Here is a 55,241-nt window from a genome sequence, read left to right as displayed (position 1 = left end):
GGCCTCACCGCTGACGCCGGAAATCGGGCGGTTCTCCTCGGCGGCAAACCGCGCCAGGAAATGCCGCAGGAGGTGCGGGATGTCCTCGCGCCGGGACCTGAGCGAAGGAATCGTCAGCGGCAGCACGTGCAGGCGGTAGAACAGATCTTCCCGGAAGTGTCCCTGCTTCACCCGCTCCAGAAGCTTGCGATTGGTCGCCGAGATGATGCGGACGTCGACCTTCACGGGCTTGCGTCCGCCGACGGCCTCGACTGCGCCTTCCTGCAGTGCGCGGAGCAATTTGACCTGCGCGGTCAGCGGCAGCTCGCTGATTTCATCCAGAAACAGCGTGCCGCCATGGGCCTCGATGAACTTGCCGGTGTGCCGCTCGGTCGCGCCGGTGAAGGCACCCTTCTCGTGGCCGAACAGGATGGACTCGACGAGATTTTCTGGGATCGCGCCGCAATTGACTGCGACGAAGGGTTTTGCCTTGCGCTCGCCGCTGCCGTGGATGGCGCGCGCGAACATCTCCTTGCCGACGCCGGACTCGCCTTCGATCAGCACGGGGATCGAGGAGTTCGCCGCCTTCTGCGCGGTGCGCATCACCGGCGCCATCGCCTCGGCGCGCGTGATGATGTCGGAGAAGGTCAGCCGGCCCTCGCGGCTGTGACGGATGCGTTGCAATTCGCCCTTGAGTGCGGAGGCGTTGAGCGCGTTGCGCAAACTGACCTGGAGCCGCTCAAGGCCGACCGGCTTGACCACGAAATCGGCTGCACCGGCGCGCATCGCCGAGATCACGTTGTCGATGCCGCCATGCGCGGTCTGCACGATGACGGGGACGCTGAGGCCAGCCTCGCGGATTTTCGCCAGCACGCCCATGCCGTCGAGGCCGGGCATGACGAGATCGAGGATCACGGCGTCGATCGCCGGCGCATCGGGGGCGGTGAGGGCGGCGATCGCGGCGTCACCGGACTCGACGACGACCGTGTCATAGCCGCATTTCTGCACCATGTTCTCGACCAGACGGCGGGCTACGGCGTCGTCGTCGGCGATCAAAATACTGGCAGCCATGGTGCTCCCCGCACGCTACTACTATCTGTCTCGAATCGGGTCACTCTGGCCGAAGCCGATTAACGCACTCTTAAACCTTGATGCCCCCGCCCGCCGCAGCGTTTGTTGAACACAGGTTTCCCACACAATGACTTCGCGCTCCAAGACTGCTCTTAAAAAGACTGCTCTTGCCCTTAAAGAGCCTGCCCTTAAAGAGCCTACTCTCCGCAAGCCAGCTACCAAGCAATCCGCCGTCAAGAAATCTGCCGTCAAGGCAAAGCCCTCCAAACCTGCGAGCAAGACTGGCAAGCTTCCGGAGTGGAACCTCGCCGATCTCTATTCCGGGATCGATGCGCCGGAAGTGGCGCGCGATCTCGCAACGATGGACGCCGATTGCGTCGCGTTCGAGACGGACTACAAGGGCAAGCTCGCAACAGGCACAGCAAACGAAGATGGCGGAAAATGGCTCGCGGAAGCCGTGCGACGCTATGAGGCGATCGACGATCTCGCCGGCCGTCTCGGCTCCTATGCCGGCCTCGTCCATGCCGGCGACAGCGTGGACCCTGCGATTTCAAAGTTTTACGGCGACGTTTCCGAGCGGCTGACGGCAGCGTCGACGCATCTGCTGTTCTTCGCGCTCGAGCTCAACCGCGTCGATGACGATATTTTGAACCGCGCGATGCAGGTCGCCGAGCTCGCGCACTACCGTCCGTGGATCGAGGACCTGCGCAAGGAGAAGCCATATCAGCTCGATGACAAGCTCGAGCAGCTCTTTCTGGAGAAGGCGCAAACCGGTTATTCCGCGTTCAACCGATTGTTCGACCAGACCATCTCCGGCCTGCGCTTCAAGGTCGGGGCCAAAGAGCTCGCGATCGAGCCGACGCTGAATTTCCTGCAGGACCGCGACGGCGCCAAGCGCAAGGCTGCGGCCGAGGCTCTGGCAAAAACCTTCAAGGCCAATGAGCGCACCTTCGCGCTGATCACCAACACGCTCGCCAAGGACAAGGACATCTCCGATCGCTGGCGCGGTTTCAAGGATGTCGCGGACTCCCGTCATTTGAACAATCGCGTCGAGCGCGAGGTGGTGGATGCGCTGGTCGCCTCGGTCCGCGCGGCCTATCCAAAACTGTCGCATCGCTACTACGCGCTGAAGGCGAAGTGGTTCGGCAAGAAGCGGCTGGCTTATTGGGACCGCAACGCACCGCTGCCGTTCGCCGCGACCGACACCATAGGCTGGCCCGATGCGCGCAACATGGTGCTGTCGGCCTATCGCGGCTTCTCGCCAAAAATGGCCGATATCGCCGAGCGCTTCTTCACCGACCGCTGGATCGACGCGCCGGTGCGTCCGGGCAAGGCGCCGGGTGCCTTCTCGCATCCGACCACGCCGTCGGCGCATCCTTACGTCCTGATGAACTATCAGGGCAAGCCGCGCGACGTGATGACGCTCGCGCATGAGCTCGGCCACGGCGTGCACCAGGTGCTGGCGGCGAAGAACGGCGCGCTGATGGCGCCGACGCCGCTGACGCTGGCTGAGACCGCCAGCGTGTTCGGCGAGATGCTCACGTTCAGGCGGTTGTTGGCGCAGACCAAGAGCGCAAAGCAGCGCCAGGCGCTGCTCGCTGGCAAGGTCGAGGACATGATCAATACCGTGGTGCGGCAAATCGCGTTCTATTCGTTCGAGCGCGCGGTCCACACCGAGCGCAAGAACGGCGAACTCACCGCGACACGGCTCGGCGAGCTCTGGCTGTCGGTGCAGGGCGAGAGCCTGGGGCCGGCGATCGAGATCAAGGCGGGCTACGAGAACTACTGGATGTACATCCCGCATTTCATCCACTCGCCATTCTATGTCTACGCCTATGCCTTCGGCGATTGCCTCGTGAACTCGCTCTATGCCGTCTACGAGAACGCGGCCGAAGGGTTCGCCGAGCGCTATCTCGACATGCTCGCCGCCGGCGGCACCAAGCATTATTCCGAGCTGCTGCGGCCGTTCGGGCTCGATGCCAAGGACCCGAAGTTCTGGGACGGCGGGCTCTCGGTCATTGCCGGGATGATCGACGAGCTGGAAGCGATGGGCTGAGGGCGCAAGGGGCCGAATTTCGGGCATGACGGCTGCACAGCATTCGTTGAACCGTCGTTCAGCGAATGCGGTCTGACGCGCGGGATCCACGATAATCGGGATTCCAAATGAGCCCATTTGCTGGAAAACCGCGCTTCGGTGCCGTTGCCCTGCCCGAAGGTTTAAGGTATCCCAACCGAAGAATTCGACTTTCGACTGGGGACATTCCATGGCTGACCATAGCGAAGTGGCGTACACCACCGCCGACGGCAACGACTACGTTGCGCACGAGCAGACCTATGAGGGCTTCATCAAGCTGGTGAAGTACGGCACGGCCTCTGTCGCGCTTATCGTCATCCTGATGGCGATCTTTCTGACCTGATCCATCGCCTGCGGCACCGCCAACGCCGGCGGTGCTTATTAAATTTGCATACAAGCCGGTTCCAAAACCGGTATCCAACGTTGCGGGAGTGACGCTAAGTTCGCGTGCGCGTTTTTGCCCGCGTCGCCGGAGGGCCTATGAAGATCGCCGTTGCCAAGGAAATCGATCCGTCGGAGCCGCGTGTTGCCGCTTCGCCTGATACGGTGAAGAAGTTCAAGGCGCTGGGCGCCGAGATCGCCGTCGAGCCGGGCGCCGGCCTCAAATCGGGCCTGCCGGATTCCGAGTTCACCGCCGTGGGCGCCACGGTCAGCGCCGATGCGCTGAAGGACGCCGACATCATCATCAAGGTGAAGCGCCCGGAGGCGTCCGAGCTTTCGCAGTACAAGCGCGGCGCGCTCGTCATCGCCATCATGGACCCCTATGGCAACGAGGCTGCGCTGAAGACGATCGCCGATGCCGGCGTCTCCGCCTTCGCGATGGAATTGATGCCGCGCATCACCCGCGCGCAAGTGATGGACGTGCTGTCCTCGCAGGCCAACCTCGCCGGCTACCGCGCCGTGATCGAGGGCGCCGAGGCCTTCGGCCGCGCCTTCCCGATGATGATGACCGCCGCCGGCACCGTGCCTGCCGCCAAGGTGTTCGTGATGGGTGTTGGCGTCGCTGGCCTCCAGGCGATCGCGACTGCGCGCCGCCTCGGCGCCATCGTCACCGCGACCGACGTGCGGCCCGCGACCAAGGAGCAGGTCGAATCGCTCGGTGCGAAATTCCTCGCTGTCGAGGACGAGGAATTCAAGAACGCGCAGACCGCCGGTGGCTACGCCAAGGAAATGTCCAAGGAGTACCAGGCCAAGCAGGCCGCGCTCACCGCCGAGCACATCAAGAAGCAGGACATCGTCATCACCACGGCTCTGATCCCGGGCCGGCCCGCGCCGAAGCTGGTCTCGGGCGAGATGGTCAAGTCGATGAAGCCGGGTTCGGTGCTGGTCGATCTCGCCGTCGAGCGCGGCGGTAATGTCGAGGGCGCCAGGCCGGGCGAGGTCGTCGACCTCGATGGCATCAAGATCGTCGGCTACACCAACGTCGCCGGCCGCGTCGCGGCGTCCGCTTCCAGTCTCTATGCGCGCAACCTGTTCAATTTCATTGAGACCATGGTCGACAAGAAAGAGAAGAAGCTTGCCGTCAACTGGGACGACGAGCTCGTCAAAGCCACCGCGCTAACCAAGGACGGCGCCGTCATCCACCCGAACTTCCAGCCCAAATCAACTTAATCGGGTTTAAGGAGAGCCGCCATGGAGCATGCTGCACAGCTCGTCGACCCCTTCGTCTTCCGGTTGTCGATTTTCGTTCTCGCCGTTTTCGTCGGTTATTTCGTGGTGTGGTCGGTGACCCCGGCGCTGCACACGCCGCTGATGAGCGTAACCAACGCGATCTCCTCGGTGATCGTGGTCGGCGCGCTGCTCGCGGTCGGTGTCGGCATGATATCGAGCGGTTCAGGCTGGGCGCGCGGCTTCGGCTTCGTCGCGCTCATCTTCGCCTGCGTGAACATCTTCGGCGGTTTCCTTGTCACCCAGCGCATGCTGGCGATGTACAAGAAGAAGGTGAAGTGAGCGGCATGCACCTCGGGGTGACGAAGACAAAGGGGGACCTGAGATGAACGCCAATCTGGCTGCAGTTCTGTATCTCGTGGCGGGTGTGCTGTTCATCCTGTCGCTGCGCGGGCTGTCCAGCCCCGCCTCATCCCGGCAGGGCAATTTCTTCGGCATGATCGGCATGGCGATCGCGGTTGCGACCACGCTAGCCAGTCATCCGCCGGCTGACGGCGTGGCCTGGCTGCTGGTCATCCTCGCGATCGCGATCGGCGGCGGCATCGGTGCGGTGACCGCGCGCCGCGTGCCGATGACCTCGATGCCGGAACTGGTCGCCGCGTTCCACTCGCTGGTCGGCATGGCCGCGGTGCTGGTCGCCGCCGGTGCGTTCTACGCGCCCGAGGCCTTCGACATCGGCACGCCCGGCAACATCCATGCGCAGAGCCTGGTCGAAATGTCGCTCGGCGTCGCCATCGGCGCGCTGACCTTCACCGGCTCGGTGATCGCGTTCCTGAAACTGTCGGCCCGCATGAGCGGCGCGCCGATCATCCTGCCGTTCCGCCATATCATCAACATCGCGCTGGCGATTGCGCTCGTCGTCTTCATCGTCGGGCTGGTGATGTCGGGCAGCGCGTTCGACTTCTGGATGATCGTCATCCTGGCGCTGGCGCTCGGTGTGCTCATGATCATCCCGATCGGCGGCGCCGACATGCCGGTCGTGATCTCGATGCTGAACTCCTACTCGGGCTGGGCCGCGGCCGGCATCGGCTTCACGCTGGGCAACTCCGCGCTGATCATCACCGGCGCACTGGTCGGTTCCTCCGGCGCGATCCTGTCCTACATCATGTGCCACGCGATGAACCGGTCCTTCATCTCGGTCATCCTCGGCGGCTTTGGCGGTGAGACCGCGGCGGCCGGCGGCGGAGCAGGCGGCGAGCAGAAGCCCGCCAAGCTTGGCTCGGCGGACGACGCGGCCTTCATCATGAAGAATGCTTCAAAGGTCATCATCGTGCCCGGCTACGGCATGGCGGTGGCGCAGGCCCAGCACGCGCTGCGGGAAATGGGCGACATCCTGAAGAAGGAAGGCGTCGAGGTGAAATACGCCATTCACCCCGTCGCGGGCCGCATGCCCGGCCACATGAACGTGCTGCTGGCCGAGGCCAACGTGCCCTATGACGAGGTGTTCGAGCTTGAGGACATCAACTCCGAATTCGCGCAGGCCGACATCGCCTTCGTGATCGGCGCCAACGACGTCACCAACCCGGCGGCCGAAGAGGACAAGACCTCTCCTATCTACGGCATGCCCGTGCTCCAGGTCTGGAAGGCCGGCACGGTGATGTTCATCAAGCGGTCACTGGCGTCGGGGTATGCCGGTATCGACAATCCGCTGTTCTACCGCGACAACACCATGATGCTGCTCGGCGATGCCAAGAAGGTCACCGAGAACATCGTCAAGGCGATGTAGCATCGCGCGGAAACGGCGCGTCGATCGGCGCGCCGTCCATGTGGCGTGGGCGGCTGACGTGAGATTCCGGCCGGCATGACCGTCATCAGGTGGATCGCCATCATTCTTGCGGCCGGCTATCTCGCCGGTCTCGTGCTGCTCTATCTCAGGCAGCGCGAGATGCTGTTTCCGATCCCGACCATCGAGCGGACGGCGCCTGCGGCCGCCGGCTTTCCGGAAGCCGAAGAGCACGTCCTGGCGGCGTCCGACGGCGAGAAGGTCATCGTCTGGCACGTGCCGGCGCGGCCCGGCCGCCCCGTGATCCTCTATTTCCACGGCAATGGCGATTTTCTCGCCGGCGCGGTCGGTCGCTTCAAGGCCATCACGGCTGACGGCACCGGTCTCATCGCGCTGTCCTATCGCGGCTATGCCGGTTCGAGCGGCGCGCCGAGTGAGGACGGCCTGCTGCGTGACGCTGCGGCTGCCTATTCATTCGCGACGGCCCGCTACGAGCCGCAACGCATCGTCGCGTGGGGCTTCTCGCTCGGAACAGGTGTTGCGGTCGCGATCGCATCGGAGCAGGCGGTCGGGAGGCTCATTCTCGAAGCTCCCTACACATCGATCGCCGATGTCGTGGCCCCGCATTACTGGTTCGCGCCGGTCCGCCTTCTGATGCGCGACCAGTTTCATTCCGACCGACGCATCGCGCGCGTCACAGTGCCGCTGCTGATCATGCACGGCACGGAGGATCAGACTGTGCCGTTCGTGCTCGGCGAGCGGCTGTTCGCGCTGGCTCACGAGCCGAAGCGATTCGTCCGCATTCCTGGCGGCGGCCACGACGATCTCGCGAGCTTCGGTGCCATCGAGATCGCGCGACAATTCATCAACGGGGGTTGAGGGCTGACGGGCGCGATGTTCTCGCGCATAATCGGCCCCCACTCGCTTGGAGGAATTGTTGGCATGAGCGCACACGGACCGATGCCGCGGTCGTCCTGGATCTTCCCCGCTCTGGCGGTGCTGCTGTTCCTGATCGTCACCGCGACCGGCTACGGCTTCACCCTGACGGCCGGCGGCGGCCTGTTCGCGATCGTCCTGCTGGTGATCCTGTTCGGCACCGTGTTCGCGGCCGTGCATCACTCCGAGGTGATCGCCGAGCGGATCGGCGAGCCCTTCGGCACGCTGCTGCTCACGCTCGCGGTCACCATCATCGAGGTGGCGCTGATCACCACCATCATGCTAGGTGACAAGCCGGCACCGGAGCTTGCGCGCGACACTGTCTTCGCAGTGGTGATGATCGTCTGCAATGGCCTCGTCGGCCTCTGCGTCTTCATCGGCGGCCTGCGCTATGGCGAGCAGGGCTTTCAGGTCTCCGGCGCCAACGTCTATCTCAGTGGGCTGATTGCACTGGCGACCATCACACTGATCATGCCCAATTACACGCTGACGACGCCCGGCCCGGTCTATTCGGCGCTTCAACTCGGCTTTGTCGATGTCGTCACCATCGTGCTGTATGGCGTGTTTCTCTATACCCAGACCGTCCTGCACAAGGATTACTTCGTCCATGAGAGGGGGGACGGCGAGGTCGGGGAGGCTCATTTGTCGGGCAGGATGCTGGCGCTCAGCATCGCGCTGCTGCTGATCTCGCTGCTGGCCGTCGTTCTCCTTGCCAAGAAGTTCTCGCTGGTGGTCGACGCCGTGGCCGACAGGATCGGCGCTCCGCCGGCGTTTGCGGGCCTTTTGGTCGCGCTCCTGATCCTGATGCCGGAGGGCGTCTCCGCGATCGCCGCGGCCCGCAAGAATGACCTTCAGAAGAGCATTAACCTGGCGCTCGGTTCCTCGCTGGCCACCATCGGTCTGACCATCCCGGCGGTCGGGATCGCCACCTATGCGCTCGACCAGCCCCTGGTGCTGGGCCTCAATCCCCAGAACACGGCGCTGCTGTTCCTGACATTCTTGTTGAGCATGCTGACCTTCGGCACCGGCAGGACCAATGTCCTGTTCGGGCTGGTCCATATGGTGGTATTTGCCGTCTACGTGTTCATGGTCTTCGTACCCTGAACCGATTTCCCAGGAGAGTTCCGATGCTTGCCGCCAGGTCCGAGGTTCAGGTCGACAATGACGAGGTCCGGGTGACCGAATGGCGGCTTGCCCCGGGCAGCGCGACCGGGCATCACACCCACGGCATGGACTACGTGATCGTTCCCGTCGTGGCCGGCGAAATGACCATCGTGGCGCCCAATGGGGAGCGTTCCAGGGCGCAGCTTGCTGCCGGAAAGTCCTACTTTCGCAAGGCCGGTGTCCAACACGACGTACTTAACGAAACCTCAACCGAGATCGTGTTCCTTGAGATTGAGCTGAAGCCGTAAGGCACGCGTAACCTTTGCCATCGATCCGTCGCAGTTGATCCCTTACAATGCCCCAAAGTTCCCGCATCAGATCGCGCGGGGAGTGGCCGAGAAATGCTGAAATACCTCGCTAAAATTTCGATGGATATTTTCCCCTCGGTGCTCGCAACGATCATCGGGGCCTACATCGTCAATCACTACATCAACGCCAGGCCGGCGGCGGATACGCCAGCCGCGGTGGTGGCGCCTGCCGATGCCGGCAAGAACGGCAAACCCGCCGACGTGGCCAACCTCCCGGGCCCCGGCGTCAAGGCCAAGGGCGTCTCCGAGAAGAGCATTTCCGACAAGAGCGCGGCGGACAAGCCGGCGGCAGAGAAGCCTGCTCCGGCGCATGAGAAGGCGGTCGCCAAGTCTTCCTCGGGTGCGTCCGCTCCGGCGACCCCCGCCGCTGCGCCCGTGGTCGAGGCCAATTCGGCTCCGGCTCCGGCCGCTGCGTCCCCGGCCGTGACCCCCGACGCCAACGATCTGGCGCGGGCTGCCATCGAACGCCTGCGCAAATCGCCTGAGGGCAAGGCCGCTGAGAAGGCGGCCGAGGCCAAATCGACCGAGACCAAGCCTTTCGAAACCAAGCCTTCCGAGACCAAGTCCTCTGAAAGCAAGCCTTCTGAAAGCAAGGCAGCCGAGAGGACGCCGGAGCAGCCTGCGGTTCAGGAAGCATCCCGTATACCCGAGGCCCCCCGTGTCGTGACTGCGGTGCCGTCGACGGTGCGCCCGTTGCCGCCGCCGATCAATGTGTCGACGCCGTCACCCGACGCCTATGGCAATGGTGGCTCATCGCAGGCAAATCCGCCCTACACGGCCTCGGTTGGCAACGACAACCCGAATCGGCTGACGCCGCCGGCCGATATTCCGGTGCCGGTGATCGCGCCGCCGCTCGATCTGCGTGCCGACGCCGGCGCAGCCGCGCCGCGGCCCAAGACCAATGTCGCCGACGAAATGCTGTCGGGCATGAAGTCGATGTTCCACGCGGTTCTGCCGAAGAGCGCTACACCTGATTAAGACGGCGCCTGCGCCGTCGCGAGAATTTCAGCCGCCGACGCGGGCCAGGCCGCTGCGGGCGGCGTCATCGCGTGGGCGCAGGCTGACTGCTTTGTTGTAGGACGCCGCAGCCTTGGTCTTGTCACCCAGCCGCTCATAGGCCTGTCCCCGTGCCGTCCAGACCTGGGCGTTGTGCGGATCGGCCTCTGCGGCCTCATCGAGATCGGCCGCCGCCTCCTTGACCTTGCCGATGGCGAGATAGCTGACGGCGCGGCCGAGCAGCGGCTCTGCCTTCTGCGGATTGAGCCCGCTTGCGGCACCGAAATCGGCGATCGCGAAGTCGTGCTCGTTATTGCCCTGGTAGAGAAGGGCGCGGCCGTAGAGCGCCTGCGCATTGTAGGGATCGAGCGCGACGGCGCGATTGAACTCGTCGAGCGCCGACTGCGTCTCGCCGGACTTCGCCAGGGCCTGGGCTTTGGTCGTGTGGGTCTGGGCCTCGGTGATGTTGGCGGCGCTGACTGCGCTATCCGGGGCGGCGGCCGCCTTGGGCGCTTCCTGCGGCTTGTCCTTCTCCGGCATGAGCGAGCCGAGATCGAAGGAGCAGCCGCATAGTGCGATCCCCATCAAGGTCAGCGCAAGTGGCTGGCGCCAGATCCGGCGCAACCGCGCCAAGCCGGGCTCGGGGAAAGGGGAGGCCATCTACGGTTCGCTCGCGCTGGTGCCGCATCTGTAGTGCCCCGTCCCAGAAAGGCACTGCTCACAAAATAATAACGCGGGCCCGGGGCCCGCGTCATCGAAAACTCAGTCCTGCAATCTCGGCAAGATCAGCGCGGTCCGCGCGGACCTGCACCTGCACCAGCGCCCGGGCCGCCGCGGCCGCCACGCTCGCCACCGGGGCCAGCGCCGAACACCGGCTTCGGCTTCATCGGCAGCAGGCCTTCGCGCTGCAGCTTCTTGCGGGCCAGCTTGCGCGCACGGCGCACGGCTTCAGCCTTTTCGCGGGCCTTCTTCTCAGAGGGCTTCTCGTAGTGACCGCGGAGCTTCATCTCGCGGAAAATACCCTCGCGCTGCATCTTCTTCTTCAGCGCCTTGAGGGCTTGGTCGACATTGTTATCGCGAACGAGAACCTGCACGCGGCATCCTCTTCAGTGGATCGGATTTGAATTCTGGTAAGTCTAAGGGGATGGCTAAACGCCCGGCCCTTAACCTTGAGGGCGCGGATGTATCAGACAAAACCTGACATGTCCACCTGTGAGGCGGCCTTTCGGGCCTAGTTCAGCCATTAAATGAGACGAAAACTCCCCAGTGCGGTCCTAATTTGGGTGATTTGGCGCCAAAAGACGGGCCGTTTTTCCGGAGGTTGATCCGGAGATCTTGAAATCAGGGGAGACGCCACATGGATATGAAGAAATATGCGGCCGAGGCCATCGGCACGTTCTGGCTCACATTCGCAGGCTGCGGCAGCGCGGTCATCGCGGCCGGCTTTCCGCAGGTCGGTATCGGTCTGGTCGGTGTATCCCTGGCCTTCGGCTTGAGCGTCGTCACCATGGCCTATGCGATCGGCCATATCTCGGGCTGCCATCTCAATCCGGCCGTCACAGTCGGCCTTGCCGCCGGTGGACGCTTTCCGGCAGGCCAGATCCTGCCTTACGTGATCGCGCAGGTCTGCGGCGCGATCGTCGCCGCCGAGCTGCTCTATGTGATCGCCAGTGGTGCGCCCGGATTCGACGTGACCAAGGGCTTCGCCTCCAACGGCTACGACGCGCATTCGCCGGGCCAGTACAGCATGGTCGTCTGCTTCGTCACCGAGGTGGTGATGACCATGATGTTCCTGTTCGTCATCATGGGTTCGACCCACGGCCGCGCGCCCGCGGGCTTTGCGCCGCTCGCGATCGGACTTGCGCTGGTGATGATCCATCTCGTCAGCATCCCCGTCACCAACACGTCGGTGAACCCGGCGCGCAGCACGGGCCCCGCGCTGTTCGTCGGCGGCTGGGCGCTGTCGCAGCTCTGGTTGTTCTGGGTCGCGCCGTTGATCGGTGGCGCGCTCGGCGGGGTGATCTATCGCTGGCTCAGCGAGGAGCCCTCGGGCGTCGTCGCGGGCGCGAAGACGGCTTAGAGCGTTTTCGAGCGAAGTAGATACCGGTTCGCGTCAAGAAAACGCGTCAAAATAAAAACTCCACAAAAGGGGATCGCAGCTTTTGCTGCGGTCCCCTCACTTGCTTTTTGAAGGCCTGACTTCGGTGACGTGGCCCATCTTGCGGCCGGGACGCGGCGCGCCCTTGCCGTAGATGTGCACGGTCGCGCCCGGCACGCTCAGCCAGGTCTCGTAATCGTTGATCTCGTCGCCGATCAGATTGGTCATGGTGACGACCTCACCGTGACGCACGGGCTTGCCGAGCGGCCAGCCGGCGATGGCGCGGATGTGCTGCTCGAACTGGGAGACCGACGCGCCGTCGAGCGTCCAGTGTCCGGAATTGTGCACGCGCGGAGCGATCTCGTTGACCAGCACCTTGGGCCCAGTGCCATTGGCGAGCACGAACATCTCCACGGCGAGCACGCCGACATAGTCGAGCGCAGTCGCGATCTTCCCGGCGATGCTGCGCGCCTCTTCGGCCAGCGCATCCGGGATCGACGCAGGCGCGCGGGAAATCTTCAGGATGTGGTCGCGATGCTCGTTCTCGGTGACGTCGAAGCATTCGACCTGGCCGGCGGCCGAGCGTGCGGCGATCACGGAGATCTCGCGCTCGAACGGCACGAAGGCTTCCAGGATCGCCGATTTGGTGGCGAGGCTGGTCCAGACCTTCGCGATGTCGTCGCCCTCGCGGATGATGGCCTGGCCCTTGCCGTCATAACCGAAGCGACGGGTTTTCAGCACGGCGGGGAGGCCGATCTTGACGATCGCCTCGCGCAGCGACGCGACCGAGGTGACGTCGGCGTAAGCTGCGGTGCCGACGCCGAGCCGGGTGACAAAATCCTTCTCGGCCAGCCGGTCCTGGGTGGTCTCGAGGATCTTGCGGTTGGGCAGCACCGGGCGACGCGCATCCAGCACCATGGCGGCCGCGGACGGCACGTTCTCGAATTCGTAGGTGATGACGTCGACGTCGTGGGCGAACAGCTCGAGCGCCTCGACATCGGCATATTCGGCGCAGGTTGCGTTCAGCACGACGTCGAAGGCCGGCGAATCCGGATCGGGCGAGAACACCTGGCAGCGCAGGCCGAGCCGCGCCGCGGCCATCGCCAGCATCCGTCCGAGTTGTCCGCCGCCGAGGATTCCAATGGTGTCGCCGGGTTTCAGCTTCACCTGCTTTGCGTCAGTCACGCCTTGTCCTCCGGGCGCTCGGCAACCGCCTCGGTCTGGGCCTTGCGCCAGGCGGCCAGGCGGTCGGCCAGGGCCGGATCGGACAGCGCCAGCACGGATGCCGCGAGCAGTGCCGCGTTGATCGCGCCCGCCTTGCCGATCGCGAGCGTGCCGACCGGAATGCCGGCGGGCATCTGAACGATCGAATAGAGCGAATCGATGCCCTTCAGCGTCCTGGACTCGACGGGCACGCCGAACACCGGCAGTTCCGTCAGCGCTGCGGCCATGCCCGGCAGATGCGCGGCGCCGCCGGCACCGGCGATGATGACCTTGAAACCGGCTGCCTTGGCGCCCTTGGCGAAGCTAAAGAGCCGGTCGGGGGTGCGGTGTGCCGAAACGATGCGGGTGTCGGAGGTGACGCCAAGCGCTGTGAGCGTGTCGGCGGCGTGCCGCATCGTCTCCCAGTCCGACTGGCTTCCCATGATGATGGCGATCGGCGCGGTCATGACGTCAATTGTGCTCGGAAAACAGAAAGATAGGCCAGATTAACGGTTCCGGCCGGCGGCTCGCAAGGCGGTGGCAAGGAGAAGGGAATGCACTATCCTGTCTTGGTGAATCCCCGCAAGCCTTCATTGAGCAGGATGCCCATGAAGAAACCAAAAAGGGCGACCGCTGCGAAGGCCAAAAAAGGCCGAAAAACCAGCGGGAGCCGAACGAAAACTGCACCCAAGCGGCCCGCAGCGGCGGCGCGCCGCGCGCCCGCAGCCCGCGCAGCCAAGGAAACCAGCAAGGAAGCCAGCAAGAAAACCAAGGATATCAGCAAGCCGACCATCCGCGGCCTGCGGACCAAGCTCACGCAAGCGCTGCGGCGCGTCGCCGAGCTCGAGGCGGCGGCCGACACCGATTTTCTGCTGGACATCCCCAACCGGCGCGGCTTCGAGCGCGAGCTCCAGCGCGCCATCGCCTACATGAAGCGCTACCGCGCCAGCGGCGCGCTGATCGTGCTCGACGTCGACCGGTTGAAGCCGATCAACGATTCCTTCGGTCATGGCGCCGGCGACGAGGTGCTGAAGGCGATCGCCGCGACGCTGACACGGCAGATCCGCGCCTCCGACGTGGTCGGTCGTCTCGGTGGTGACGAGTTTGCCCTGCTGTTGTGGAATCTCAGCGAGACCGATGCCAAGGCGAAGGCTGTGATCTTCGAGCAGGCGATCGACGATTTGTCGTTCACCTTTCGCGGCCAGCACGTGACGGCGGGCGCCTCCGCTGGTGTCGCGTTGCTCGGTGCGCAGTCCGATGCCGTCCGTGCGCTGGAGGAGGCTGACGCCGCCATGTATGTGCGCAAGGCCCACCGGCGGCACGAGCCGCGGATCAGGCTTGTGAGCAGCTGACTTTACAGCGTTGCAAGATCTTCCGGTACGTTGCCGAATTTGCGCAGCAGCGTGGCGTCACCGAATTCGCCGGTCATGGGATCGCCGCTGCGGCTGAACGCGACCGCGCCGATATGGCCGGCACCGCGCGACAAGGCCTCGGCGCGTCGCAGCGCAGCCGTCGAGCTCTGGCACTCTTCGGCGGCGCCCGCGACAGGCGATCCGTCGGCATCGATCAGGAAGGGCATTGCAACGTAGTAGGTCACGTCCGACATGGCGTTGCTCCGGTGATGAACTCAGGCGGCGCCGCTCTTGCCCCGCGTCCAGCTGCGCGAGGTTTCGGGAATGCAGCCGGCCGCAATCGCGGCCCGCAGCTCTTCCAGTTCGGCTTCCAGATATTCGTTGGCCATGATCAGCGCCTTGATGGTGCTGCGCAGATTGCCGTCACACATCGCGATCGCTTGATCGCAGGCTTGCTCATAATAGCTGTTGTCGAGAAGGGCGGGGGCTGACATCTGCTGTGTCCTTGCGGGTTGTCCTTGGGCGTTTCCTGAGGCGTCGGGGGCGGGATTTATGTTCCTCTTTTGTTCTTTTTGAGTCAAGCGGATTCATACGCGGCCATCCGCGACTGCTCGCGGATCAGGCGATGATGTCGGGCGTGATCTGGTCTTCGATGAAGGCGATACGGTCGCGCAACAACAGCTTGCGCTTCTTCAATCGCTGTAACCGCAACAGGTCGGGGGCGGGCGACTGATGCAGTGCATCGATCGCCGCATCGAGATCTCGGTGTTCCTGCTGCAACCGGGTGAGCTCGGTTTCGAGCTCACGCTCGTCTTCATTGGTCATGTCTGCGGTGGCCGAAAACCGATAGGCTGAAATTAAGGCTGTGGATGCCCTGTGGAAATTATCGTCCTTGCGCGGCGTGATCGCAAGCGATCTGCGGCCTTCGCCTACCGCTCCCTCGCAAGATATTTCAACGATTCGCTGCGGCGTTGCGGAAGCGCATTGATATCATGGATTTTTCACCACGTGGTTCCTTACTCACGGTTCATTACATATGAATTTTCAAAAATGACGGTGCGACGACGGATACCCATCGACAGATCGAATCGGTGATGTACACTTCCTCGTCCGGATCGAATCCAAGGTTCACCCCTACCGAGGAGGTTTCGAATGACAATTCAGGCACATCTGGTTGAATTGGAACGGAAGCACAAAACTCTCGAAAACGAATTGCACGATGCTCTCGTGCACCTTTCAACAGACGACCTGCAAATTGTTGAGTTGAAGCGCCGGAAGTTGATGGTCAAGGACCAGATCGAGCGTCTGAAGCACACCGGCGACACGCTTCACTAGTAAACCCCGTAACAGCGTAGAGTTTGATCGTATCCTTTCAGGCAGGGGTGAGAGCCTTTGCGCTCATCCCTGCTGTAAGGTACGCAACTCGCGCAATCATCATTGCGCAGTGGTTAGATCTCTGCGAGCTCCGCGACGTGGTCTGCGATCGCGAGCGACGATGTCAGTCCCGGCGATTCGATGCCGAACAGATTGACCAGACCCGCGACGCCATGGTCGCGCGGCCCCTGCATCAGGAAATCCTGCGTCGCTACGGCCGGCGGCACGATCTTCGGGCGGATGCCCGAATAGCTCGGCATCAACGCACCATCGGGAAGCGTCGGCCAGTATTTGCGGATCGCAGGGTAGAAGCGTTCGGCGCGCGACGGATCGACCTCATAGTCGATGGTCTCGATCCATTCGACGTCGGGGCCGAAGCGCGCCTGTCCTGCCATGTCCAGCGTTAGATGCACGCCGAGCCCGCCGGGCTCGGGCACCGGATAGATCAGGTGCGAGAACGGCGCGCGCGCGTTGCAACTGAAATAGTTTCCCTTGGCGAGATAGGCCGGCGGAATCCGGTCAATCGGCATGCCGTCGATGTGGCGCGCCACGGTCGTCGCCGAAAGCCCGGCGGCGTTGACGAGCAGGCCGCATTGCAGCGTCATCGGCGCTTCGCCGCCGGCTTCGATCTCGATCATTCCGGCGTCCGCCTTGGCGCGGATCAGCGGTGTGTGAAACGCAAAGGCCGCGCCGGCTGCCTCGGCCTCGCCGCGCAGCGAGAGCATGTAGGCGTGGCTGTCGATGATGCCGGTCGACGGCGAGAGCAGCGCGGCGTCGCAGGTCAGCGCCGGCTCCAGCGCGCGCGCGGCTTCGCCCGAGAGCAACTGCATGTCGAGCACGCCGTTGGCCTCGGCATGCGCCTTGATTGATTGCAGCTTCTCGGTTTCCTTTGCATTGGTCGCGACGATCAGCTTGCCGCAATTCTTGTGCGGGATGCCGCGCTCGCCGCAATAGCGGTAGAGCGCATGCTTGCCGCTGACGCACATGCGCGCCATCCAGCTCCCGGCGCGGTAGTAGATCCCGGCATGGATCACCTCGCTGTTGCGTGAGGAGGTGATGGTGCCGATGGCCTCGGCTTCCTCGAGCACGATCACTTCGCGCCCGGCCTGGGCCAGCTTCCGGGCCACCGCGAGCCCGACCACGCCGGCTCCGATGACGACGCAGTCGACCCTATCCATGGTTGCGCAGAAGTCCCGTTGAAATTGCCGAGAGGGCCGGTTTGCCTGGGAAACGCGCCGCGCGGCCGTTGTCCATTAAGGAAGCATTTATCATGTCAGGGCAATTGCCGTATTTCGCGTCAGATTTTTCTGTTGGGCGTACAGGCGTTTACCCGATCCAAACCCGTGAAGCCAGACAATCCGCAGTTGAAATCGCGGGTGGCTGATGGCTGAGAAGAACTGGCAGGAAGGCAGCATGCTTCCGATTGCTGTGCAGGCCGTCGTGTGCCTGGCCAGCGCGGTCGCGCCTTCGCGTGCCTATGCCGATAGTCTCAATCCGCCGTCTTATCTAGCCGATCTCGCCCCCAATCTGATCTGGGAAGCCCTGATCGGCGGCATCGTCATCTGCGCGTTCCTGGCGGCCATCGCGCTGTGGATCCAATCCGCGCTGCGCCGGAGCAAGCGTTTGCAGCTGCGGCGCAACGCCTTCGTCTCCTCTGCCATGAACAATCTCAACCAGGGCGTGGTGATGACGGATGCGCAGCGGCGCATCATCTTCTGCAACGACCGCTATCTCGAGATCTACGGCCTGACGCGCTCGGACCTGTGGACCGGCATGACCGGCTACGACACCCTCGAGTTGCGGCGCCAGCGCGGGGTCCTCGCCGTCTCCGACGACGACTTCTACGAGAAGGCGGCAAGCTCCAACGGCCTGATCAGCGAATTGCCCGACGGCCGCGCCATCCTGGTTAAATATTTCGTTCTGCCGAACGGCGGCTCGGTGGCGACCCATCTCGACGTCAGCGAGCAGCGCAAGCTGTCGCGGCAGCTCGCCTCGACCAAGCAATTCCTGGAAACGGTGCTGGACAACGTGCCGGCCTGCGTGGCCGCGAAGAACATCGAGGACGGCCGCTACATCTTCGCCAACCGTGCCTATGAGCGGTTCTGGGGCTTTTCGCGCGACCAGGTCGTCGGCAAGAATGCGCGCGAGCTGTTCGGCCCGAAATCGGCGGCGAGCATCGAGGCGACCGACCGGGCCGCGCTGCTGGCGTCGGAAGGACAGTATCGCAACGAATTCGAGGTCGAGGTCCAGCGCGACCAGACCCGGCGCATGGTGGCCTCGATCCGCATCGTGGTCCGCAACGAGAGCAACAAGCCGGAATTCCTGCTGGTGGTGTTCGAGGACATCACCGATCGGCAATCGCTGTCGATGGAGCTGGAGAACACCAAGAAGTTCCTCGAGCTCGTGGTCGACAACATTCCGGTGGCGCTGATCGTGGAGCAGGTCAAGGATGGCCGCTACCTGCTCGCCAACCGCAGCGCCGAGACGATCCTCAACCGCAGGCGCGAGGAAGCCACCGGGCTGACCGCCTCCGACATCTTCAACGCCAAGGAAGCCAAGCTGATCATCGCGCGCGACGAGGCCGCGATCAAGAAGCGCGGGATGATCACCGAGGAGCATCCGATCTCCACCAAGGACGGCCTGCGCCTGTTCCTGACCCGGCGCGCCACGGTGCTCAACGATGCCGGCGAGCCGCAATATCTGATCAAGACCCACGAGGACGTCACCAACCGCCGGCAGACCGAGTCGCGGATGGCGCACATGGCCTATCACGACGGCCTCACGGATCTGCCGAACCGCGCCGCCTTCCTTCAGGCGCTGAACCAGATGATCGAGGCCTGCGAGGGGACCGACGAGGAATTTGCGGTCCTGTGCGTCGATCTCGACGGCCTCAAGGAAGTCAACGATGTGTTCGGCCATGCGCTTGGCGACAAGCTGCTGATCGAGGTGGCCCTGCGGCTGCAGGACACCGCGCGCGGCGGCCTGGTGGCGCGCCTCTCCGGCGACGAATTCGGCCTGATCATCGACGGCAAGCAGCCCGATGCGGGCCTCGCGCTGGCGCAGCAGCTCGGCGAGGTGCTGGCGCCGGAGTTCCACATCGACGGCCGCGCGGTCCGCGCCGGCATCACCACCGGCATGTCGATCTTCCCGCACAACGGTCCCGACGGTGCCTCGCTGCTCGCCAATGCCGGCGCGGCCCTGTTCCGCGCCAAGCAGAAATCGCGCGGCACGATCAGCCTCTACCAGCCCGAGATGGACCAGCAGATCCGCGACCGCCGCGTGCTGCACCAGGATCTGTCGAAGGCGATCAAGAACGGCGAGCTGTCGCTGGCCTTCCAGCCCCAGGGCATCGCGCGCAACAGCGTCGCCGAGAGCGAGATCATCGGTTTCGAGGCGCTGGCGCGCTGGGCGCATCCGGTGCGCGGCCAGGTCTCGCCGGCCGAATTCATCCCGATCGCAGAAGAAAGCGGCCTGATCGTCGAGATGGGCGAATGGATCCTGCGGCAGGCCTGCCGCGAGGCGGCGTCGTGGCCGAAGCCGCTGCAGGTCGCGGTCAATCTGTCGCCGGCGCAGTTCATGCACGGCGACGTGGTCGGGCTCGTCCATTCGATCCTGATCGAGACCGGGCTTGCCCCCGGCCGGCTCGAGCTCGAAATCACCGAGGGCGTGCTGATCGAGGACTTCGATCGCGGCCTGGCCTTGCTGCGCCGGCTGAAGGCGCTGGGCGTCCGCATCTCGATGGACGATTTCGGCAGCGGCTATTCCTCGTTGAGCTATCTCCAGGCGTTCCCGTTCGACAAGATCAAGATCGACCGCGCCTTCATCATCAATCTCGGCCGCAATCCGCAATCGGCCGCGATCGTCCGCGCCGTGATCGACCTCGGTCACGGCCTCGAAATGTCGATCATCGCCGAGGGCGTCGAGACCATCGAGCAGCTCGCTTTCCTTGCCAGGGAAGGCTGCGACGGTGTGCAGGGCTATTTGCTCGGCAAGCCGCTGCCGATCGGGAAATATGCCGGCCTCGTTGGCCGCGTCGAGGCCATGGAGCTTGCGCTCAAGACCGGCTAGTGGTGTTGGGCACTTACCTCGCTCCCTCTCGACGGCTTCATGGCGGATTACGACCTCGCGATCATCGGTGGCGGCCTGAACGGTGTCAGCCTCGCGCGCGATGCGGCGGGCCGCGGGCTGCGGGTGATCCTGATCGAGCAGGGCGATCTCGCCGGCGCCGCGTCATCGGCGACACCGCGGCTGATTCATGGCGATTTATCCGTGCTGGAGCGGCGTGGCTTCTGGCGGGTGCGCCGGGCGTTGGCCGAGCGTACGACCTGGCTCCGGATTGCGCCGCATCTGGTGCGGCCGATGAGCTTCGTGATCCCCGCCCATTCCGACGAACGCCCGCCATGGCTGTTGCGCGCGGGCCTGTATGTTTATGACGCCCTCACGAACCGCGGCGGCCTGCCCAAGTCGACCACGCTCGACATCACGCATCATCCGGTCGGCAACGCGCTGAAACGGCCGTTCGGCATTGCGTTCGAATATGCCGATTGCGTCGTCGACGATTCGCGCCTGGTGGTGCTCACGGCGCTGGATGCGGCCGAGCGTGGCGCCACGATCCGGACCGGGGCGCGTTGCGTGCGCGCCGACAGGACCGACATCTGGCGGCTCGCGCTGGTCGATCGCGGCCATCGCCGGGTGATCACGGCACGTGCGCTGGCCAATGCCACCGGCGGCTGGACGTCGATGGTTGCCGAGACCGTGCTGCGGCAGCCGCAGCCGGCCATGGCGGCCACACAGATGAGCCAGATCGTCGTGCCCAAACTGTTCGAGTCAGACAATGTCTATGTGTTCCAGAACAGCGACGGGCGGCTGATTTTTGCGGGTCCGTTCGAGCGTGATTTCACGCTGGTCGGCGCGGTCACGCATGATTTCACCGGCGATCCCGCAATCGTCGCGATGCCGGGCGCCGATGTCAGCTATCTCTGCGAGGCCGCGAGCCGATATTTCCGCGAGCGCGTCGCCCCGACCGACGTGGTGCGCACGGTCTCCGGCGTCAATCTGACGCCGGCGTCCGCGCGGCGACGCGACGGGACGACGCTGTTCCACGCGCGACGGCGCAAGGCGCCGCTGCTCACGATGTTCGGCGGCGACGTCACCACCTCGCGGTTGCGCGCGGAGCGGGCAGTGACGCGGCTGACGCCGTTCTACCCGATGTCGCCGCGCTGGACCGCCGGCGCTGCATTGCCCGGCGGAGATTTTGCCTGGGATCGTTTCGAGACCGAGGTCGACCTCGCGCGCCACCGCTGGCGCTTTCTCTCCGAGCCGCAGGCCCGGCGTCTGGTTGCGGCCTACGGCTCGCGATTGCCGGCCGTGCTGGGCGAGGCGAAGACGCGCGATGAGCTGGGACCGGCCTTTGGCGCAGACCTGACCGGCGCCGAGGTGCGCTATCTCATGGCCCGCGAATGGGCACGCTTCCCGGAGGACATCCTGTGGCGCCGCTCCAAGCTCGGCCTGACCATGCCGGCTGCGGACCGTGACGCGCTGGCGGTGTTCATGGCGGGTGTGAACGACTCACCTCGAACCGGTTGAGCAAATGCCGATCCGCCGCTAGCGTGCGGCGGCATTGGGTTGGCAGGGACCATGACTGACGAGTTGCCCAGAACGGACGCCGCGGCCCATGCGGCTGGAGATGCGCATCCGGCCACGGGTGAGCCGCTGCTGCGCATCGAGGGCGTGGCCAAGACGTTCGGGACCTTTCGTGCGGTCGACGGCGTATCGCTCGACATCAAGGCCGGTGAGTTCTTTGCGTTGCTGGGTCCGAGCGGCTGCGGCAAGACCACGCTGCTGCGCATGCTCGCGGGCTTCGAAGCGCCGGACGAGGGACGCATCCTGCTCGGCGGCAAGGACATCGCGCAGGCGCTGCCGCACGAGCGCCCGATCAACATGATGTTCCAGAACTACGCGCTGTTTCCGCATCTCTCGGTGCGCGACAACATCGCCTTTGGCCTCAAGCGCGCCGGCATGGCACGCGCCGACATTGCAACGCGCGTCGCGGAGATGGTTGCGCTGGTGAAGCTCGACGGGCTGGAGAAGCGCAAGCCCGATCAGCTCTCCGGCGGCCAGCGGCAGCGTGTCGCGCTGGCCCGCGCGCTGGCGCGGCGGCCACAATTGTTGCTGCTCGACGAGCCGCTCGCAGCCCTCGACAAGAAATTGCGCGAAAACACGCAAGGCGAGCTGATGGAGCTGCAGCGCCGGCTCGGCATGACCTTCATCATCGTCACCCACGACCAGGAAGAGGCGATGACGATGGCTGATAGAATCGGCGTGATGAATGCCGGCAAGCTCGCGCAGGTCGCTGGGCCGCGCGAGCTCTACGAGGCGCCGCGATCGCGCTGGATCGCGGAGTTCGTCGGCGACATCAATCTGTTCGACGCCGAGTCCAAATTGCGCGACGGTCATCGCCTGGTCGTTGGCACGCGCGATGCGGGAACACTGGTGGTGGCCGAGCCGCGCCAGCCCGTCGGCGAGAGCAGATTTGCGGTCGCGATCCGCCCCGAGAAGATTAAGCTGTCGCGTCGCGGTCCCGTGAGCGAGGCCGGTCATGAAAACGCGATCAACCGGCTGGACGGCGTGATCGCCGACGTCTGCTATCTCGGCGGCACCACCACCTACAAGGTGAAGCTCGATACCGGCGGCTTGGTGCAGGCGTCCGTCGCCAACAGCGCACGCCTCGATGTCGATGCCTATAGCCTGAACCAGCAAATCGTCGCCTGGTTCTCGCCTGATGACTGCGTGGTGCTGCCGTCATGAGCGCGCGCCGGATTTTCGCGCGACCGGCGCGCTTTGCCGCGATCGCGCCCTATGTCTGGATGGTGCTGTTCTTCCTGGTGCCGTTCGGCTTCGTGCTGAAGATCAGCCTGTCGCAGACCGCGATCGCGCAGCCGCCTTACGAGCCGGTGTTCGACCTGACGGCCGGGTGGACGGCGATCCGGGCGGCCTTTGCCGCGCTGGGAATCGACAATTTCAAGCTGATCGCCTCCGACGATCTTTATGTGTTCGCCTATCTGCGCAGCCTCACCGTTGCGGTGACGGCGACCGCGTTGCTGCTGCTGATCGGCTATCCCATCGCCTATGGCATGGCGCGGCTGCCGAAGCGCTGGCAGGCGGTGGCGATGGTGCTGGTGATCGTGCCGTTCTGGACCTCGTTCTTGATCCGCATCTATGCCTGGATCAACATCCTCCAGCACGATGGGCTGCTCAATCAGATCCTGCTGGCGCTGCATCTGGTCAGGGAGCCGGTGGTGTGGCTGTCGACCGACACCGCGATGTATATCGGCATCGTCTATTCCTATTTGCCGTTCATGATCCTGCCGCTCTATGCCACGCTCGCCAAGATGGAGCCGGCGCTGGAGGAGGCGGCCGGTGATCTCGGCGCGCCGCCCTGGCAGGTGTTCTGGCTCGTGACTTTCCCGCTGTCGCTGCCGGGCGTCGGCGCCGGCGTGCTGTTGTGCTTCATCCCGATCGTCGGCGAATTCGTGATCCCGGATCTTCTCGCCGGCTCCAATTCGCTGATGATCGGCCAGACGCTGTGGCTCGAATTCTTCACCAACAAGGATTGGCCGGTTGCCTCGAGCGCGGCGATCGTGCTGCTCGTGGTGCTGCTGCTGCCGCTTCTGCTCTATGAGCGGCTGCAGCGGCGGCAGCTGGAGCAGCGGTGAGATGCGCAAAGTCTCTCGCCTGTCCCGCTTCAACATCGCCTCGCTCGCGATCGGCCTCGCCTTCCTCTACCTGCCGATCCTCATTCTCGTGATCTATTCCTTCAACGCCTCGCGGCTGGTGACGGTGTGGGGCGGCTGGTCGCTGCGCTGGTATTACGAGTTCTTCGGCGACCGGGCCATGATCGAGGCCTCCTGGATGAGCCTGCGGGTTGCGGTCGCGTCCGCGACCATCGCTACGTTGATCGGTACGCTGGCCGCGGTGGCGTTGTCGCGCGGCGAGCGGTTTCGCGGCCGCACGCTGTTCTCCGGCATGCTCTATGCGCCGCTGGTGATGCCGGAGGTGATTACCGGATTGTCGCTGCTCCTGCTGTTCGTCGCGCTGAACGCCGAGCGCGGGTTCTGGACGGTGACGATCGCGCACACCACGCTGACGATGTGTTTCGTCGCCGTCGTCGTGCAGTCGCGGCTCGGCTCGCTCGACCGCTCGCTTGAGGAGGCGGCGATGGACCTCGGCTGCGCTCCCGTCCGCGCCTTTCTGTCGGTGACACTGCCGTTGATCGCGCCGGCGATCGTCGCCGGATGGATGCTCGCCTTCACCCTCTCGCTCGACGACCTCGTGATTGCGAGCTTCACCACGGGGCCCGGCTCGGCGACGCTGCCGATCCGGATTTATTCCGAGGTGCGACTGGGGGTGAAGCCCGAGATCAATGCGATCTGCACGCTGGTGATCGCCCTGATCGCGGTCGTCATCGTCATCGCCTCGCTCGCTTCAAAGCTGTCGAGCTCGCAGGGCGAGAGCGCGGCGCCGCTGTGATCCGGAGGTCGTCATGACGTTCGCCTATCAGATCCTGATCCATACGCCGCGGCCGTTCCGAGAGCTGACTTGTGGTGTTTGGGCACCGCCAAAAATCTAGGTTAACAATTCATATAGCTTATCTCGCTATCGTCGCGTCGCTTGGGGATGAGGGCGATGAAACGATTCTATATTGGTTTGGCCAGCACGGCGCTGGCATTGTTTTGTCTTGCCGTTCGGCCGTCGGCCGGCGCGACGCAGATGGTGTCGCTGCTGTACAACGGCTCGCCGCAGTCGCCGCAGCAGATTGGCTCGGACGAATTTCGCCGCAAGCTCGCCGAGATCGCACAGGGCCGCATCATCATCGATGAACGCGCTGGCAACGCGTTGGGCAGCGAGACGGCGCTCCTGGCCGCCATGCGCAGTGGCGTGGTCGACATGGCGACGCTGTCCGGCTCGGTCGTCAGCTCTGCCGTGCCGGAATTCGGCGTCTTCGACGTGCCGTTCCTGTTCCGCGACGCCGCGCAAGCCAAGGCGGTCGCGGACGGGCCGGTCGGCGCTCTCTTCGCCAAGCCTTTCGCCGATAAGGGATTGGTGCTGCTCGCCATCGGTAAGCAGGGCTTTCGCAACGTCACCAATTCGAAACGGCCGATTCGTTCGCCCGCCGACCTCCAAGGGCTGAAGATCCGCGTCCTGCCGAATGAGGTCTATCAAATGACCTTCAAGGCGCTGGGCGCCGAGGTCGTGCCGATGGAGTTCACGCTGGTGTATTCCGCACTGAAGGACGGTCGCATCGACGGGCAGGAGAACCCGGTCATGACGATTGCCACCAGCCATCTCGAGGAAGTGCAGAAATATGCCAGCCTGACCGGGCATTTCTTCGCCCCGATCGCCTTCGTCGCCAATCGCGATGTGTTCCAGGCCCTTAAGCCCGCCGACCAGGCCGCCCTCATCGCCGCAGCCAAGGCCGGTGCGGAGGCGACCTGGCAGAGCGGCGCCGCGGACGAGACGAAGAAGCTCGAGGAGCTGCGCAAGGCCGGCATGGAGATCATCGAGAAGGTCGATCGCCAGCCCTTCATCGATGCCGTGAAGCCATTGGAGCCGGAATTCGAGAAGCGCTTCGGCAAGGATCTGCTCGCCCGGATCCGGGCTACGCCGTAATTCTCCGGGAAACATCATGAACCTGTCATTGCTCCTGTCGCGCATCGGCATCCGCCCACGCATCTTCGGCGGCTTCGCGCTGGTCCTGGGTTTCCTCTGCCTGTTGGCCCTGCTCGCCGTCCTGCGGTTGTCCGAGATCGGCGGTACCGTCGGAGAACTCGTCACCAGCGCCGACGGTGATGCCGGCATGGCGAGGGTGCATGCCGCGCTGCTTTCGTCGAACGTCACCGTCGAAAAATTCATCCGTACGCGCAATCTCGGCGACCGTGACAGCGCCATGAAGTCGATCGACGGCTTTGGCCAGACCTTTGATCAGGTCGATCAGCAATTCGCTCGCCTGCCGGCGATTGCCGCTGGCCGTGGCGCGCTGGTGGATGCGCTCGGGACCTATCGGCAATCCTTCACGGCGGTCGCCGCCGCTGTCGATCGTCTGCGCATCGCGAGCACCAAGGGCGAGGCGCTCGGCGCCTCGGCAGGCCTCGACGTCGGTGCGATCAATGTGACACTCGCCAACCACGCAGATCGCCTGCTTCAGCCGCTGCGTCTCGCCGGTACGGTGGATGCGATGCGCGTCGCGATGCTGCGTTTCACCATCACCCAGGCTCAGGTCGATGCCGACGACGTTTCGCTGACGATCGGCTATGCGCTGGCCGCGATTGCCGACAGTGAGGCAGAGATCGCCGATATCGAGGCGCCGCGACTGAAGAGTCTGATTGCGGCCTTGAAGAAGGTGTTGGCCGATCAATCAGCGACGCTGACGGAGCTTTCTGCCGCAATGGGCGAGCTGCGCAAGGCACAAGCCGATCTCGTCAAATCCAGCAGCGCGATCGACGCCAAGGCCGCCGAGATCAGTAAGGCTCTCGGTGCGATGCGCACCGAGCAGAGCCGGCTGACGGCGGAATCGGTGGATCATACGCGCAATCTCGTGTTCACCGTTGCCGCGTCCGCGCTCGCCTTGGGTGCATTGCTGGCCTGGCTGATCGGGCGCAGCGTGTCGCGGCCAATCGGCCAGATGACCCTGCGCATGCAGAGCCTTGCGAAGGGCGAGCTCGATGAGGCGATCCCGGGCGGCGAGCGCGGCGACGAAATTGGCCATATGGCTGAAGCGGTCGAAGTGTTCCGCCAGAACGCGCAGACCGTTCGGCGCATGGAGCAGGGTGCTGCCGCGCAGCGCGCTGCAGCCGAGACAGAGCGTGCAGCGATGATGGCTCAGCTTGCCGATCGCTTCGATCACGGCATGGAGGGCGTTATTGGCGGCGTCTCGAGCCGTGCCGAGGAGATGGGGCATAGCGCCCAGAGTCTCGCCCGTGTCGCCGAGCGCGGCCGCTCGCTCGCCGAGCAGGTCGCCGCGACATCGGCTCAGGCGTCCTCGAATGTGCAGACCGTTGCGGCCGCGACGCATCAACTCGCCGCCTCGATCAAGGAGATTTCGAGCCAGGTCGCGCGCTCGGTATCGGTCTCGGACCAGGCCAAGGAAGAAGCGTCCCGCACCGAGGCGCTGATGCGTGCGCTGTCGGATTCCGCCGAGCGGATCGGCACGGTGGTTCAGCTGATCCAGGCGATCGCGAGCCAGACCAATCTCCTGGCTCTCAATGCCACGATCGAGTCGGCGCGCGCCGGCGATGCAGGCAAGGGTTTTGCCGTGGTCGCAAACGAGGTGAAGAGCCTTGCAACCCAGACCGCGCGCGCCACTGAGGAGATCGCAGGGCTCGTCGCCGAGATCCAGGGCTCGACCGGACAGTCCGTCGCCGCGATCGGTCAGATCGGAAAGACCATCTCCGAGATGACGGAGATCGCGACCACGATTGCCTCGGCCGTCGAGGAGCAGGGGGCCGCGACCAGCGAGATCGCTCGCAATGTCGAGCAGGCGGCGAATGGCACGGCGGCTGTGACCGACCAGGTTAGCGCGGTTCGTACCGTGGCCGGAGAGACCGACGCCGGTGCCGAAGCCACGCTTTCAGCGGCCTCGGCATTGCAGGATCAAGCGCGCTCGCTCAAGAAAGCTGTCGCGGAGTTTCTGCAGACCGTACGCAAGGCGGCCTGACGGCGTCTTGCGCGCTGCGGTCCTTCGTCAGGTGCAGCGCGCAGCCAATGTTCAGGACTTGACGGCGCCCGCTGTCAGCCCGCCCACCATGTAGCGGCGGAAGACGTAATAGACCGCGGCCGGCGGCAGCGCGTAGATGAAGCCGGTGGTCATCAACAGCTCCCAGGGCGAGTCGTCGGCGGCGAGGAAGTTGCCGAGTGCGACGGGAAGCGTGATCTCGCGGTCGTTCGAGAGCAGCAGAAACGCGTAGAGATATTCGTTCCAGGCGAGCAACACCGCATAGGTGCCGATCGCGACCAGCGAGGGCATCATCAGCGGCAGATAGACCAGGCGGAAGATCTGCAGCGTCGTCGCGCCGTCCATCACCGCGGCTTCATCCAGCTCGACCGGCAGCTTGTCGGAGGCCTGCTTCAGCACCCAGATCGCGTAGGGGCTGGCGATCGTCACCATCGCCAGGATCAGCGCCCAGTGATTGTTGAGCAGGCCGTAATTGCCCATGGTCCGGTACATCGGCACCGCAAGGAACGCTGCCGGAATGAAATAGGTGAACAGCGCAAGGTTCAGCACCATGCGTCCGCCCGGCACCTTCAGCCGCGAGATCGAGAACGCCGCGGCGGTCGCGATGAACAGCGTCAGCACGCCGACTGCGGCTGCGATCAGCGTTGAATTCCAGAACTGCGCGTAGAAGTCGCGCAGGAAATAATGCTGCTGCTTGAACACGATTTCGAAGTTGTGCAACGTCGGATGGTCCGGCCACAGCTTGCCCGAGAACGCGTCTTCCTTCGGGGAGATCGCGAACAGGAACATGTGATAGATCGGGATCATCGTCCACAGGAAGACGGGAATGCCGATCAGGAGCAGCCGCGCTTCCGTCGCGACGTCACGGAGAGAGGGAAGCTTCATCGCGACAACCGTTTCATCATGAAGTACACCAGCGGCAGGACGAACGGCATCGCGCAGACGATGGAGGCCATCGCGAGCGAGAGTTGGTCGAGCCGGAGATAGCGAATGCCGAGCGTCGACAGCACGTGCGTGAGGTCGGCCGGGCCACCGCCGGTGAGCAGATAGACGCTGTTGAAATCGCCGAGCGTCCAGATCATCGAGAGCAGCGTGCAGGTGATGTAGAGCGTCTGCATCGACGGCCAGGTGATGAAGCGGAATTTCTGCCACCAGCTCGCGCCGTCGACCTCGGCGGCCTCGAACAGGTCCTGCGCGATGGCGAGGCGGCCGGTGATCAGGATCAGCGTCCAGAACGGCAGCGACTTCCAGATGTGCACGCCGATTGCCATGGTCAGCGCCACGGTCGGGTCGTTCAACCAGTTCGGGCCGTCATCGCCGGTCAATGAAAAAATGAGGTGGTTGACCACGCCCCATTCGGGATTGAACATGAAGCGTACCGACAGGATGGTCGGGATCGACGGCACCGCCCAGGGCAGGATGAAGATCACCGAGAGCCATTTGATCCAGGTGCGTTGCTGCGCGAAGAAGCCGGACAGGAACAGCGCGATCAGCATCTTGATGTTGATGCCGATGACCAGGAAGATCAGCGTGTTGACCGCGGCGCGCGCGAAGATCGGGTCGTTATAGAGCGCGACATAATTCGACGGGGCTCGCGCCAGCCACAGCCCGTAGCAGACGGGATAGACGACGAAGGCGAGAAAAACGAGCAGATAGGGCGCGAGCAGCACGATGCCCCAGACCTGTGCCGGGGTCAGCCGCGGCGACAAGGGCGGTGAAGGGATCGCATGATCGTCAGAGAGCGTGATCGCCATTCTTTTTGGACTCTTCTCAATCTTTCACCTCTCCCCGCTTGCGGGGAGAGGCATAGGCCGCCTCCGGCGGCCGTTCTAGGAACGCCGAAGCGGAGCTTCGGCTATGTCGCCCTCGGGCGATCCGGGTGAGGGGGTACAGAACTCACCACAAGTATAGCTCGTGGTAGAGCCCATCACCCCAACCCTCTCCCCGTAAGAACGGGGAGAGGGAGGGATACAGTTAGCCTGCAACCTGCTTGATGCGGACGATCATCTCGTCGACGGCCTTGTCGACGGGGACCTTCTCGCTGACGACCCGGTTCATCGCCTTGGCCCAGATGTTCTCGTTGTTGAGAATCGTGAACTTCCAGTTCTTGGTGAAGTCGAACGGCGCAGTGCCGCCCGTGAACTGGTTATAGACCGCCTTGCGATGCTTGTCGGCCTGCCAGAACGGGCTGGCCTGGCTTTCCTTCGTCACCGGGAACCAGCGGCCGAGCGCGCCCTCGATATAGGGGCGCACATTGTCTTCCTGGAGCAGGAAGCTGATGAACTGCTTGGCCTCGGCCTTGTTCTTGGCCGCGGTGAAGATCAGCCCGGTCTTGACGTCGGAGCGATAGCGGATGGTCGTACCGTCCGGGGCCTTCGGGAAGGACGCCGTGACGATGTCCTGCTCATAGGCCTTCTTGCCGGCATCGCGCTGCTCCTGGGTGAGCGCCTGGTTCTGCGAATCCTCGAACCACTTCGCCGCGATCGAGATCGTGAAATTGTGGGTCATCACGATGGTCTTGTTGTGGAAGGCGACGTTGTTGTCTGGATCCTTCCAGGTCGTGGAGGAAGGCGGGGTGCAGCCCTTGATGTAGGTGTCGGTGTAGTCCTTCAGCGCGCTGATCAGGTTCTCGCGCACCTTGGGATCGTCGACCAGCAGCTTGCCGTCGTCGTCGACCAGCTTGACGTGGTAGGCGTCCATGAAGGTGTAGAACGACTGGAAGGCGTCGGTGGATTCCACGCCCATCGGCTGGCCGACACCGTAGATGCGCTGACCGGTGGCCTTGCGGATCCCCGGCTGCACCTTGTCGCACCAGAACGTCCAGTAGCCTGCCCAGTCGGTCGGGATGTCGGCGATCTTGAAGCCGGCCTTCTCCAGCATGTCGCTCCAGATCTCGACATGCATGCTCTGCTGCTTCAGCGGGAAGCCGTAATAGGCCTTCTTCTTGGTGACGTCGTTGTAGAGGATCGAGGCGTCCAGCGTGTTCTGCACGAACCGGTCCTTGATCGGCTCCATGACATCGGTCAGATCCTCGAGCTTGCCCTCGAAGGCCCACTTGCCCTGCGCCTGCACGTCATAGGAATCGGAATAGGCGACATCGGGCACGGTGCCGGCGTCGAGTGCTGCGACCGTCTTCGGAATCATGTCCTGGATCGCGTACTGCGACAATTCGACCTTGATGCCGGTCTTGGCTTCGAACTTCTTGATCGTGTCGAGCAGCGCGTCGTCTTCGGAGCGGTAGAAGCCCTTGCCCCACCAGACCGTAATCGTCTTTTGCTGCGCAAATGCGGGTGCAGCGGCTGCAAACAGCCCGGCCGCAGCGACCGCCAGTGATACAGCGCCAATAACCTTGGATTTCACGTTTTTCTCCCTCAAGCCGCCGGTGTTTTAACCGGTCGGATAAAACACTAGCGCATGGCCGCTATCCGATCTAGCGGCATGTTGTCAGACCTAGGTCGAGGGGTATCGGGCTAAAGGAGATGCTTAACACGGGGCACCGATGCGATCGCCGCATCAATGTGGCCGGATCAATTCGCTGATGTCGCGGACGCCGTCCTCAGTTGGACTTCGCGCTCTCTTTGGCGTTCTCCGCCGTCGGCGATCCCTCCGGTGCCTGTCGCTTTCCGCCGGTGATGCGCTGCTTCAGCAAATCGAGGAAAGGAGACGCCGCAGGCGACTGGCGGATCAGGGCCTCGGGATCGGGGAAGATCAGCGGATCGTCCCAGGGGCCCTGCACCATGAACGGCAGTTGAAAGCCGGACGTTGTGTTGAGGCTCGCCACACCCTTCATGTCGTATTCGCGCGTCGGCACCGATGCGGTGCCGGTCAGCGTGATCTTCGCCGAAGGTCCCTCGATGCGGATGTCCTCGGCGGTGGCGATCCCGTCGGCGAATTTCACGGCGATGGTGAGATTGTCAAAGGGCGTCGAGCCGTTGCGGAAATTGCCGCCGCCGGACAGCGGCCGGCGCTCCAGCCGCTTCAGAAGCTGCTCGGCGTTGAAGCCTGAGATCGCGCCGTCATGCCCGGTCACGGTGGCGGTGCCGTCGAGCGACTGCACCAGGCCGAACGGGCTCGAGCCGGAAGCAAGCAGCGACACGTTGATATTGCCGCGGCCGGACAGTTTGTTGAGGCCGAACAGTTCGGAGGCGCAGGCCTGGAGGTCGACGTCGGTGAACTGGAATTGCGCCTTGATGTCGGCGACGGTGTCGGAGCGCGAGATGCCGAACGAGCCCTTGGCGATGCCGCCATAGACCTGCGCCTCGCCGACCGAGAGCGCCAGCGTGCCGTTGCGCAAGTTCGCGCCGATCGCGGTGCGGCCGAGCTTCGTCGGCCCGACCGTCAGCTTGGCGGCCGACAGGCGCATGTCGAGGTCGGTGCTCGAAAGCCCGTTGAGATCGAACAGCTGCCTGTTCCAGTCGCGCGCGCCGCTCGCGAGCAGGCGGAAGGTGGAGATATAAGGCGTGAAGTCGAGTGCATCGGCGGCAAGCGTCGCCTGCAGTGTCTGCCGGCCGTTATTGGCGTAAGTCATGACGCCTTCGGCAGTGTTGCCGTCGAGCTCGACATTGACATTGGTGAGCGCGATCGAAGCGCCGACGACATTGGCGCGCGCCTTCAGCGCGAAGCGGCCGAAGCCACCGCTGCCGGGTTGCGGCTGACCAGTCCAGCGCAGGGCGTTGCGCAAGGACGGGCTGTCGATGGTGAGCGTGCCCTCCATCATCGGGCTGGTGCGGTTGGCGACGCTGCCGTCGAAAGCGAGCTTGAGCGGTGCGCTGGCGATCCGCGCCTTCAGGCCTGAGCGGTCGCCCGAAAGCGCCGCGACGAAATCGGCAAAGCTGATCGAGCCGTCGACGCGCTCGCCGCGCCAGTCGAACTGCCCGGTTGCGGCAAAGGAGCGCGAGATCGAGGGCCAGGCCAGCGACAGATCGATGTCCTCGAACTTCTCGGTGGCTTGCGTGGCGGCGTCCTCGAAATCGAGCACGCCGTCCTGGATCCTGATCTCGGAGAACGACACCTGGTTGTCGGCCCCAGGCTTCATCGTGCGCGCAATGGTCTGGATGAAGGGTGTCCAGTTGCTCTCGCCGTCCGGCTTCAGGCTGACATGGATGTGCGGCCGCAGCAGCGTCAGGTCGGCGATCTCGAACCGTTGCAGCAATAGCGGCAAGAGCCTGAGATTGGCAGTGAGCACGTCGACATGGAGCGCGGGGTCGGCGGTGCCGCCGCCCTTCAGGCCGACGTCATGGAACGAGATGTAGCTCGCCGGCAGCACGGAAATGTCGATGTTGCCGGCTACGCTGAGCTCAAGCCCGGTGACGTCGCGAATCTGCGCCTCCACGGCCTTGCGCAGAGCGTCGCGGTTGATGAGCCAGGAGGTCGCGATCAGGGCGATCAGCGCTACGCCGAGCAACGCCGCGATCGGCGTCCCGAGGCGCTTCATTCCTTGGGCCATGGTCAATGGCATGTCCTGATCGGGTTGGTCGCTGGAGCCAGAAGGGCGGGGCGGGAAACCTGCGCGCCCCACGCCCAACCCCCGCAACTTGATGGGTTTTCTTGTCGCTTTCAAGGCCGCGGACGGGTCTGCCCACGGCGTGGGCAGCTTCTACCACCGGCTCTCGGAACGGAGAACCCCGTATCATTGACGGCTTCGGACGATTTCGCCTAATAATCGCCGCCAATAAGGGCACGACGCCTGCAGGCCGCAGCTTCAGTCGAGGGTTTTTGCATGAACAAGGTCTATCCTGACGCCAAGTCGGCTCTTGAGGGCGTTCTCAAGGACAACATGATGATCATGTCGGGCGGCTTCGGCCTCTGCGGCATCGCCGAGGCGCTGTCGGACGCGATCCGCGACTCCGGCGTGAAGGGTCTGACCGTTGTCTCGAACAATGCCGGCGTCGACGGCATCGGGCTCAGCCGCCTGTTGGAAACCCGCCAGATCAAGAAGATGATCTCGTCCTATGTCGGCGAGAACAAGCTGTTCGCCCAGCAATTCCTCGCCGGCGAGCTGGAACTCGAATTCAACCCGCAGGGCACGCTGGCCGAGCGCATCCGCGCCGGCGGCGCCGGCATCCCGGCCTTCTACACCAAGACCGGCGTCGGCACGCTGATCGCCGAAGGTAAGGAAGTGAAAGAGTTCGACGGCGAGAAGTATCTGATGGAGCGCGGCCTGTTCGCCGACCTCGCCATCGTGCACGCCTGGAAGGGTGATACCGCCGGCAACCTGATCTACCGCAAGACCGCGCGCAACTTTAACCCGATGATGGCGACCGCCGCCAAGATCACGGTGGCCGAGGTCGAGCATCTGGTTCCCGCCGGTGAACTAAATCCCGACCACATCCACACGCCCGGCATCTTCGTGAAGCGCATCGTCGAGGTCGGCGCGGCCCAGAAGCGCATCGAATTCCGCAACACCCGCCCGCGCACCGCAGCTTAAGATCAGGAGAGTCACATGGCCTGGACCCGTGAACAGATGGCTGCGCGCGCCGCGAAGGAATTGCGTGACGGCTACTACGTCAATCTCGGCATCGGCATCCCGACGCTGGTCTCGAACTACATCCCCGACGGCGTCGACGTCAGCCTCCAGAGCGAGAACGGCATGCTCGGCATGGGCCCGTTCCCCTATGAGGGCGAAGAGGACGCCGATCTGATCAACGCCGGCAAGCAGACCGTGAGCGAGCTGCCCTCGACCTCGTATTTCTCCAGCGCGGATTCCTTCGGCATGATCCGCGGCGGCCACATGGATCTGTCGATCCTCGGCGCCATGCAGGTGGCCCAGAACGGCGATCTCGCCAACTGGATGATCCCCGGCAAGATGGTCAAGGGCATGGGCGGCGCGATGGACCTCGTCGCCGGCGTCAAGCGCGTCGTCGTGGTGATGGAGCATTCCGCCAAGGACGGCGCCAAGCTCCTGAAGAAGTGCAATCTGCCGCTGACCGGCGAGCGCGTGGTCGACATGGTCGTCACTGATTTGGCCGTGTTCACCATCGACAAGCACGGTGACGGCGGCATGGCGCTGATCGAGCTCGCCGACGGTGTCACGCTCGACGAGGTCAAGGAAAAGACCGAAGCCGAATTCCGCGTCGCGCTGAAGAACACGTAAGGTCATCGCAAACGGGGCGCGCATGACGACGATACGGTCTGCGCGTCCCGACGACGCTGATTTCATCGCAAGAATCATCCTGTCGTCGATGCGCGGCTATCGGTCGCGTGGCTGGTTCGACGTTGCGCTCGGCTGGCCTGAAGCCCAGTGCCTCGATTTCATCGCGCGTGTCGCGACGGCACGCGCGGTGTCGATGTGGCACGTCTCGCAGTTTTTGGTTGCGGAGATCGACGGGACGCCGGCCGGGGCGCTCTGCGCCGTGCCCGCGGCAGGCACTGGACCCGCGGCCTGGCGTGTGATCGAGGAGGTCGGTGCCGCGACCGGACTCGCGGCGTCAGAGCTGGAAGCCATCCGCCAACGTGGCGCCTATTCGCGTGCCTGCTGGGTTCAGGGCGGCGAAGGTGACTGGATGATCGAGCATGTCGCGACAAATCCCGCCTATCGTGGTCGCGGTCTCGTGCAGGCGTTGATTGCCCACGCGTTGGAGAAGGGGCGTGCGGCCGGCTTTGCCCGCGCGACGATCTCGTTCCTGATCGGCAACGAGCCCGCCGAACGCGCCTACGCCAAGGCCGGCTTTGTGTTCGCGGAAGAGAAGCGCGATCCCGCGTTCGAGGCCATTATCGGCGCGCCGGGCTTTCGTATGTTCGCGCGCGCGATTTAACCTCGCTGAGCAAGGGGTGGCGGTTGAGCGCGGTCGCGCCTCAATCTCGTCATTGCGAGGAGCCGTTGCGACGAAGCAATCCAGACTGTCTCCCAGGAAGATTCTGGATTGCTTGCGCGAGCCTTGGCCATACCGGGCAGGCGCTGACGGCGTCACTGGCGACGCAAGCCATCTACGTCGCGATCATCGTCGCGGCGCTGGCGCGGGTCGCTGCCGTGGTGCTTCCGTCGCATAGCGATGTGCTGCTGCACATCGCCGCCTGCGGTTGGATCGTTGCGTTCCTCGGTTTTGCGGCCGCGTTCGGACCGCTGCTTGCCGGCAATCCACGGCGCGCACTCGCCATCATGGGTGTGCCGGCTCCGGCGCGCTGAGGCTTAAGCGGCTGACGCCGGCGGGATGTCGGCCGGTGGCCGCACGCCCTTGCGCCAGTCGGTGATGGTGCAGCCGAAGCGCCCGCGGAACCAGCGGGCCATCGCGCTCTGTGCAGAGAAGCCGAGCTGTGCGGCGATATCCGCCAGCGGCCGGCCGGGGTCTTCGATCAGCTGGATCACGAGATCGGCGCGCTGCGCATCCAAGATTGCCGAGAAGCTGGTGCCGGCTTCAGCCAGGTGCCGGTGGATGGTGCGACGGGTGCAGGCGAGATGCTCGGCCACGCGTTCGACCGTGCAGTCGCCGCTCGCGAGCAGGAGGCGCACGACCTCGTCGACCTTCTCCTCCCAGCTTGCCGGCCGGTTTTCGATCGCCTCGATCCGCTTGCGCAGATAGTTCGCGATGAGGGGATGCGCGCTCGGGATCAGCCGCTCCATGTCGTGCGCCGACAGCAGGATCGCGTCCTCCTCCGCGTTGAAGATCACCCGGCAGCCATAGAAGTCGCGGTACCGTTTGCGGTCGTGCGGCGGCGGGTAGTGCAGGTGCACCTCCTGCGGCCGCCAGTCACTTCCAAACAGCGACTGGATGATGCGATGGACGCTGCCGAGCGCCATGTCGATCGACTGGCGTGGGGCCGTCGGTTGCCGCCCGCGCAGATGCAATGTGACGGTCACGGTTTGCTTGTCCCTGACGACGTCGAGCTTCATGCCGTCGTGATGCACATGGATGAAGCGCGAGAAAGCTTCGATGGCCTCGCCGACGGTCGCCTGTTCGCGCACGATCAGCCCGACCGCGCCGAAATTGGTCAGGCCGCCGCGCTCGGCCAGCCGCAAGCCGAAATCTTCGGCACCGGACTCCGCTGCCGACAGTTCGAGCAGGCGGCGCAGGGCGGGGACCGCAATGGGTGTATCTGGCTTGTCGAGGATGGCCAGCGACAGTCTGACCTTGCGCATCATCTGCCTGGGGTCGAGCCCGACCGACCGGGCGACCTCCGGGTAACAGCTCAAGCCTGCGCTGCGAATGAGGTCGGTCATGCGACCTGTTCCTGTCAGTCATTCCCGCAGATGTCCCGAAATGTAAAACTTCTGTCCCGATCCGTCAAATCCGGGAACAGGGCGGAACATACATAAGTGAAAGCGAAGCACCGGCGCGAATGCCGTGCTCATGACGGCGGGGCGCGATGAGGCCTCCGGCCGTCACGTGCCATTTGACCAAGACATTACTGGATCGGGATTATGCCGGGAAACATGCTTTCCAAGGGTGAGGTATTCGTCATTGAAACCGACGCTGCCTCCCGCGAACAATTGTCCAACGCGCTCCAGCAGAGCGCTTATGACGTGATCTGCTTCGCCGACGGCGCATCGCTGCTGTCGGAAGCCAAGGCGCGAATGCCGGCCTGCGTGTTGCTGGAGATGCCGCCGGATCGCTCTGCCCTCGACGTGCTCAAGCGCCTGCGCGAGGAAAACTGCATGGCGCCGGTGCTGGTAACTTCGGCGAACGGCAGCATTGCCATGGCGGTCGACGCCATCAAGAGTGGTGCGGCCGATTTCATCGAGAAGCCGTTTCGCACCCACGACGTCGTCGGCCGGATCGACGCCGCGATCGACGAATCCGTTCAGCCCGATTCGAGCCGGCAGCGCTGGCTGCCCGGCTGCGAGCCCCTGACCGCGCGCGAAGGCGATGTGCTCGCGCATCTCGCCGCCGGCCTGACCAACAAGGAGGTCGCCCGACGGATGCATCTGAGCGCGCGCACGATCGAGGGCTATCGCGCCAGCATTTTGAAGAAGGCCGGCGCCCGCAACGTGACGGATTTGCTCCGCCGCATCTTCGGCCTGGGTTCGCCCAGCCAAGCCTGAGGTTCGCCGTTGTTCCGCGGTCATGGTGCCGCCGCAGCGGCGCCCAACGGAAACCCCAATCGAACCGGTTCCTTCCCTGCCGCGTCTCACCACGATGGCGTGGCATGTTTTCGCAGCGTCCGGCTGGCGGCGCGGCGATATCGGCAGGGAGAAGTTTGATGCGCACGATCGCAAAATGTCTGGCGACGACGAGCCTGGTCCTGGTGACCGCAGCGCTCGCCTCGCCCTCATGGGCCGCCGATGTGGACGCCACATCGGCCATCGACACCGTCACGGTCTATCCTGATGGCGCCACCGTTACCCGCGTGATCGCGATCGATCTCACCTCCGGCGACAGCACGCTGGTCGCCAAGGATTTTCCACTCTCACTTGACCCATCCTCCCTCCGCGTCGAGGGTGAGGCGGGCGCAAAACTCACCATCGGCACCATCGATGCACGGCCGCCCCGCGCGGCGCCGCCGGTCAATCTGCCCGAGCTCGACAAGCGCATCGAGGCGCTCAAGGACGAGCGAGCCGACCTGCAAGGCGCGATCGATGCGGCGGCCGCCCGGCGCAAATTCGCGCAGCGCTTTGCCGAAGCCTCGCCCGCCGGCCTCGGCGAGAAGGGCGAGGCGCGCCCGATCACCGAGTGGCGCGCGGCCTTCACCGCCGTGGCCGAGGAGGTCGCGGCCGCTGAAACGGCGATCCGCGATGCCGCACGAAAGCAGCGAGAGATCGATCGCCAGATCGCGCAACTCGAAGCCGACCGAGCCGCCAAGCCGCCGAGCAAGCTGGAGGTGCGGATCGACGTCGCCTCGGCAGCCGCGACAAAGGCAACGCTGCGCGTGACTTACGCCGTCCGCAATGCGCGCTGGCTGCCGCTCTATGACGCCCGGCTCGACACCGGCGCCAAGGACCGCAAGCCGCAGCTCGAATTGATTCGCCGCGCTGAGGTCACGCAATCGACCGGTGAGGACTGGTCGAATGTCGCGCTCGGCGTTTCCACCGTCCGTATCGCCCGTGGCGGCAGCGCTCCGGAGCTGAACTCGCTGGTCGCGCGCTATCCGCAAGTCCCCAAACCGCAGGCGGACATGGCGATGCCTTCGTCTGCGCCGATGCAGCGTCAGATGCAGCTATTTGCGGGTAAGAAAGAAGAGGCGCCGGAGCCGCGCGAGCGTGCCGACGAACAGCAAGCGGTTGCGGAGATCGGCGATTTCCAGGCGACCTTCAAGATTCCCGGCCACGTCAGCCTCGGCGCCGCCGAGGGTGCCAAGAGCCTGCGCATCGCCTCGATGAGCGTGCCCGCCGATCTCGCGGTGCGCGCTGCGCCGGTGCTGGATCCCACCGCCTTCCTCGAGGCCAGCTTCAAGCAGACCGACGATGCGACCCTGCTGCCGGGCAAGGTCGCGATCTACCGTGACGGCGTCTTCGTCGGCCGCGGCAAGCTCTCGGCCTCGGCCAAGGACGATATCGTGCGGCTCGGCTTCGGCGCCGACGACAAGGTCAAGATCGAGCGTGCCGTGCTCAAGCGCAATGAGGGCTCGGCCGGCTTGATCGTGACGACGTCGAAGACCGACGAGCGCGCGTTCAAGACCACCGTCCGCAACGGCCATGACTTCCCGATTCACGTCGCGATCGAGGATCAGCTGCCGGTCAGCGAGAACGAGGAAATCGTCGTCGAGATGCTGCCGGCGACCACGCCGCCCACGGCCAAAGATATCCGTGACAAGCGCGGCGTGCTGGAATGGTCGTTCGACGCCAAGCCCGGCGAGGTCAAGGACATCAACTTCGCCTGGCGCGCCCGCTGGCCGAAAGACAAGAGCATGGTGATCGCGCCGTCGGGCTAGAGACGGTGCCTCTCCCTCTCCCCGCAAGAACAAGGAGAGGGAGTTGAGAGAGCGCTGCCTCACTTCGCCTTCAGGAAATCCGCGACGTCGAGCAACATGAACTCGTCGTCGTCGGCCTTGTTGGGATCGCGGCTCGACGAGAACGGCAGATTGTTGTCGTTGCCGACGATGATGTGGGTGTCGTCGACGCGATCGACGTTCTCGATGGTGAAGAACGGGAAGGTGTAGACGCCGTCATTGAGGGCTTTCCGCGCCTTCTTGTCGGGGTCCTGGATCTTCATCAGGTCGATATAGCCGATCTTGCGCACTGGCTTGCCGACATTGGCCTCCGAGAGCTCAATCTTGTAGACGCGCTTGAACTTGGCGACGTCAGGGAAGCAGTTGTCGCCGCGGGTGCCCGCAGGGCAGGCCTTGTCGGGCGTGCCTTCGCCGTTGTCGCGCTCGATGACGAGGCCGGCGCTCGGATCGATCATGTTGAAGTCGCCGATGGCGTTGCCGTTCTGCTCGAACACATACTGCCAATAGCGGCCGGTGAACTTTTCCGCGGCGACGTCGAATTCGAGGATGCGGGAGGCTTCCTTGCCGTCGACCCGCTCCCAATCCTTCTTGTCGGCATCCCATAGCGGGCCCTCGAGCAGGCCGTAGAGGAACTTGCCGTCCTTCGACGAGGCAAAGCCTTCAAAACCCTTGGAGCGGCGCAGATTGACGTTGGTGTAGGTCGCGCCCGGCGCGCCCGGCGTTCCCACCGCCCAATGGTCGGGCGAGCGCACCGGCTTGCCGTCGGCGATGGTCTCGAACACGGCGAGGATCTTGCCGGTCTTGTCGGCCTTCAGGACATAGGGGCCGAATTCGTCGCCGATCCAGAAGGTGTCGCCGATGATCTGGAATCCTTCGGTGTCGAAGTCGGAGCCGGTGAGATAGCGCTTCTCAGTGTCCTCGTGGACGATGCGGAACGGGACCTTCTTGTCGGGATCGTGCAGGAAGACGGTCTCCTGGCGCTCGATCTTGCCGCTGGCCCAATCCATTTTGTAACGGTTCAGGTACAGCATCGAGTCCGGCGAGTTTGCGCGCGCGCCCATGCCGTTGTCGGTGATGACCCAGAAGCTGCCGTCGGGCATCTTCTTGATGCCGGAATGGCCCTGCAGCGGCTGGCCCTTGAACGGCAGCGAGATGCCGGTCGAGCGCTCGAACGACTTGCCCATCACCGTGCCGAGCGCGTCGACGCGCTTGCCGGTGGTGTATTTCCCCGAGGTCATGAGATCGGCGGGCGCATCAGCCGGCGCGTCGATGAAGGTCGCGGCCGGCATCACCACGTGGCCGGCGAGCTTGGCCGGGAATTCGCCCTCGCTCTGCGCGAGCGCCGTGCTCGCGGTGAGAATGATCGTTGCGACGGTGCTGAGAAAAGTCGCGCGCATGTGCGTCTCCTGTTAACGGAGGCCGTCTTATGCGGACCGCATATTGCAGTTTTGTGAAACCGGGCCAAACGCCGCAGGCACCGGCTATTCCGTTACCGCGCGTTGTGTCTCACACGCCTTCATAGACCAGTCTGGTGAAGAAGCCGGGGTCGATGACAAACTGGCCGAATTTCGCGTCGAACGCTGCAGTCGGCTTCGCGGCAACCGTCTCGTCGCGCGTTTTTCCCTGTTTCTTGAGATTGCCGACATTGTCCCGGATCGCGACCAGCATGTCGCGGAATTCCTGGAGCTCGGCCTTGTTGCTGACGGGTTTGCCGTGGCCGGGAATGATGATGGTGTCGTTCTTGGCCACGGCCAGATTGGCGTCGGAGGCCGCGATCATGCCGTCGATGCTGCCGCCGGTCGAATAGTCGATGAAGGGATAGATGCCGTTCCAGAAGGTATCGCCGACATGAAGGACGTTGGCCTCGGTGAACATCACCGAAATATCGCTGTCGGTATGCGCAGGCCCGTAATGTTTCAGGGCGATCGAGGCGCCGTTGAGCTTCATGCTGTGCTCCTTGGCGAAGACCTCGGCGGGCACAGCACCGGCGGGAGAGGCAAGGAAATTGTAGTCCCAGTCTTCGACCCGCTGAACGCCGGCGAGATGTTTGCGGGTGTTTTCGTGGGCGACGATCCTGGCGCCGGCCGCGTGCAGCCATTCATTGCCGTCGGCGTGGTCGAAGTGCCAATGCGTGTTGATGAGATGCGCGATTGGTTCGCCACCGAGCTCAGCCAACGCCTTGCTGAGCTGAGGGCGCGAGACGCCGATTCCTGCATCAACCAGAAGCTTGCCGTCAGGTCCCGTGAGGACGGCAATGTTGCCGCCGGATCCCTCGAGCACGCTGATATTGTTGCGGAGCTTGTATGTCGTGATCGGTGAAGTGGCCGCGCTGTCCTTGATCAGGCTGACAAGGCCGCGGGCTTCGGCGTAGGCTTGTCGAGGGCTGAGCCAGCCCGCCGTGGCGGCGAACGCAGCACCGCCAACGCAACACAGGCAGAAGCCACGTCGGGACATTGAATGGAGGTTTGACGATGCCATGCGATGCTCGCTTTCTGGAGCGAGTATCGATTGCGGCCACGGTCGCTCCCCGTTGGCGCGAAGGTGCGACCAAGGCAGGACGCAGTCTATCAGGATTGCACGATCGGCCGCGCTCGCGCGCAGTAACGGGTTACTCCTTCACCGCGCCGGTCAGCGAGGACACGTAATAGTCCACGAACAGCGAATAGAAGATCGCAACCGGCAGCGAGCCGAGCAGCGATCCGGCCATCAGTGCGCCCCACTGGTAGACGTCGCCGGTGACGAGCTCGGTCAGGATCGCGACCGGCACCGTCTTGTTGGCACCGCTCTGGATGAAGGCGAGCGCGTAGATGAACTCGTTCCAGGACAGCGTGAAGGAGAAGATGCCGGCCGAGATCAGGCCGGGCACCGCGAGCGGCAGCGTGATCCGCCGCAGGATCTGGAGCCGGGTCGCACCGTCGACCAGCGCGCATTCCTCGAGCTCGTAGGGGATCGACTTGAAATAGCCGATCAGCAGCCAGGTGCAGAACGGCACCAGGAAGGTCGGATAGACCAGGATCAGCGCCAGCGGCGAGTCGAACAGGCCGAACTGCACCACGACGGTGGCAAGCGGGATGAACAGGATCGACGGCGGCACGAGATAGGCGAGATAAATCCCGAGGCCGACATAAGGACTGCCGCGGAAGCGAAGCCGCTCGATGGCGTAGGCCGCCAGCGTGCTCGCGATCAGGGACAGGGTGGTTGCTCCGATCGCGACCAGCATCGTCGTCCATAGCCAGCGCGGATAGGCGGTGTCGAACAGGAGGTGCTTGATATGCGCCAGCGTCGGCGAGGTGATCCAGAACGGATTGTGCTCCTTGTAGTTCATCAGCTCGGCGTTCGGCTTGAACGACGTGATCGCCATCCAGTAGAACGGAAACAGCAGGATCAGCACGAAGCAGCCGAGCGGCAGATAGATCATCATCAGCCGGCGCAGCCCGGAATCCCAGGCCATGGTGTCGGGCGCCGCTTTTGCGTTGGCCACAGTGGAGGCTTGCGCGACGGTGTCAGTCATTGCTCTCTCCCTGCTGCCATTTGCGGCGCGCCAAGCCGAAATAGGAAAACAGCGTCGCGAACACCAGGAACGGGATCATCGACACCGCGATCGCGGCACCTTCACCGAGCTCGCCGCCGGCGATGCCGCGCTGGAACGCGAGCGTCGCCAGCAAATGCGTCGAGTTTCCCGGACCGCCGCGGGTGATGGCGTAGACCAGTTGGAAGTCGGTGAAAGTGAAGATGATCGAGAAGGTCATGACGATGGCGAGGATCGGCATCATCATCGGGAAGGTGATGTAGCGGAAGCGCTGCCAGGCGCTCGCGCCGTCGAGCATGGCAGCCTCATAGAGCGAGGGCGAGATGGTTTGCAGCCCCGCCAGCAGCGAGATCGCGACGAAGGGAATGCCGCGCCAGATGTTGGCGGCGATCAGCGAGAACCGTGCCGGCCAGGGCGAGCCGAGGAAGTCGATATTGCTCGTGCGCCAGTGCAGCACGTCGACCAGCAGATAGGAGATGATCGAGAATTGCGGATCGTAGATCCACCAGAATGCCAGCGCGGAGAGCACCGTCGGCACGATCCAGGGCAGCAGGATGATCGCGCGCAGCAGGCTCTTGAACGGAAAATGGTTGTTGAGCAATAGCGCAAGCCAGAAGCCGAGCGCGAACTTCCCGAAGGTCGCGATGCCCGTGTAGACCACGCTGTAGAACACCGCGTTCCACCACAAGGGATCGGTGAGCAGGTACTGGAAGTTCTCCAGGCCGATGAACTCACCCTTGCGGCCGATCGTGGTGTCGGTGAAAGCGAGCCAGAGGCCGAGCCCAAGCGGATAGGTCAGGAATACCGCGAGCAGCCCGATCGCGGGCGCGAGGCACATCACGACCAGGAATGGCTTGTAGTCGAACAGGCGCACCAGCCAGTTCGGTTGCCGCTGGACGAGGGCGAGGGGGGGAAGTGTGGTCACGGACATCGGGTCGGCGTCCTGTCTGGTATGTCACCTCGTCATCGCGAGCGAAGCGAAGCAATCCAGTCTGTCTCTACAGCTGCAGTCTGGATTGCTTCGTCGTTTCACTCCTCGCAATGACGGCCGCTACTTCTGTCGCCTGAAATACCGCTTGCAGCGCTGCTCGGCTTCTGCGGCGGCGGCCTCCGGCGTGGCCGCGCCGGTCGCAACCGACGCGAACATCTGGATCAGCACGTAGTCGGCGCTGACGGCGCCGGTCGCCGTCGAGATCGGTCCCGCATAGCCGTCGTAATAGGTGCTGTTCATGGTGTCCTTGAACAGCTTCACCTTGGGGTCCTGCGCCCACACGGCGGCCTCGGCATAGGCCGCCAGCGGCTGCGCCCAGTAGCCGGAGTTGGCGTTGAGCCACGGCTCGTACTGGTCCTTTTCCAGCATGTACTGCAGGAAGGCCTTTGCGGCGTTGGGGTACTGGCTGTGCTTGAACACCATGGCATTCAGCGTTAGGCCCGCCATCGGCGAGACCTTGGCCACGCCCTTCGGCAGCAGCTGATGCTCGCTGTCGTCGGCGATCGCCTTGGTCGCCGGGTCGTTCTTCAGCGAGAAATACAGCGAGACGCCGTTGGCCGTCAGCGCGATCTCCTGCGCGGCATAGGCGCGGTTGTTGCTGACGTCGTTCCACGACGTCGTGCCGGCGATGAAGGTCGGGTAGAGCTGCTTGACCCAGTTCAGCGCGGCGATCGTCTCCTTGCTGTTGATGATGACGTCGCCCTCTTCGTTGAGCAAGGCGGCGTTGTGCGACCACAGCGCCCAGCTCGCAAAGCCGTTGCCGTCGCCCTTGGCGTTGCCGAGCGCGAAGCCCGCCGGCTTGCCGGCCTTTTGCAGCTTCTGGCAGAGGTCGAGGATGCCGGCATGGTCTTCCGGCACCTTGTCAAAGCCGACCGATTGCAGGATCGACTTGCGGTAGATCAGGGGACCCGCAGTCGCGCCGAACGGCAGGCCGATCCAGGTGTCGCTCTTGTTCTTCTTGCCGTAGCGCTGCGCCAGCGGCAGCCAGCCGCCGTAACGCTTGCCGGCATAGTCGGCGACGTCGGTCAGCTCGATCAGCTTGTCGACATAAATGTGCGGTGCATCGGAGAAGCCGATGATGATGTCGGGGCCGGCGCCGGAATTGGCGGTGACAGCGGTCTGCTGGTTGATGTCCTCCCAGCCGACGAAATCGACCTTGACCTCGACGCCGGTCTCCTTGGTGAACTTGGCCGCATTGGCGCGGAACACGTCCTCGTCCGCCTGGACGAAGCGCACCGGCCGCAGCATGCGCAAGCTTGCGCCTTTCTCGATCGGCAGTTTCGGCCCGGGGACGTCGGCAGCCTTGATCGCGGATTGAGCGTGCGCTGCAACACCAGTGGCAGCGACCGTTGCAGCGGACAGGCCCAGCGCCAAGGCATCACGACGTGTGATGTCGTTCCTCATCAGTTCCTCCCTATGATGTCTCCCTTCCCGGCGTTGATCGCCGGTGAAGGGCCGTTTCGGTCTTTCGGCGCGCTCTTTGCGGCCAGCCGCCTTAGCTGTTCGGGCCGCGGTCCATGCCGACAGGTTGCCAGCGGCGGAGCGCGGTGTCTTGCAGCACCGACGGGTTCACGCAGCTTACCGGCCACATGCCCTGAAGCACCAGTGACAATTCGTAGCCCACCCGGCGCTTGCGCGCCTCGTCGAACCGTGCCGAGGCCGAGGCGACATGGGCGGTCAGGGTCACGTTCTCCATGCTCAGGATGGGGTTGTTGTGCGACGGCGGCTCCTTCTCCAGCACGTCGAGCGCGGCATGCGCGATCCAGCCTTCCTGCAGCGCCTTGATCAGGCTCTCCTCGTCGACGGTGGCGCCGCGCCCGGTATTGATGAAGACCGAGCCCTTCTTCATCTGCCGAAAATGCTTCTCGGTCAGCATGTGATGCACTTCGGGCCGGGCAGGCGCGTGCATCGAGACGAAGTCGGATTGCGACAACACTTCGTTCAACGTCGCCGGGATGACGCCGTGGTCCCACATCAGCGTTTCCTGGATGAAGGGATCGTAGGCCATCATGCGCAGGCCGAACGGCGCGGCGCGCTTCGCAACTGCACGCGCGACGCGGCCGAACGAGACGAAGCCGAGCGTCTGGCCCATCAGCCGCGGGATCTTCAAGAGCGCCGGTCGGCCCTCGGCCCAGCGCCCGGTACGCACCATCCTGTCCTGCTCGACCAGGCGGCGGAAGCCGGCGAGCAACAGCATCATGGCGTGGTCGGCGACTTCCTCGATGAAGGTGTCGGGGATGTTGGTGACGGGAATGCCGCGCGCGGTCGCCGCTTTCACGTCGACGCTGTCGACGCCGACCGAGCCGAGCGTGATGACCTTGCAGCTCTCCAGCGCGTCGATGATGGTCTTGGTGATCGGGATGCCCTTGGCGTAAATCGCGTCGGCATTCTTGGCGGCGGCGATGAACTCCGCCTCGTTGGCCGGCGCCTCGACGATCTCGGCATCGATCGGATCGAGCGCCTCGCGCTCGTAGGAATAATCGCTGCCCGCGACCGTGAAGCTCGCGCCCTTCGGCGTCACCACCCTGTATTTCGGCATTTCCTGCTCCCGATTTGGTTTGTCGGTTCTTGTTGTGGCCCGCACCTTTGAGCGGGCCTTTGCGTCTTTTACGCGAAATCGGCGCGTCCGCGTACAATCGCCGGTTGCCGGCTGACGATTATTTGCCGTTTTTGCCGGCATCGTCCGGGCTTCTACGGAGGCGTGTAAGTAACTTGCTAAGGGGTCTGACACTAAAAGTTGATTCAATTTCGATCCATTCACTCGCGCGCCCGCATCTCTTTTCCCCGGAGCCCACCCCGTGAAGTTGAGCAATCTGAAGATCGCGCCCAAGCTAGGCATCCTTGTCGGCGTCACCTTGTTCGGCCTGTGCATTTCCGGAGTTCTCGCCGGCTACCTGATGAAGCGCGAGATGGTGAATGCACGCATCGACCAGACCAAGTCGATCGTCGATCTTGGTCGCAACTACGCGGCTGCGTTGAAGAAGCGCGTCGACGCCGGCGAGCTGACGAAGGATGCGGCCATGGCCGAGCTTCGCCGCTACGGCAATGCGATGACCTATGACAACGGCTCGGGCTATCTGTTCGGCACGTCCTATGACGGCATCACCCAGCTCGCGCCCGATCCGAAGCAGATCGGCACCAACCGCATGGACGTCGTGACCAACGGCCGCAAGCTGTCGGTCGAGCTGATGGACGGCGTCAAGGCCAACGGCTCGATCCTGCTGTACTATGAATATGTGAAGCCCGGTCAGGAAACGCCGATCCGCAAGATTGGTTACGCCGTCGCCGTTCCCGGCTTCGACATGTATCTCGGCACCGGCGCCTATCTCGAGGACATCGACCAGAAGATGGGCCCGGTCTACTGGCTGCTCGGCTTTGCCATGCTCGGCATCGTCATCGTCGCCGGCAGCGTCGCCTGGATGATCGGCCGCAGCATCAGCCGTCCGCTGGCCCTGCTCGGCACGCGCATGAAGGATCTCGCCGACGGCAAGCTCGAGGGTGACATCCCCGGCGTCGGCCGGGGCGACGAGGTCGGTGCGATGGCTGCGACCGTCCAGATCTTCAAGGACAATGCGGTCCGTATCCGCGACCTCGAGAAGACCGAGGCCGAGGCCAAGGAGCGTGCCGCGGCGGAACGTCGCAATGCGATGGAGGGCATCGCCAGCGACTTCGAACGCAGCGTCAACGGCATCGTCCGCTCGGTCTCCTCGGCTGCAACGGGCATGCAGGCCACGGCGCAGTCGATGACCGCGACCGCCAGCGACGCCTCGTCGCGGGCGGCAACGGTCGGTGCGGCCTCGCAGAGGGCTTCGGGCAATGTCGGCACGGTTGCCGCCGCCGCCGAAGAGCTGTCGAGCTCGGTTGCGGAAATCTCCCGCCAGGTGACGCGCTCGACCGAAGTGGCGAGCCGCGCCGTCAGCGACGCCGAGCGTACCAACGCCACGGTGCAGGAGCTCTCGACCGGCGCCGAGAAGATCGGCGAGGTGGTCAAGCTCATTCATTCGATCGCGGCGCAGACCAATCTGCTCGCGCTCAACGCCACCATCGAGGCGGCGCGTGCCGGTGAATCCGGCCGCGGCTTCGCCGTCGTCGCCTCCGAGGTCAAGGCGCTGGCCAACCAGACCGCCAAGGCCACCGAGGAAATCTCCGCCCAGGTCGCGGCGATGCAGACCTCGACCAGCGATGCGGTCGCAGCGATCGGCGGCATCACCCAGACCATCGCCGAGATGAGCGAGATCACCGCCGGCATTTCGTCCTCGATCGAGCAGCAGGGCGAGGCCACCCGCGAGATCGCCCGCAACATCCAGTCGGTCGCGGCCGGCTCGAACGAGATCAACGCCAATATCGGCAGCGTCACCTCGGCCGCGGAAGCGACCGGCAGTGCGGCCAGCGACGTGCTGACCAACGCCCGCGAGCTGGACAGCCAGTCCGGCGCGCTGCGCAGCGCGGTGGACGGCTTCCTCGCGAAGGTGCGTGCGGCCTAACGCCTTGCGCTGAATTCGTAGGGTGGGCAAAGACGCGAAAGCGTCGTGCCCACCTTTTCCTTTTGAGTGCGTGATGATCGACGGTGGGCACGCTTCGCTTTGCCCACCCGAGAGACCGTTTTACTGCTTCTCGATCCCTGCGTCCCGGATCAGCCGCTCCCACAGCACCAGCTGCTCGTTCACGAACGTGCCGAGCTCCTCCGGCGTGCCGGAGAAGGCGTCCATGCCGAGCGTGGCGAGCTGGGCCTTGATCTCAGGCTTCTCGACGATCTTGCGGATTTCGGCGTTGAGCCGCGTCACGATCTCCTTCGGCATGCCGGCCGGGCCGAAATAACCCTGCCATGACGAGATGTCGAAATCAGGCACGCCGGCCTCCTGCATCGAGGGAAGACTGGGGATCAGCGGCGTGCGGTCCTTGGTGGTGACGGCAAGCGCCCGCAACGCATTGCCCTGGACATGCGGCAGGCCGGTCAGGATGTCGACGAACATCATCGAGACGCGGCCGCCCATGACGTCGTTGAGCGCCGGCGGCGAGCTCTTGTAGGGCACATGCAGGAGGTCGAGCCCCGCATTGTGGGCGAAGGTCGCGCCCGAGACGATCGCCGAGGACGAGCCCGAGGCGTAGCTCAGCTTGCCCGGAGTGGCCCTGCCGTAGGCGACGAGCTCGCCGACGGTCTTGGCCGGCACGTCCGGGTGGATCACCAGCATGAAAGGCAGATCGCCGGTGCGCGCGATCGGGGTGAAATCCTTCACCGGATCGTAGGTCAGGCTCTTGAGCAGATAGGGATTGGCCGAATGTGTGGTGTTGGTCGTCACCAGCAGCGTGTAGCCGTCAGGCGCGGAGCGCGCGACATAGGTCGCGGCGATCATGCCGTTGGCGCCCGCCTTGTTCTCGATGACGATGCCGACGCCGAGCGCCTGCGACAGATGCTGCGAGATCAGCCGCGTCGTGGTGTCGGTGCCGCTGCCGGCCGCAAACGGCAGCACCAGCGTGATGTTGCGGCTCGGCCAATTATCGGCCTGCGCGGCGGATGCGGCAGCGAGACACAGCGCGGCGGCGCCGGCGGTGCGCAGGACGCGCAAAAGCGAAGACAGCATGTTCGGACGTTCCCTCTTTTTTCGTTGGCGGGGAACCTAGCGTCTCCTCGTTGAAATCGGAAGGTGCGAGTTTGTCGCCCAGTCTCCGCTGCGCGGAATTACTTCACCGCCGAGCCCTGGCGCGAGGCGATGACGACACCGGCGAGCACCAGTGCGTAGCCGATCAGGTGGAACGGCTGGAGCTTTTCGCCGAGCAGCAGGATCGCCATCGCCGAACCGAACACCGGCACCAGATGGAAGAACGGCGCGGCGCGGTTCGGCCCGATCAGCGCGACGCCGCGGTTGAAAAACAGATAGGCGAGCGTCGAGGGGAAGATCAGGATGTAGCCGAGCGTCAGCAGCGTCACGTTGTCGAATTGCATGACATTGCCGGACCGCACCTCCCAGATCGCCGTCGGCAGCAGCATCAAGGCGCCGCAGCAGGTGGTGAAGGACAGAAACGACAGCTGATGAACTTTTGGCCGGCGCGGGATGAAGGCGGAGTAGATGCCGAACGCCACCAGCGAGGAGGCGAACATGATGTCGCCCCTGTTGAACGAGATGCTCGCCAGCGCCGCAAGATCGCCGCGCAGGATGATGATCAGCACGCCGAGCAGCGAGATCGCGATGCCGGCGAGTTGACCGCGGGTCAGCCGCACGCCGAACAGCACCAGCGACCACAGCGCCACGAACAGCGGTCCGGCCGACTGGATCAGCAGCGCGTTCAGCGCCTCGGTGTATTGCAGGGCCCAGTAGGAGATCGCGTTGTTGAAGGCGAAGCCGACCAGCGACAGGAACAGCATCAGTGGCAGGCTTTTGCGCAAGGCCGGCCAGTCGCGCTTCAGATGCGGCCATGAAAACGGCAGCAGGATCAGGAACACGCCGAACCAGCGGATCGTGGTCACCGTCAGCGGCGGCACATGCGCGCCGACATGGCGCGCAAGCACGATGTTGCCGGCCCAGAACAGCGAGCTCAGGCTGAGCAGCAGATAAGGCTGGTTGTTGAGCCAGCTGGCCGGACTCGAGGCAGGTGGCGCGGGCGAGGCAATCGTCATTGGCGTCACATACGACCTTGCGCCGGATTGCCGTCGTGACACAAGTCACGCCGCCGCAATGCTACAATGCAGGCGCAACCCGGGGAGGTGCCTTTGGCGGTCAATATGTTGAACATTGTGGGCCTGGAACGGCTCGACCGGCATGCGCCGGTGGTGATGCTGAATCTGATGCGCTTTCACGCGCGCTCGCGCGACGGTGACGGCTCCGGCTGGGACGCGTATCTGCGCTACAGCGCGATCACCGTGCCGATGATCAAGGCGCGCGGCGGCACGCTGTTGTGGACCGGCGAGGCCAAGGCGATCGCGCTTGGTCCTCACGACGGGAATGAGTGGGATTTCGTCGCGCTGGTCTATTATCCGACGGTTGCGGCGTTCCTCGACATGATGACGTCGGAAGCTTACGAGACGCAAGCCGACCCGCATCGCGTCAACGGCTGCGCCGAGCACGTCATCATCGCGACGAGTGAGGCGTACAGTAAGTTCAAGACGAAGTAGCGCGCGCCGCGAGGTTACTTCAGCCCATCGATGGCGGCGTGACACGTCGTCTGCAACAGGCGGCAGACGTCCTCCGTCGAGCGCTGCGGGCTCAATGCTGCAAAGGTCGGATAGCTCGTCAGCACGAAGATGAGATCGACCGCATCGTGCACGGCGCGCCTGGTCGCGCGCTTGTCGGCGATACGCGACAGCAGTTCGGTCAGTAGCTCCCGGCGCCGTTCGTTGCGCTCGATCAGGGAGTCGCCGAATTCGGGATCGGTTGCCACAGCCTGGTTGAGCCCGCCAATGGCAGGATCGTGTGACCAGAAGGTGCAGAAGATTTCGATCACGCGATCGACCGCGGCGCGCGGGTCCGCCATCGTCATCACGCTGGCCAGCTCGAACAGGCCGCCCTCGCGCGCGATGTCGTCGAATACGGCCTCGAGCAATCCGCGCCGCGATCCGAATTGGTTGTAGACGGTCAGCCGCGTGACGCCGGCCGCCTTCGCCACCACGTCGAGGGAAAAATTCGCAATGCTGGCGTCCTTGCGCAGCAAGCGCGCGCCTGCCGCGATGATGCGGCTGCGAGTCTCCGCCGTAGCGGTGGCCCGCGCCGAGCTCACATAATTGCGCTTTGGCATCGCCTTGCCATGCCCTTAAATTGGATATACATTATGTATATCTAAATTGGAAAGCCGGAGCTTGCCATGCAGACTGCCCTCGTGATCGCCGTGTCGCTTCATGTGTTGTCGTCCGTGTTCTGGGCAGGATCAAGTTTCGCGTTAGCGCGAACCGGTGGCGCCGCTGGGGAGCAACTCGTGTTTCCACAACTCGGCGCAGCGACGATTGCGATCCTGACCGGGGGCTATCTCGGCCATCTCGTTCACGCCGGCAGCTTCGGCACGACGGAGCAGGTGCTCGCGCTGGGTGCGGTCTGTGCGCTGATGGCCGTTGGGATTCAGGCCGCGACCGGTCCCCGCGCGGTTTTCACCTTGCGCCGTGGCACGGGCGATCTTGCAAATGTTCGATCGCGCATTGCGACCGCACAGCGCGTCGCGGCCGGACTGCTCGGCATCACTGCGCTCTGCATGGGTGCCGCGCGTTACATCTGAGAGGGGGCTACGTCGCCTGCTTCCTCGACGCCACGAACACGCCCGACAGCACCAGGGCAAAACCGATGAAGTGGAAGGCCTGTGGGTGCTCGCCCAGGAAAGCTATCGCCATGATCGAGCCGAACACCGGCACGACGTGGAAGAACGGCGCGGCGCGGTTGGCGCCGATCAGGCGGACGCCGCGGTTGAAGCAGAGATAGGCGAGCGTCGAGGGAAACACCGCGACATAGAACAGGGTGAGCAGGTTCGGCCCGTCGAGCTTCATGACGGGGCGCGCCGACAATTCCCAGATCTCCAGCGGAATGAGGCAGGCGGCACCGGCGCCGAAGGTGAAGGCGAGGAACGACAGGCCGTGGATCGGCGGCCGCTTCAGGGTCAGCACCGAATAGAGCGCGAAGATGATCAGCGCGACGATGAAGATCAGGTCGCCCTTGTTGAAGGCGATGTTCGACAGCGTGGTGATATCGCCATGCAGCAGGATGATGAGCACGCCGCACATCGATAGAGCCACGCCGAAGGCCTGCGCCGCGGTGAGGCGGATGCCGAGGATGACCAGCGACCACAGCGCCACGACCAAGGGTGCCGCCGACTGCAGCAGCAGGGTGTTGAGCGCCTGGGTATGCTCCAGCGCCCAATATTGCAGGGTGTTGAAGGCGCCGATGCCGGTGATCGACAGCACGATCATCAGGCCGAGTTTCTCGCGGATCGCGGGCCAGTCCTGGGCGAGATGCTTCCAGGCGAACGGCAGCACCAGCAGGAAGGCGAAGGTCCAGCGCAGGAAGGACAATGTCACCGGCGGGATGTGGCCGGCGGCGAGGCGCCCCACGACCGCGTTGCCGGCCCAGCACAGCGCGGTGATGCCGAGCAGGAGATAAGGCTGGTTGGCAATCCAGTGCTGGCCGGATGTGTCGGCGCTCGTGGTCTGGCCGGTGGCGGACATTGTGATTGTTATGGCCCCGCGGTGGAATGCACCAAGGCCACCAGCCCGGCGGCATCCGGGCCGGTCGAAACCCGGCCCCGTTCAAAGACACGGAAATCGAGGCTGCATCAACGGGGGTGGGCGCATCGCGACCATGCAGCGGCCGACGCTGTGCCTAGCGCTTTGGTCGAGGTCAGTGCATGGCCTTGGAAGATTTCCGGATTTTCCGGGGATATCAAGGGCTTGGATCGGGCATTGGGTCCTCAAAAAGCCCGCTTCTTGCTTGCCTAGAGAGGCTGCTTCCTTTATCCGGTTGGCTGCCCCGCATACGAACGGCTCCAAGCCGGGAATTGGGCTGGGCGCATCTAAATTCTTCGAAGGATTACCCGCGAATGGCCAATGTTGTCGTCGTCGGCGCCCAGTGGGGCGACGAAGGAAAGGGCAAGATCGTCGACTGGTTGTCGGAGCAGGCGGACATCGTCGCGCGCTTCCAGGGCGGCCATAATGCCGGCCATACGCTGGTCATCAACGGCGAGACCTACAAGCTCGCGCTGTTGCCCTCGGGCGTGCTGCGCCCGTCGAAACTGGCGGTGATCGGCAACGGCGTGGTGTTCGATCCGCAGGCCTTCCTCGACGAGGTCGCCAAGCTGCGCGGCCAGGGCGTCGCGGTCGGCCCGGAGAATTTGCGCGTCGCGGAGAACGTGACCCTGATCCTGCCGCTGCATCGCGAGCTCGATGCGCTGCGCGAATCGTCCAATTCGGCGACCGCGATCGGCACCACCCGCCGCGGCATCGGACCGGCCTATGAGGACAAGGTCGGTCGCCGCGCGATCCGGCTGATGGACCTCGCCGACCTCGACACGCTCCCGCACAAGATCGACCGGCTGCTTGCGCACCACAATGCGCTGCGTCGCGGCCTCAACCTGCCAGAGTTCGACGGCAACGAGATCCTGAAGGAGCTGACCGCGTTCGCGCCGCAGCTGCTGCCCTACGCCGAGACCGTGTGGCGTCTGCTCGACATCGAGCGGCGTGCCGGCAAGCGCATCCTGTTCGAAGGCGCGCAAGGTGCCCTGCTCGACGTCGACCACGGCACCTATCCCTATGTCACCTCGTCCAACACGGTGGCGGCGCAGGCCGCGACCGGAACGGGCATCGGTCCGGGCGGGGTCGGCTACGTGCTCGGCATCTGCAAGGCCTATACGACCCGCGTCGGCCAGGGGCCGTTCCCGACCGAGCTCTTGAACGAGATCGGCGAGGAGATCGGCCGTCGCGGCCGCGAGTTCGGGGTCAATACCGGGCGCAAGCGCCGCTGCGGCTGGTTCGACGCCGTGCTGGTCCGCCAGACCGTGCGGACCTGCGGCATCAACGGCCTGGCGCTGACCAAGCTCGACATTCTCGACGGCTTCGATTCGATCGAGGTCTGCGTCGGCTACAAGCTCGACGGCAAGGAGATCGATTATTTCCCGGCCGGCGAGGGCGCCCAGGCCCGGGTCGAGCCGATCTGGGAGACCATCGAGGGCTGGAAGGAGCCGACCGCGGGCGCGCGGTCCTGGGCCGACCTGCCCGCCCAGGCCATCAAATATGTCCGCCGGATCGAGGAATTGGTGGGGTGCCCGGTCGCACTTCTTTCCACCAGCCCCGAACGCGAGGATACTATCCTGGTGCAAAATCCGTTTGAGGCTTAACGATCTCTTACCAGGCCGCGGATATAGTTGAGTAGAAATGGCTGATTACTATCCGCTGATCGCCCGTGCTATTGCCGCCCTGGACCCCAACGCTCCCGGCGAAAGCCGGCGCGCGCTCTATGAGCGGGCGCGCACGGCCCTGATCGCACAGCTGCGCAGCGTGCAGCCGCCGCTCTCCGAATCCGAGATCACCCGCGAACGGCTGTCGCTGGAAGAGGCCGTCCGCAAGGTCGAGTCGGAAGCCGCCCAGCGGGCCCGCGAGGCCTCGCGCCCCGGTGGCGGCGCTCGCAGCGGGAGCGGCAGCGGCGATGCGTTCCGCCGGGCCAGCGCCCGCGCAGCCGACAACAACCCGACCGCATCTCCTCAGCCGGCTGCGCCGCCGCTGTCTCTTATACACATCTGACGCTGCCGACGA

General features: G+C 64.3%; 52 protein-coding genes and 2 pseudogenes (1 of these 54 running past the window's edge). 30 read left to right on the top strand and 24 right to left on the bottom strand.

The features are described from left to right. A protein-coding gene (locus tag FXB40_RS09695) for a sigma-54-dependent transcriptional regulator (protein WP_148771978.1) crosses the window boundary here: on the bottom strand, window positions 1-1,050 show its 5' portion. It extends 447 nt beyond the left edge of the window; only the first 1,050 of its 1,497 coding nucleotides appear in the window; its start codon is at window positions 1,048-1,050; its stop codon lies beyond the left edge, outside the window. Between the two features lie 127 nt (window positions 1,051-1,177). Here FXB40_RS09695 and FXB40_RS09690 point away from each other — a divergent pair, with 127 nt between their 5' ends. The 9 genes from FXB40_RS09690 to FXB40_RS09650 all read left to right on the top strand — a co-directional run bounded on the left by FXB40_RS09690 (window position 1,178) and on the right by FXB40_RS09650 (window position 9,901). Beyond that, window positions 1,178-3,106, top strand: coding sequence for a M3 family oligoendopeptidase (locus tag FXB40_RS09690; RefSeq protein ID WP_148771977.1), 1,929 nt, complete (start codon window positions 1,178-1,180; stop codon window positions 3,104-3,106). 208 nt (window positions 3,107-3,314) lie between these two features. Further along, the gene (locus FXB40_RS09685) at window positions 3,315-3,467 is read left to right on the top strand and encodes an aa3-type cytochrome c oxidase subunit IV (protein WP_008136857.1); all 153 of its coding nucleotides are present in this window, start codon (window positions 3,315-3,317) and stop codon (window positions 3,465-3,467) included. Window positions 3,468-3,604: 137 nt separating this feature from the next. Beyond that, window positions 3,605-4,735 carry a Re/Si-specific NAD(P)(+) transhydrogenase subunit alpha gene (locus tag FXB40_RS09680; protein ID WP_148771976.1) on the top strand — a complete coding sequence of 377 codons (1,131 nt, stop codon included), beginning with the start codon at window positions 3,605-3,607 and terminating at the stop codon, window positions 4,733-4,735. 21 nt (window positions 4,736-4,756) lie between these two features. Beyond that, on the top strand, window positions 4,757-5,074 hold the full coding sequence (locus FXB40_RS09675) for a proton-translocating transhydrogenase family protein (protein ID WP_148771975.1): 318 nt from the start codon (window positions 4,757-4,759) through the stop codon (window positions 5,072-5,074). Between the two features lie 43 nt (window positions 5,075-5,117). After that, entirely contained in the window at window positions 5,118-6,518 is a 1,401-nt protein-coding gene (locus FXB40_RS09670; RefSeq protein WP_148771974.1) for an NAD(P)(+) transhydrogenase (Re/Si-specific) subunit beta, read from the top strand. Between the two features lie 75 nt (window positions 6,519-6,593). After that, a complete protein-coding gene (locus FXB40_RS09665) occupies window positions 6,594-7,394 on the top strand; it encodes an alpha/beta hydrolase (RefSeq protein ID WP_148771973.1) in 801 nt (266 codons plus the stop codon). Between the two features lie 63 nt (window positions 7,395-7,457). Continuing rightward, entirely contained in the window at window positions 7,458-8,555 is a 1,098-nt protein-coding gene (locus tag FXB40_RS09660) for a calcium:cation antiporter (RefSeq protein WP_148771972.1), read from the top strand. A gap of 23 nt (window positions 8,556-8,578) precedes the next feature. After that, the gene (locus tag FXB40_RS09655; protein WP_148771971.1) at window positions 8,579-8,863 is read left to right on the top strand and encodes a cupin domain-containing protein; all 285 of its coding nucleotides are present in this window, start codon (window positions 8,579-8,581) and stop codon (window positions 8,861-8,863) included. A gap of 93 nt (window positions 8,864-8,956) precedes the next feature. After that, window positions 8,957-9,901, top strand: coding sequence for a hypothetical protein (locus FXB40_RS09650; RefSeq protein WP_148771970.1), 945 nt, complete (start codon window positions 8,957-8,959; stop codon window positions 9,899-9,901). Window positions 9,902-9,928: 27 nt separating this feature from the next. Here the strand turns inward: FXB40_RS09650 and FXB40_RS09645 are convergent, their stop codons facing one another. Then, window positions 9,929-10,579: a tetratricopeptide repeat protein gene (locus FXB40_RS09645; protein ID WP_148771969.1), complete on the bottom strand. Its 651-nt coding sequence runs from the start codon at window positions 10,577-10,579 to the stop codon at window positions 9,929-9,931. Between the two features lie 125 nt (window positions 10,580-10,704). Then, window positions 10,705-11,013, bottom strand: a complete 309-nt coding sequence (rpsU, locus tag FXB40_RS09640) for a 30S ribosomal protein S21 (protein ID WP_008131187.1) — start codon at window positions 11,011-11,013, stop codon at window positions 10,705-10,707. A gap of 263 nt (window positions 11,014-11,276) precedes the next feature. Between rpsU and aqpZ the strand changes: the two genes are divergently transcribed. Further along, a complete protein-coding gene (gene aqpZ, locus FXB40_RS09635) occupies window positions 11,277-11,999 on the top strand; it encodes an aquaporin Z (RefSeq protein WP_148771968.1) in 723 nt (240 codons plus the stop codon). Between the two features lie 96 nt (window positions 12,000-12,095). On the opposite strand, the gene FXB40_RS09630 is transcribed toward aqpZ, so the two are convergent. Then, entirely contained in the window at window positions 12,096-13,202 is a 1,107-nt protein-coding gene (locus FXB40_RS09630; protein WP_148771967.1) for a 5-(carboxyamino)imidazole ribonucleotide synthase, read from the bottom strand. Continuing rightward, window positions 13,199-13,687 carry a 5-(carboxyamino)imidazole ribonucleotide mutase gene (purE, locus tag FXB40_RS09625; protein ID WP_148771966.1) on the bottom strand — a complete coding sequence of 163 codons (489 nt, stop codon included), beginning with the start codon at window positions 13,685-13,687 and terminating at the stop codon, window positions 13,199-13,201. Before purE ends, FXB40_RS09630 begins: the two co-directional genes overlap by 4 nt. A gap of 141 nt (window positions 13,688-13,828) precedes the next feature. Between purE and FXB40_RS09620 the strand changes: the two genes are divergently transcribed. Beyond that, complete coding sequence (locus FXB40_RS09620) at window positions 13,829-14,572, top strand: GGDEF domain-containing protein (RefSeq protein WP_187436755.1); 744 nt, start codon at window positions 13,829-13,831, stop codon at window positions 14,570-14,572. A 2-nt stretch (window positions 14,573-14,574) separates the two neighbouring features. Here the strand turns inward: FXB40_RS09620 and FXB40_RS09615 are convergent, their stop codons facing one another. The 3 genes from FXB40_RS09615 to FXB40_RS09605 form a co-directional block, all read right to left on the bottom strand. Next, on the bottom strand, window positions 14,575-14,826 hold the full coding sequence (locus FXB40_RS09615) for a hypothetical protein (protein WP_128918215.1): 252 nt from the start codon (window positions 14,824-14,826) through the stop codon (window positions 14,575-14,577). Window positions 14,827-14,847: 21 nt separating this feature from the next. Next, entirely contained in the window at window positions 14,848-15,066 is a 219-nt protein-coding gene (locus FXB40_RS09610) for a hypothetical protein (protein ID WP_148771964.1), read from the bottom strand. Between the two features lie 124 nt (window positions 15,067-15,190). Next, window positions 15,191-15,397, bottom strand: coding sequence for a YdcH family protein (locus tag FXB40_RS09605; protein ID WP_148771963.1), 207 nt, complete (start codon window positions 15,395-15,397; stop codon window positions 15,191-15,193). A gap of 327 nt (window positions 15,398-15,724) precedes the next feature. Between FXB40_RS09605 and FXB40_RS09595 the strand changes: the two genes are divergently transcribed. Next, window positions 15,725-15,907, top strand: coding sequence for a YdcH family protein (locus FXB40_RS09595; protein WP_027532476.1), 183 nt, complete (start codon window positions 15,725-15,727; stop codon window positions 15,905-15,907). Window positions 15,908-16,020: 113 nt separating this feature from the next. On the opposite strand, the gene FXB40_RS09590 is transcribed toward FXB40_RS09595, so the two are convergent. Beyond that, entirely contained in the window at window positions 16,021-17,124 is a 1,104-nt protein-coding gene (locus FXB40_RS09590; RefSeq protein WP_148771962.1) for an NAD(P)/FAD-dependent oxidoreductase, read from the bottom strand. Between the two features lie 205 nt (window positions 17,125-17,329). On the opposite strand from FXB40_RS09590, the gene FXB40_RS09585 reads away from it, so the two are divergent. From FXB40_RS09585 to FXB40_RS09555, 7 genes are all read left to right on the top strand, one after another. Continuing rightward, on the top strand, window positions 17,330-20,014 hold the full coding sequence (locus tag FXB40_RS09585) for a sensor domain-containing protein (protein ID WP_148771961.1): 2,685 nt from the start codon (window positions 17,330-17,332) through the stop codon (window positions 20,012-20,014). Between the two features lie 39 nt (window positions 20,015-20,053). Then, entirely contained in the window at window positions 20,054-21,532 is a 1,479-nt protein-coding gene (locus FXB40_RS09580; protein ID WP_148771960.1) for a glycerol-3-phosphate dehydrogenase, read from the top strand. A gap of 51 nt (window positions 21,533-21,583) precedes the next feature. Then, window positions 21,584-22,753 (top strand): ABC transporter ATP-binding protein, encoded by a 1,170-nt coding sequence (locus tag FXB40_RS09575; protein ID WP_148771959.1) that lies wholly within the window; start codon window positions 21,584-21,586, stop codon window positions 22,751-22,753. Next, on the top strand, window positions 22,750-23,661 hold the full coding sequence (locus FXB40_RS09570; RefSeq protein WP_148771958.1) for an ABC transporter permease: 912 nt from the start codon (window positions 22,750-22,752) through the stop codon (window positions 23,659-23,661). Before FXB40_RS09575 ends, FXB40_RS09570 begins: the two co-directional genes overlap by 4 nt. Before the next feature lies 1 nt (window position 23,662). Further along, entirely contained in the window at window positions 23,663-24,475 is an 813-nt protein-coding gene (locus FXB40_RS09565) for an ABC transporter permease (RefSeq protein WP_148771957.1), read from the top strand. Window positions 24,476-24,631: 156 nt separating this feature from the next. Continuing rightward, on the top strand, window positions 24,632-25,615 hold the full coding sequence (locus FXB40_RS09560) for a TRAP transporter substrate-binding protein (protein ID WP_430646943.1): 984 nt from the start codon (window positions 24,632-24,634) through the stop codon (window positions 25,613-25,615). A 16-nt stretch (window positions 25,616-25,631) separates the two neighbouring features. Further along, on the top strand, window positions 25,632-27,659 hold the full coding sequence (locus tag FXB40_RS09555; RefSeq protein ID WP_148771956.1) for a methyl-accepting chemotaxis protein: 2,028 nt from the start codon (window positions 25,632-25,634) through the stop codon (window positions 27,657-27,659). A gap of 51 nt (window positions 27,660-27,710) precedes the next feature. Here FXB40_RS09555 and FXB40_RS09550 read toward each other — a convergent pair whose 3' ends face one another. The 4 genes from FXB40_RS09550 to FXB40_RS09535 form a co-directional block, all read right to left on the bottom strand. Beyond that, a complete protein-coding gene (locus tag FXB40_RS09550; protein ID WP_148771955.1) occupies window positions 27,711-28,562 on the bottom strand; it encodes a carbohydrate ABC transporter permease in 852 nt (283 codons plus the stop codon). Further along, the gene (locus tag FXB40_RS09545; RefSeq protein ID WP_148771954.1) at window positions 28,559-29,431 is read right to left on the bottom strand and encodes a carbohydrate ABC transporter permease; all 873 of its coding nucleotides are present in this window, start codon (window positions 29,429-29,431) and stop codon (window positions 28,559-28,561) included. Before FXB40_RS09545 ends, FXB40_RS09550 begins: the two co-directional genes overlap by 4 nt. Window positions 29,432-29,651: 220 nt before the next feature. Next, the gene (locus FXB40_RS09540) at window positions 29,652-31,037 is read right to left on the bottom strand and encodes an ABC transporter substrate-binding protein (protein WP_148771953.1); all 1,386 of its coding nucleotides are present in this window, start codon (window positions 31,035-31,037) and stop codon (window positions 29,652-29,654) included. Window positions 31,038-31,233: 196 nt separating this feature from the next. Next, the gene (locus FXB40_RS09535) at window positions 31,234-33,123 is read right to left on the bottom strand and encodes an AsmA family protein (protein WP_187436770.1); all 1,890 of its coding nucleotides are present in this window, start codon (window positions 33,121-33,123) and stop codon (window positions 31,234-31,236) included. 273 nt (window positions 33,124-33,396) lie between these two features. Between FXB40_RS09535 and FXB40_RS09530 the strand changes: the two genes are divergently transcribed. The 4 genes and pseudogenes from FXB40_RS09530 to FXB40_RS09515 all read left to right on the top strand — a co-directional run. After that, window positions 33,397-34,104, top strand: a complete 708-nt coding sequence (locus FXB40_RS09530) for a CoA transferase subunit A (RefSeq protein WP_148771951.1) — start codon at window positions 33,397-33,399, stop codon at window positions 34,102-34,104. Window positions 34,105-34,119: 15 nt separating this feature from the next. Then, a complete protein-coding gene (locus FXB40_RS09525; protein ID WP_148771950.1) occupies window positions 34,120-34,770 on the top strand; it encodes a CoA transferase subunit B in 651 nt (216 codons plus the stop codon). Between the two features lie 22 nt (window positions 34,771-34,792). After that, entirely contained in the window at window positions 34,793-35,431 is a 639-nt protein-coding gene (locus FXB40_RS09520; RefSeq protein ID WP_148771949.1) for a GNAT family N-acetyltransferase, read from the top strand. A gap of 116 nt (window positions 35,432-35,547) precedes the next feature. After that, window positions 35,548-35,802, top strand: a pseudogene (locus FXB40_RS09515) (NnrS family protein); the annotation flags it as partial. A gap of 3 nt (window positions 35,803-35,805) precedes the next feature. Here the strand turns inward: FXB40_RS09515 and FXB40_RS09510 are convergent. After that, the gene (locus tag FXB40_RS09510) at window positions 35,806-36,834 is read right to left on the bottom strand and encodes an AraC family transcriptional regulator (protein WP_148771948.1); all 1,029 of its coding nucleotides are present in this window, start codon (window positions 36,832-36,834) and stop codon (window positions 35,806-35,808) included. Between the two features lie 201 nt (window positions 36,835-37,035). Here FXB40_RS09510 and FXB40_RS09505 point away from each other — a divergent pair, with 201 nt between their 5' ends. After that, entirely contained in the window at window positions 37,036-37,656 is a 621-nt protein-coding gene (locus FXB40_RS09505; protein ID WP_148771947.1) for a response regulator transcription factor, read from the top strand. 158 nt (window positions 37,657-37,814) lie between these two features. Further along, window positions 37,815-39,482, top strand: a complete 1,668-nt coding sequence (locus FXB40_RS09500; protein WP_148771946.1) for a mucoidy inhibitor MuiA family protein — start codon at window positions 37,815-37,817, stop codon at window positions 39,480-39,482. A gap of 59 nt (window positions 39,483-39,541) precedes the next feature. Here FXB40_RS09500 and FXB40_RS09495 read toward each other — a convergent pair whose 3' ends face one another. The 6 genes from FXB40_RS09495 to FXB40_RS09470 form a co-directional block, all read right to left on the bottom strand. Further along, window positions 39,542-40,897 (bottom strand): esterase-like activity of phytase family protein, encoded by a 1,356-nt coding sequence (locus tag FXB40_RS09495; RefSeq protein ID WP_148771945.1) that lies wholly within the window; start codon window positions 40,895-40,897, stop codon window positions 39,542-39,544. A gap of 109 nt (window positions 40,898-41,006) precedes the next feature. Further along, complete coding sequence (locus FXB40_RS09490; RefSeq protein ID WP_148771944.1) at window positions 41,007-41,978, bottom strand: MBL fold metallo-hydrolase; 972 nt, start codon at window positions 41,976-41,978, stop codon at window positions 41,007-41,009. Between the two features lie 130 nt (window positions 41,979-42,108). Then, on the bottom strand, window positions 42,109-43,011 hold the full coding sequence (locus tag FXB40_RS09485; protein ID WP_148771943.1) for a carbohydrate ABC transporter permease: 903 nt from the start codon (window positions 43,009-43,011) through the stop codon (window positions 42,109-42,111). Next, complete coding sequence (locus tag FXB40_RS09480; protein ID WP_148771942.1) at window positions 43,004-43,960, bottom strand: carbohydrate ABC transporter permease; 957 nt, start codon at window positions 43,958-43,960, stop codon at window positions 43,004-43,006. Before FXB40_RS09480 ends, FXB40_RS09485 begins: the two co-directional genes overlap by 8 nt. Before the next feature lie 120 nt (window positions 43,961-44,080). Then, window positions 44,081-45,424 carry an ABC transporter substrate-binding protein gene (locus tag FXB40_RS09475; RefSeq protein WP_148771941.1) on the bottom strand — a complete coding sequence of 448 codons (1,344 nt, stop codon included), beginning with the start codon at window positions 45,422-45,424 and terminating at the stop codon, window positions 44,081-44,083. A gap of 91 nt (window positions 45,425-45,515) precedes the next feature. Next, complete coding sequence (locus FXB40_RS09470; protein WP_187436754.1) at window positions 45,516-46,559, bottom strand: C-terminal binding protein; 1,044 nt, start codon at window positions 46,557-46,559, stop codon at window positions 45,516-45,518. A gap of 259 nt (window positions 46,560-46,818) precedes the next feature. Between FXB40_RS09470 and FXB40_RS09465 the strand changes: the two genes are divergently transcribed. After that, window positions 46,819-48,504 carry a methyl-accepting chemotaxis protein gene (locus FXB40_RS09465; protein WP_148771939.1) on the top strand — a complete coding sequence of 562 codons (1,686 nt, stop codon included), beginning with the start codon at window positions 46,819-46,821 and terminating at the stop codon, window positions 48,502-48,504. A gap of 120 nt (window positions 48,505-48,624) precedes the next feature. On the opposite strand, the gene FXB40_RS09460 is transcribed toward FXB40_RS09465, so the two are convergent. Together FXB40_RS09460 and FXB40_RS09455 are read right to left on the bottom strand one after the other, a co-directional pair. After that, entirely contained in the window at window positions 48,625-49,602 is a 978-nt protein-coding gene (locus FXB40_RS09460) for a Bug family tripartite tricarboxylate transporter substrate binding protein (protein ID WP_148771938.1), read from the bottom strand. 98 nt (window positions 49,603-49,700) lie between these two features. Next, window positions 49,701-50,636, bottom strand: coding sequence for a DMT family transporter (locus FXB40_RS09455; protein WP_187436753.1), 936 nt, complete (start codon window positions 50,634-50,636; stop codon window positions 49,701-49,703). A gap of 105 nt (window positions 50,637-50,741) precedes the next feature. On the opposite strand from FXB40_RS09455, the gene FXB40_RS09450 reads away from it, so the two are divergent. Next, a complete protein-coding gene (locus FXB40_RS09450; protein WP_187436752.1) occupies window positions 50,742-51,131 on the top strand; it encodes a DUF1330 domain-containing protein in 390 nt (129 codons plus the stop codon). Window positions 51,132-51,145: 14 nt separating this feature from the next. Here the strand turns inward: FXB40_RS09450 and FXB40_RS09445 are convergent, their stop codons facing one another. Next, window positions 51,146-51,751: a TetR/AcrR family transcriptional regulator gene (locus FXB40_RS09445; protein WP_148771936.1), complete on the bottom strand. Its 606-nt coding sequence runs from the start codon at window positions 51,749-51,751 to the stop codon at window positions 51,146-51,148. A 66-nt stretch (window positions 51,752-51,817) separates the two neighbouring features. Between FXB40_RS09445 and FXB40_RS09440 the strand changes: the two genes are divergently transcribed. Next, a complete protein-coding gene (locus FXB40_RS09440) occupies window positions 51,818-52,222 on the top strand; it encodes a hypothetical protein (RefSeq protein WP_148771935.1) in 405 nt (134 codons plus the stop codon). Between the two features lie 7 nt (window positions 52,223-52,229). Here the strand turns inward: FXB40_RS09440 and FXB40_RS09435 are convergent, their stop codons facing one another. Beyond that, on the bottom strand, window positions 52,230-53,162 hold the full coding sequence (locus FXB40_RS09435; RefSeq protein ID WP_148771934.1) for a DMT family transporter: 933 nt from the start codon (window positions 53,160-53,162) through the stop codon (window positions 52,230-52,232). 371 nt (window positions 53,163-53,533) lie between these two features. On the opposite strand from FXB40_RS09435, the gene FXB40_RS09430 reads away from it, so the two are divergent. Both FXB40_RS09430 and FXB40_RS09425 read left to right on the top strand, forming a co-directional pair. Continuing rightward, entirely contained in the window at window positions 53,534-54,826 is a 1,293-nt protein-coding gene (locus FXB40_RS09430) for an adenylosuccinate synthase (RefSeq protein WP_148771933.1), read from the top strand. A 37-nt stretch (window positions 54,827-54,863) separates the two neighbouring features. Then, a pseudogene (locus FXB40_RS09425) lies at window positions 54,864-55,208 on the top strand (hypothetical protein); the annotation flags it as partial. Window positions 55,209-55,241: the final 33 nt, after the last annotated feature.

Origin of the sequence: Bradyrhizobium rifense (genome assembly GCF_008123425.1) — a bacterium.
Taxonomy (GTDB): domain Bacteria; phylum Pseudomonadota; class Alphaproteobacteria; order Rhizobiales; family Xanthobacteraceae; genus Bradyrhizobium; species Bradyrhizobium rifense.
The sequence above is the reverse complement of the archived record's forward strand: the minus strand, read 5'-3'. Positions and strand labels throughout refer to the sequence as shown.

What these genes read in the sequence shown, in the direction of transcription:
- FXB40_RS09690 (WP_148771977.1), top strand. Translation starts at nt 1,178, where the DNA reads ATGACTTCGCGCTCCAAGACTGCTCTTAAAAAGACTGCTCTTGCCCTT.
- FXB40_RS09685 (WP_008136857.1), top strand. Translation starts at nt 3,315, where the DNA reads ATGGCTGACCATAGCGAAGTGGCGTACACCACCGCCGACGGCAACGAC.
- FXB40_RS09680 (WP_148771976.1), top strand. Translation starts at nt 3,605, where the DNA reads ATGAAGATCGCCGTTGCCAAGGAAATCGATCCGTCGGAGCCGCGTGTT.
- FXB40_RS09675 (WP_148771975.1), top strand. Translation starts at nt 4,757, where the DNA reads ATGGAGCATGCTGCACAGCTCGTCGACCCCTTCGTCTTCCGGTTGTCG.
- FXB40_RS09670 (WP_148771974.1), top strand. Translation starts at nt 5,118, where the DNA reads ATGAACGCCAATCTGGCTGCAGTTCTGTATCTCGTGGCGGGTGTGCTG.
- FXB40_RS09665 (WP_148771973.1), top strand. Translation starts at nt 6,594, where the DNA reads ATGACCGTCATCAGGTGGATCGCCATCATTCTTGCGGCCGGCTATCTC.
- FXB40_RS09660 (WP_148771972.1), top strand. Translation starts at nt 7,458, where the DNA reads ATGAGCGCACACGGACCGATGCCGCGGTCGTCCTGGATCTTCCCCGCT.
- FXB40_RS09655 (WP_148771971.1), top strand. Translation starts at nt 8,579, where the DNA reads ATGCTTGCCGCCAGGTCCGAGGTTCAGGTCGACAATGACGAGGTCCGG.
- FXB40_RS09650 (WP_148771970.1), top strand. Translation starts at nt 8,957, where the DNA reads ATGCTGAAATACCTCGCTAAAATTTCGATGGATATTTTCCCCTCGGTG.
- FXB40_RS09645 (WP_148771969.1), bottom strand. Translation starts at nt 10,579, where the DNA reads ATGGCCTCCCCTTTCCCCGAGCCCGGCTTGGCGCGGTTGCGCCGGATC.
- aqpZ (WP_148771968.1), top strand. Translation starts at nt 11,277, where the DNA reads ATGGATATGAAGAAATATGCGGCCGAGGCCATCGGCACGTTCTGGCTC.
- purE (WP_148771966.1), bottom strand. Translation starts at nt 13,687, where the DNA reads ATGACCGCGCCGATCGCCATCATCATGGGAAGCCAGTCGGACTGGGAG.
- FXB40_RS09620 (WP_187436755.1), top strand. Translation starts at nt 13,829, where the DNA reads ATGAAGAAACCAAAAAGGGCGACCGCTGCGAAGGCCAAAAAAGGCCGA.
- FXB40_RS09615 (WP_128918215.1), bottom strand. Translation starts at nt 14,826, where the DNA reads ATGTCGGACGTGACCTACTACGTTGCAATGCCCTTCCTGATCGATGCC.
- FXB40_RS09610 (WP_148771964.1), bottom strand. Translation starts at nt 15,066, where the DNA reads ATGTCAGCCCCCGCCCTTCTCGACAACAGCTATTATGAGCAAGCCTGC.
- FXB40_RS09605 (WP_148771963.1), bottom strand. Translation starts at nt 15,397, where the DNA reads ATGACCAATGAAGACGAGCGTGAGCTCGAAACCGAGCTCACCCGGTTG.
- FXB40_RS09595 (WP_027532476.1), top strand. Translation starts at nt 15,725, where the DNA reads ATGACAATTCAGGCACATCTGGTTGAATTGGAACGGAAGCACAAAACT.
- FXB40_RS09590 (WP_148771962.1), bottom strand. Translation starts at nt 17,124, where the DNA reads ATGGATAGGGTCGACTGCGTCGTCATCGGAGCCGGCGTGGTCGGGCTC.
- FXB40_RS09585 (WP_148771961.1), top strand. Translation starts at nt 17,330, where the DNA reads ATGGCTGAGAAGAACTGGCAGGAAGGCAGCATGCTTCCGATTGCTGTG.
- FXB40_RS09580 (WP_148771960.1), top strand. Translation starts at nt 20,054, where the DNA reads ATGGCGGATTACGACCTCGCGATCATCGGTGGCGGCCTGAACGGTGTC.
- FXB40_RS09575 (WP_148771959.1), top strand. Translation starts at nt 21,584, where the DNA reads ATGACTGACGAGTTGCCCAGAACGGACGCCGCGGCCCATGCGGCTGGA.
- FXB40_RS09570 (WP_148771958.1), top strand. Translation starts at nt 22,750, where the DNA reads ATGAGCGCGCGCCGGATTTTCGCGCGACCGGCGCGCTTTGCCGCGATC.
- FXB40_RS09565 (WP_148771957.1), top strand. Translation starts at nt 23,663, where the DNA reads ATGCGCAAAGTCTCTCGCCTGTCCCGCTTCAACATCGCCTCGCTCGCG.
- FXB40_RS09560 (WP_430646943.1), top strand. Translation starts at nt 24,632, where the DNA reads ATGAAACGATTCTATATTGGTTTGGCCAGCACGGCGCTGGCATTGTTT.
- FXB40_RS09555 (WP_148771956.1), top strand. Translation starts at nt 25,632, where the DNA reads ATGAACCTGTCATTGCTCCTGTCGCGCATCGGCATCCGCCCACGCATC.
- FXB40_RS09550 (WP_148771955.1), bottom strand. Translation starts at nt 28,562, where the DNA reads ATGAAGCTTCCCTCTCTCCGTGACGTCGCGACGGAAGCGCGGCTGCTC.
- FXB40_RS09545 (WP_148771954.1), bottom strand. Translation starts at nt 29,431, where the DNA reads ATGGCGATCACGCTCTCTGACGATCATGCGATCCCTTCACCGCCCTTG.
- FXB40_RS09535 (WP_187436770.1), bottom strand. Translation starts at nt 33,123, where the DNA reads ATGGCCCAAGGAATGAAGCGCCTCGGGACGCCGATCGCGGCGTTGCTC.
- FXB40_RS09530 (WP_148771951.1), top strand. Translation starts at nt 33,397, where the DNA reads ATGAACAAGGTCTATCCTGACGCCAAGTCGGCTCTTGAGGGCGTTCTC.
- FXB40_RS09525 (WP_148771950.1), top strand. Translation starts at nt 34,120, where the DNA reads ATGGCCTGGACCCGTGAACAGATGGCTGCGCGCGCCGCGAAGGAATTG.
- FXB40_RS09520 (WP_148771949.1), top strand. Translation starts at nt 34,793, where the DNA reads ATGACGACGATACGGTCTGCGCGTCCCGACGACGCTGATTTCATCGCA.
- FXB40_RS09510 (WP_148771948.1), bottom strand. Translation starts at nt 36,834, where the DNA reads ATGACCGACCTCATTCGCAGCGCAGGCTTGAGCTGTTACCCGGAGGTC.
- FXB40_RS09505 (WP_148771947.1), top strand. Translation starts at nt 37,036, where the DNA reads ATGCCGGGAAACATGCTTTCCAAGGGTGAGGTATTCGTCATTGAAACC.
- FXB40_RS09500 (WP_148771946.1), top strand. Translation starts at nt 37,815, where the DNA reads ATGCGCACGATCGCAAAATGTCTGGCGACGACGAGCCTGGTCCTGGTG.
- FXB40_RS09495 (WP_148771945.1), bottom strand. Translation starts at nt 40,897, where the DNA reads ATGCGCGCGACTTTTCTCAGCACCGTCGCAACGATCATTCTCACCGCG.
- FXB40_RS09490 (WP_148771944.1), bottom strand. Translation starts at nt 41,978, where the DNA reads ATGGCATCGTCAAACCTCCATTCAATGTCCCGACGTGGCTTCTGCCTG.
- FXB40_RS09485 (WP_148771943.1), bottom strand. Translation starts at nt 43,011, where the DNA reads ATGACTGACACCGTCGCGCAAGCCTCCACTGTGGCCAACGCAAAAGCG.
- FXB40_RS09480 (WP_148771942.1), bottom strand. Translation starts at nt 43,960, where the DNA reads ATGTCCGTGACCACACTTCCCCCCCTCGCCCTCGTCCAGCGGCAACCG.
- FXB40_RS09475 (WP_148771941.1), bottom strand. Translation starts at nt 45,424, where the DNA reads ATGAGGAACGACATCACACGTCGTGATGCCTTGGCGCTGGGCCTGTCC.
- FXB40_RS09470 (WP_187436754.1), bottom strand. Translation starts at nt 46,559, where the DNA reads ATGCCGAAATACAGGGTGGTGACGCCGAAGGGCGCGAGCTTCACGGTC.
- FXB40_RS09460 (WP_148771938.1), bottom strand. Translation starts at nt 49,602, where the DNA reads ATGCTGTCTTCGCTTTTGCGCGTCCTGCGCACCGCCGGCGCCGCCGCG.
- FXB40_RS09455 (WP_187436753.1), bottom strand. Translation starts at nt 50,636, where the DNA reads ATGACGATTGCCTCGCCCGCGCCACCTGCCTCGAGTCCGGCCAGCTGG.
- FXB40_RS09450 (WP_187436752.1), top strand. Translation starts at nt 50,742, where the DNA reads ATGTTGAACATTGTGGGCCTGGAACGGCTCGACCGGCATGCGCCGGTG.
- FXB40_RS09445 (WP_148771936.1), bottom strand. Translation starts at nt 51,751, where the DNA reads ATGCCAAAGCGCAATTATGTGAGCTCGGCGCGGGCCACCGCTACGGCG.
- FXB40_RS09440 (WP_148771935.1), top strand. Translation starts at nt 51,818, where the DNA reads ATGCAGACTGCCCTCGTGATCGCCGTGTCGCTTCATGTGTTGTCGTCC.
- FXB40_RS09435 (WP_148771934.1), bottom strand. Translation starts at nt 53,162, where the DNA reads ATGTCCGCCACCGGCCAGACCACGAGCGCCGACACATCCGGCCAGCAC.
- FXB40_RS09430 (WP_148771933.1), top strand. Translation starts at nt 53,534, where the DNA reads ATGGCCAATGTTGTCGTCGTCGGCGCCCAGTGGGGCGACGAAGGAAAG.